Source organism: Pseudomonas sp. SH10-3B (assembly GCF_019891415.1).
Lineage (GTDB): Bacteria > Pseudomonadota > Gammaproteobacteria > Pseudomonadales > Pseudomonadaceae > Aquipseudomonas.
In genome coordinates this window covers 56,948-112,753 of record NZ_JAFLXD010000016.1, presented here as the reverse complement: position 1 = coordinate 112,753, position 55,806 = coordinate 56,948, and the positions used below count along the sequence as shown (strand labels likewise).

Annotated in this window: 55 protein-coding genes and 1 riboswitch (1 of these 56 running past the window's edge); of the genes, 35 read left to right on the top strand and 20 right to left on the bottom strand. The window is 61.0% G+C overall.

The window, feature by feature from the left end:
* The 3 genes from J1G35_RS14710 to J1G35_RS14700 all read right to left on the bottom strand — a co-directional run.
* Positions 1-472, bottom strand: the 5' portion of a protein-coding gene (locus J1G35_RS14710) for a DUF6279 family lipoprotein (RefSeq protein WP_223015275.1). 395 nt of this gene lie to the left of the window's left edge; the window shows 472 of its 867 coding nt (coding positions 1-472); its start codon is at positions 470-472; the stop codon falls past the left edge of the window.
* Positions 473-538: 66 nt separating this feature from the next.
* A complete protein-coding gene (locus J1G35_RS14705; RefSeq protein WP_053133040.1) occupies positions 539-1,261 on the bottom strand; it encodes a TorF family putative porin in 723 nt (240 codons plus the stop codon).
* 206 nt (positions 1,262-1,467) lie between these two features.
* Positions 1,468-1,647, bottom strand: a complete 180-nt coding sequence (locus tag J1G35_RS14700) for a hypothetical protein (protein ID WP_003193095.1) — start codon at positions 1,645-1,647, stop codon at positions 1,468-1,470.
* Between the two features lie 321 nt (positions 1,648-1,968).
* Here J1G35_RS14700 and J1G35_RS14695 point away from each other — a divergent pair, with 321 nt between their 5' ends.
* The 3 genes from J1G35_RS14695 (at position 1,969) to J1G35_RS14685 (ending at position 4,959) form a co-directional block, all read left to right on the top strand.
* A complete protein-coding gene (locus J1G35_RS14695; RefSeq protein WP_053133042.1) occupies positions 1,969-2,805 on the top strand; it encodes a S1-like domain-containing RNA-binding protein in 837 nt (278 codons plus the stop codon).
* 113 nt (positions 2,806-2,918) lie between these two features.
* Positions 2,919-3,317, top strand: a complete 399-nt coding sequence (locus J1G35_RS14690) for a DUF2177 family protein (RefSeq protein ID WP_223015274.1) — start codon at positions 2,919-2,921, stop codon at positions 3,315-3,317.
* A gap of 199 nt (positions 3,318-3,516) precedes the next feature.
* Complete coding sequence (locus J1G35_RS14685) at positions 3,517-4,959, top strand: NCS1 family nucleobase:cation symporter-1 (protein ID WP_223015273.1); 1,443 nt, start codon at positions 3,517-3,519, stop codon at positions 4,957-4,959.
* On the opposite strand, the gene J1G35_RS14680 is transcribed toward J1G35_RS14685, so the two are convergent.
* On the bottom strand, positions 4,871-6,079 hold the full coding sequence (locus J1G35_RS14680; RefSeq protein WP_223015272.1) for an MFS transporter: 1,209 nt from the start codon (positions 6,077-6,079) through the stop codon (positions 4,871-4,873). The two genes, J1G35_RS14685 and J1G35_RS14680, sit on opposite strands and share 89 nt — an antisense overlap.
* A 103-nt stretch (positions 6,080-6,182) precedes the next feature.
* Here J1G35_RS14680 and J1G35_RS14675 point away from each other — a divergent pair, with 103 nt between their 5' ends.
* The 3 genes from J1G35_RS14675 to J1G35_RS14670 all read left to right on the top strand — a co-directional run bounded on the left by J1G35_RS14675 (position 6,183) and on the right by J1G35_RS14670 (position 9,482).
* Positions 6,183-7,076, top strand: coding sequence for a LysR family transcriptional regulator (locus J1G35_RS14675; protein WP_053133053.1), 894 nt, complete (start codon positions 6,183-6,185; stop codon positions 7,074-7,076).
* Between the two features lie 143 nt (positions 7,077-7,219).
* A complete protein-coding gene (locus J1G35_RS30945; protein ID WP_003193089.1) occupies positions 7,220-7,342 on the top strand; it encodes a PA1414 family protein in 123 nt (40 codons plus the stop codon).
* 535 nt (positions 7,343-7,877) lie between these two features.
* Positions 7,878-9,482, top strand: a complete 1,605-nt coding sequence (locus J1G35_RS14670; RefSeq protein WP_223015271.1) for an amino acid dehydrogenase — start codon at positions 7,878-7,880, stop codon at positions 9,480-9,482.
* 66 nt (positions 9,483-9,548) lie between these two features.
* Here the strand turns inward: J1G35_RS14670 and J1G35_RS14665 are convergent, their stop codons facing one another.
* The 4 genes from J1G35_RS14665 to speB are packed head-to-tail and all read right to left on the bottom strand — an operon-like array spanning position 9,549 to position 13,864.
* Positions 9,549-10,931, bottom strand: a complete 1,383-nt coding sequence (locus J1G35_RS14665) for a sodium:solute symporter (protein ID WP_223015270.1) — start codon at positions 10,929-10,931, stop codon at positions 9,549-9,551.
* Between the two features lie 24 nt (positions 10,932-10,955).
* Positions 10,956-12,470, bottom strand: a complete 1,515-nt coding sequence (locus J1G35_RS14660) for a cytosine permease (protein WP_223015269.1) — start codon at positions 12,468-12,470, stop codon at positions 10,956-10,958.
* Between the two features lie 21 nt (positions 12,471-12,491).
* On the bottom strand, positions 12,492-12,914 hold the full coding sequence (locus J1G35_RS14655) for a nuclear transport factor 2 family protein (protein ID WP_223015268.1): 423 nt from the start codon (positions 12,912-12,914) through the stop codon (positions 12,492-12,494).
* The gene (gene speB, locus J1G35_RS14650; protein ID WP_003210733.1) at positions 12,914-13,864 is read right to left on the bottom strand and encodes an agmatinase; all 951 of its coding nucleotides are present in this window, start codon (positions 13,862-13,864) and stop codon (positions 12,914-12,916) included. Before speB ends, J1G35_RS14655 begins: the two co-directional genes overlap by 1 nt.
* 149 nt (positions 13,865-14,013) lie before the next feature.
* Here speB and J1G35_RS14645 point away from each other — a divergent pair, with 149 nt between their 5' ends.
* The 7 genes from J1G35_RS14645 (at position 14,014) to J1G35_RS14615 (ending at position 21,843) form a co-directional block, all read left to right on the top strand.
* Entirely contained in the window at positions 14,014-14,907 is an 894-nt protein-coding gene (locus J1G35_RS14645; RefSeq protein WP_027603788.1) for a LysR family transcriptional regulator, read from the top strand.
* A 6-nt stretch (positions 14,908-14,913) separates the two neighbouring features.
* On the top strand, positions 14,914-15,519 hold the full coding sequence (locus J1G35_RS14640; protein WP_223015267.1) for a DTW domain-containing protein: 606 nt from the start codon (positions 14,914-14,916) through the stop codon (positions 15,517-15,519).
* 227 nt (positions 15,520-15,746) lie between these two features.
* Complete coding sequence (gene cysM / locus J1G35_RS14635; RefSeq protein ID WP_015885254.1) at positions 15,747-16,649, top strand: cysteine synthase CysM; 903 nt, start codon at positions 15,747-15,749, stop codon at positions 16,647-16,649.
* Entirely contained in the window at positions 16,649-18,001 is a 1,353-nt protein-coding gene (gene rlmD / locus J1G35_RS14630) for a 23S rRNA (uracil(1939)-C(5))-methyltransferase RlmD (protein WP_223015266.1), read from the top strand. Before cysM ends, rlmD begins: the two co-directional genes overlap by 1 nt.
* 123 nt (positions 18,002-18,124) lie before the next feature.
* Positions 18,125-20,368, top strand: a complete 2,244-nt coding sequence (relA, locus tag J1G35_RS14625; protein WP_027603791.1) for a GTP diphosphokinase — start codon at positions 18,125-18,127, stop codon at positions 20,366-20,368.
* Between the two features lie 70 nt (positions 20,369-20,438).
* A complete protein-coding gene (mazG, locus tag J1G35_RS14620; protein ID WP_223015265.1) occupies positions 20,439-21,272 on the top strand; it encodes a nucleoside triphosphate pyrophosphohydrolase in 834 nt (277 codons plus the stop codon).
* Positions 21,273-21,297: 25 nt separating this feature from the next.
* On the top strand, positions 21,298-21,843 hold the full coding sequence (locus tag J1G35_RS14615) for a DUF2058 domain-containing protein (protein ID WP_010208656.1): 546 nt from the start codon (positions 21,298-21,300) through the stop codon (positions 21,841-21,843).
* 97 nt (positions 21,844-21,940) lie between these two features.
* On the opposite strand, the gene J1G35_RS14610 is transcribed toward J1G35_RS14615, so the two are convergent.
* The 4 genes from J1G35_RS14610 to purM all read right to left on the bottom strand — a co-directional run bounded on the left by J1G35_RS14610 (position 21,941) and on the right by purM (position 24,818).
* On the bottom strand, positions 21,941-22,129 hold the full coding sequence (locus J1G35_RS14610; protein ID WP_223015264.1) for a hypothetical protein: 189 nt from the start codon (positions 22,127-22,129) through the stop codon (positions 21,941-21,943).
* Positions 22,130-22,387: 258 nt separating this feature from the next.
* A complete protein-coding gene (locus J1G35_RS14605; protein ID WP_053133086.1) occupies positions 22,388-23,101 on the bottom strand; it encodes a DUF3108 domain-containing protein in 714 nt (237 codons plus the stop codon).
* An 8-nt stretch (positions 23,102-23,109) separates the two neighbouring features.
* The gene (gene purN, locus J1G35_RS14600) at positions 23,110-23,760 is read right to left on the bottom strand and encodes a phosphoribosylglycinamide formyltransferase (protein WP_053133089.1); all 651 of its coding nucleotides are present in this window, start codon (positions 23,758-23,760) and stop codon (positions 23,110-23,112) included.
* Positions 23,760-24,818, bottom strand: a complete 1,059-nt coding sequence (gene purM, locus J1G35_RS14595; protein ID WP_017527563.1) for a phosphoribosylformylglycinamidine cyclo-ligase — start codon at positions 24,816-24,818, stop codon at positions 23,760-23,762. The genes purN and purM overlap by 1 nt, the downstream gene beginning before the upstream one ends.
* A gap of 356 nt (positions 24,819-25,174) precedes the next feature.
* On the opposite strand from purM, the gene J1G35_RS14590 reads away from it, so the two are divergent.
* The 5 genes from J1G35_RS14590 (at position 25,175) to J1G35_RS14570 (ending at position 29,779) form a co-directional block, all read left to right on the top strand.
* The gene (locus tag J1G35_RS14590) at positions 25,175-26,215 is read left to right on the top strand and encodes a DUF2066 domain-containing protein (protein WP_223015263.1); all 1,041 of its coding nucleotides are present in this window, start codon (positions 25,175-25,177) and stop codon (positions 26,213-26,215) included.
* 42 nt (positions 26,216-26,257) lie between these two features.
* Positions 26,258-27,331, top strand: coding sequence for an AI-2E family transporter (locus tag J1G35_RS14585; RefSeq protein ID WP_053133096.1), 1,074 nt, complete (start codon positions 26,258-26,260; stop codon positions 27,329-27,331).
* 203 nt (positions 27,332-27,534) lie between these two features.
* Positions 27,535-28,239 carry a DnaA regulatory inactivator Hda gene (gene hda / locus J1G35_RS14580; RefSeq protein WP_027603798.1) on the top strand — a complete coding sequence of 235 codons (705 nt, stop codon included), beginning with the start codon at positions 27,535-27,537 and terminating at the stop codon, positions 28,237-28,239.
* A 214-nt stretch (positions 28,240-28,453) separates the two neighbouring features.
* Positions 28,454-29,098, top strand: coding sequence for an NlpC/P60 family protein (locus J1G35_RS14575; protein WP_053133099.1), 645 nt, complete (start codon positions 28,454-28,456; stop codon positions 29,096-29,098).
* Between the two features lie 144 nt (positions 29,099-29,242).
* Positions 29,243-29,779, top strand: a complete 537-nt coding sequence (locus J1G35_RS14570; RefSeq protein ID WP_053133102.1) for a C40 family peptidase — start codon at positions 29,243-29,245, stop codon at positions 29,777-29,779.
* A 73-nt stretch (positions 29,780-29,852) separates the two neighbouring features.
* Here the strand turns inward: J1G35_RS14570 and J1G35_RS14565 are convergent, their stop codons facing one another.
* Positions 29,853-31,166 (bottom strand): sorbosone dehydrogenase family protein, encoded by a 1,314-nt coding sequence (locus J1G35_RS14565; RefSeq protein ID WP_223015262.1) that lies wholly within the window; start codon positions 31,164-31,166, stop codon positions 29,853-29,855.
* A 99-nt stretch (positions 31,167-31,265) separates the two neighbouring features.
* Positions 31,266-31,517: riboswitch (cobalamin riboswitch) on the top strand.
* Positions 31,518-31,589: 72 nt separating this feature from the next.
* Here J1G35_RS14565 and cobO point away from each other — a divergent pair.
* The 14 genes from cobO to J1G35_RS14500 all read left to right on the top strand — a co-directional run bounded on the left by cobO (position 31,590) and on the right by J1G35_RS14500 (position 43,204).
* On the top strand, positions 31,590-32,201 hold the full coding sequence (cobO, locus tag J1G35_RS14560) for a cob(I)yrinic acid a,c-diamide adenosyltransferase (RefSeq protein WP_027603802.1): 612 nt from the start codon (positions 31,590-31,592) through the stop codon (positions 32,199-32,201).
* Positions 32,198-33,547 carry a cobyrinate a,c-diamide synthase gene (locus tag J1G35_RS14555; RefSeq protein ID WP_223015261.1) on the top strand — a complete coding sequence of 450 codons (1,350 nt, stop codon included), beginning with the start codon at positions 32,198-32,200 and terminating at the stop codon, positions 33,545-33,547. Before cobO ends, J1G35_RS14555 begins: the two co-directional genes overlap by 4 nt.
* Positions 33,544-34,194 carry a 5,6-dimethylbenzimidazole synthase gene (gene bluB, locus J1G35_RS14550; RefSeq protein ID WP_053133111.1) on the top strand — a complete coding sequence of 217 codons (651 nt, stop codon included), beginning with the start codon at positions 33,544-33,546 and terminating at the stop codon, positions 34,192-34,194. The genes J1G35_RS14555 and bluB overlap by 4 nt, the downstream gene beginning before the upstream one ends.
* Positions 34,191-35,099, top strand: a complete 909-nt coding sequence (gene cbiB / locus J1G35_RS14545; protein ID WP_223015260.1) for an adenosylcobinamide-phosphate synthase CbiB — start codon at positions 34,191-34,193, stop codon at positions 35,097-35,099. Before bluB ends, cbiB begins: the two co-directional genes overlap by 4 nt.
* Positions 35,092-36,081 (top strand): threonine-phosphate decarboxylase CobD, encoded by a 990-nt coding sequence (gene cobD, locus J1G35_RS14540; RefSeq protein ID WP_223015259.1) that lies wholly within the window; start codon positions 35,092-35,094, stop codon positions 36,079-36,081. The genes cbiB and cobD overlap by 8 nt, the downstream gene beginning before the upstream one ends.
* On the top strand, positions 36,078-37,529 hold the full coding sequence (locus tag J1G35_RS14535; protein ID WP_223015258.1) for a cobyric acid synthase: 1,452 nt from the start codon (positions 36,078-36,080) through the stop codon (positions 37,527-37,529). The genes cobD and J1G35_RS14535 overlap by 4 nt, the downstream gene beginning before the upstream one ends.
* A gap of 382 nt (positions 37,530-37,911) precedes the next feature.
* Positions 37,912-38,433, top strand: coding sequence for a bifunctional adenosylcobinamide kinase/adenosylcobinamide-phosphate guanylyltransferase (cobU, locus tag J1G35_RS14530; RefSeq protein WP_223015257.1), 522 nt, complete (start codon positions 37,912-37,914; stop codon positions 38,431-38,433).
* Positions 38,430-39,485 (top strand): nicotinate-nucleotide--dimethylbenzimidazole phosphoribosyltransferase, encoded by a 1,056-nt coding sequence (gene cobT, locus J1G35_RS14525; protein ID WP_223015256.1) that lies wholly within the window; start codon positions 38,430-38,432, stop codon positions 39,483-39,485. The genes cobU and cobT overlap by 4 nt, the downstream gene beginning before the upstream one ends.
* Entirely contained in the window at positions 39,482-40,057 is a 576-nt protein-coding gene (gene cobC / locus J1G35_RS14520) for an alpha-ribazole phosphatase family protein (RefSeq protein WP_223015255.1), read from the top strand. The genes cobT and cobC overlap by 4 nt, the downstream gene beginning before the upstream one ends.
* 2 nt (positions 40,058-40,059) lie before the next feature.
* Positions 40,060-40,788, top strand: coding sequence for an adenosylcobinamide-GDP ribazoletransferase (locus J1G35_RS14515; RefSeq protein WP_223015254.1), 729 nt, complete (start codon positions 40,060-40,062; stop codon positions 40,786-40,788).
* A gap of 42 nt (positions 40,789-40,830) precedes the next feature.
* A complete protein-coding gene (locus J1G35_RS14510) occupies positions 40,831-41,235 on the top strand; it encodes a MarR family transcriptional regulator (protein WP_053133135.1) in 405 nt (134 codons plus the stop codon).
* Positions 41,236-41,298: 63 nt separating this feature from the next.
* Positions 41,299-42,498 (top strand): MFS transporter, encoded by a 1,200-nt coding sequence (locus J1G35_RS14505; RefSeq protein WP_172681475.1) that lies wholly within the window; start codon positions 41,299-41,301, stop codon positions 42,496-42,498.
* Positions 42,495-42,617 carry a hypothetical protein gene (locus tag J1G35_RS30940; protein ID WP_256243906.1) on the top strand — a complete coding sequence of 41 codons (123 nt, stop codon included), beginning with the start codon at positions 42,495-42,497 and terminating at the stop codon, positions 42,615-42,617. Before J1G35_RS14505 ends, J1G35_RS30940 begins: the two co-directional genes overlap by 4 nt.
* Positions 42,618-42,652: 35 nt before the next feature.
* Positions 42,653-43,204 (top strand): redoxin domain-containing protein, encoded by a 552-nt coding sequence (locus J1G35_RS14500; protein ID WP_223015253.1) that lies wholly within the window; start codon positions 42,653-42,655, stop codon positions 43,202-43,204.
* Between the two features lie 65 nt (positions 43,205-43,269).
* Here the strand turns inward: J1G35_RS14500 and J1G35_RS14495 are convergent, their stop codons facing one another.
* The 4 genes from J1G35_RS14495 to J1G35_RS14480 all read right to left on the bottom strand — a co-directional run bounded on the left by J1G35_RS14495 (position 43,270) and on the right by J1G35_RS14480 (position 46,434).
* Positions 43,270-44,553 (bottom strand): outer membrane protein transport protein, encoded by a 1,284-nt coding sequence (locus J1G35_RS14495; RefSeq protein ID WP_223015252.1) that lies wholly within the window; start codon positions 44,551-44,553, stop codon positions 43,270-43,272.
* Between the two features lie 146 nt (positions 44,554-44,699).
* Positions 44,700-45,182: a hypothetical protein gene (locus J1G35_RS14490; RefSeq protein WP_053133146.1), complete on the bottom strand. Its 483-nt coding sequence runs from the start codon at positions 45,180-45,182 to the stop codon at positions 44,700-44,702.
* 282 nt (positions 45,183-45,464) lie between these two features.
* Positions 45,465-45,686: a hypothetical protein gene (locus tag J1G35_RS14485; RefSeq protein ID WP_010563939.1), complete on the bottom strand. Its 222-nt coding sequence runs from the start codon at positions 45,684-45,686 to the stop codon at positions 45,465-45,467.
* A 442-nt stretch (positions 45,687-46,128) separates the two neighbouring features.
* Entirely contained in the window at positions 46,129-46,434 is a 306-nt protein-coding gene (locus tag J1G35_RS14480; RefSeq protein ID WP_053133149.1) for a hypothetical protein, read from the bottom strand.
* Between the two features lie 457 nt (positions 46,435-46,891).
* Here J1G35_RS14480 and J1G35_RS14475 point away from each other — a divergent pair, with 457 nt between their 5' ends.
* Positions 46,892-47,215 carry a hypothetical protein gene (locus J1G35_RS14475; protein ID WP_043293316.1) on the top strand — a complete coding sequence of 108 codons (324 nt, stop codon included), beginning with the start codon at positions 46,892-46,894 and terminating at the stop codon, positions 47,213-47,215.
* Between the two features lie 175 nt (positions 47,216-47,390).
* Positions 47,391-48,755 (top strand): DNA recombination protein RmuC, encoded by a 1,365-nt coding sequence (gene rmuC / locus J1G35_RS14470; protein WP_172681476.1) that lies wholly within the window; start codon positions 47,391-47,393, stop codon positions 48,753-48,755.
* 62 nt (positions 48,756-48,817) lie between these two features.
* On the opposite strand, the gene J1G35_RS14465 is transcribed toward rmuC, so the two are convergent.
* The 3 genes from J1G35_RS14465 to J1G35_RS14455 all read right to left on the bottom strand — a co-directional run bounded on the left by J1G35_RS14465 (position 48,818) and on the right by J1G35_RS14455 (position 53,399).
* The gene (locus J1G35_RS14465) at positions 48,818-52,288 is read right to left on the bottom strand and encodes a PAS domain-containing hybrid sensor histidine kinase/response regulator (RefSeq protein ID WP_223015251.1); all 3,471 of its coding nucleotides are present in this window, start codon (positions 52,286-52,288) and stop codon (positions 48,818-48,820) included.
* Between the two features lie 119 nt (positions 52,289-52,407).
* Positions 52,408-52,791, bottom strand: a complete 384-nt coding sequence (locus tag J1G35_RS14460; RefSeq protein WP_027603821.1) for a YbaN family protein — start codon at positions 52,789-52,791, stop codon at positions 52,408-52,410.
* A gap of 20 nt (positions 52,792-52,811) precedes the next feature.
* On the bottom strand, positions 52,812-53,399 hold the full coding sequence (locus J1G35_RS14455) for a YecA family protein (RefSeq protein ID WP_223015250.1): 588 nt from the start codon (positions 53,397-53,399) through the stop codon (positions 52,812-52,814).
* A 279-nt stretch (positions 53,400-53,678) separates the two neighbouring features.
* Here J1G35_RS14455 and recQ point away from each other — a divergent pair, with 279 nt between their 5' ends.
* Positions 53,679-55,805 (top strand): DNA helicase RecQ, encoded by a 2,127-nt coding sequence (gene recQ / locus J1G35_RS14450; RefSeq protein WP_053133159.1) that lies wholly within the window; start codon positions 53,679-53,681, stop codon positions 55,803-55,805.
* Position 55,806: the final 1 nt, after the last annotated feature.

Below are 55,806 nucleotides of genomic sequence, written 5' to 3'. Positions count from 1 at the left end.
CGCGCTCCTCGATCTGCTTGGCCAGCGGCGGCTTGAGGTATTCGTCCTGGCGTTTGCGCAGGTCCTTGGCCAGGGCATCGTTCATGTCGTTGACCTGTTGGTCATCCAGCCCCTGTAACAATTCAATCGCGGACGGGGTGATTTCCCGCGCCACTTCGGCAATCGCCTGCTTGGCCTCGACGGTGCGGGTTTGCAGCGCTGCATCGGTGACCTGGTTGTTGTCGACCATCTCTTGCAGGCGGTCCAGCCAGTCGAGGTAACCCGGCAATTGCGTGGTGCAATGCCAGGCCAGGTGTTCCTTGAGTTTGTCGTTGAACCAGCTCTTCTGCCCGGCGTTCATGTCCAGGTAGTCGTTGAGGGTCCAGGGGATGATCACGTCCAGGTTGCGATAAGCCAGGCCTACGCGGTTGCAGCCGGCGAGTACCAGGCTCAGGGTCAGGAATACCACCAGCAGTTTGAGCCGATGCAGCATGGGCGTGTCCTTGCGCAGAGGGGATTAATGCATGTGAACCCTCGGCACACGCGACAGTTCAGCCCATCAATAAAACGACCGCGCCGCCTTTAACGTCAACAGGCCATCGCATTGCGAATTGTGTCCGGAGTAGGCCGAGCAATCGCCGCCGCTGAGGCTGGAATCGCTGTAGATCAGGTCCAGGTCGATGCCTTTCCAGGCGCGGGAGAACTGCACCGACCAGTCGCTGAAGCTGCTGATAGTGCCGCCTTCCACCGAGGCCGGAGTGCCGAGTTGATGGGTGGTGTACTTCATGCTCACGCCGATGCCGAAGGGCTGGGTGCCGCCGAGATCGGCAAACAGGGTGCTGTCCTGGCGGTCCGGGTCGTTGCTGAACGAGGCGCCGAAGCGATTGCCGAGCAGGTTGAGGCCGCCGTAGAACTCCTGGCTGTCGAGGGGGCTGAGCTTGGGGTAGCTGTAGTGGATCAGGCCCACTTCGTAGCCCAGGGTCTGGTCGAAGGGATGCTTGAACCCCATGTAGGAGTCGACTTCGAGGGTGCTGGCCGAGGATAGCCCCATGTTCGGTGAAAATTGACCGAAATACAGGCCACTGTTATGGCTCAGGTCCAGCCCGCCATGGAACGAGTCACTGCCCGGCGAGGTAGGCTTGACCAACCCTTGGGCCATGCTGCGACTGGGGGTAGTACCCAATTTCAGGTCGAAGTCACCCAATTCGCGCTGGAAGATCTGCGCTTCGGCGAGGGGGCTGGCTGCCAAGGCGCCGACCAGGAAAATGCAGGATTTGAACATGCGTCACTCCATGGAAAGCGAGGAGCGGTAACGGAGGAAGTCGGGCAGATGCCCGTGCTAGACGTGTGCAAGGATACCGGCGAATGCCAGGCAGCGAGGCCCGTTCGTCGATTAGCGCGGCAATGAGTGTGTCGGGAGGGGGGATCTGCTCTAGTCCTAGCGCCTTGAAGGCAAGACGCTTAGGGACCAGGTGTATTGCGCAGGTGTTACTTCTTGCCCAGGCTGATCTGCTTGGACGGGCCGAAAGTCTGGCCGCTCACGCCCTTGGCAATTTGCTGGATTTCGCCACCGGACTTGAGGAAAGCAGCAATCTGGCTGTTGATCGATTCGCTGGTTTCAACGGCGGGAGCTGGCTTTGCTTTGCTATTGGATGCTTTTACACGCATGGCGGCCACTAACCTGTAGAAAATTAACTTGGCCAGGCATCGTACAGGAAATACTTGACAATTGCTTGGTAAATATCCCCCGGGAATAAGTGCAACAGCTGAAAGCAGCCAAAGTTTATCTTTGAAATTAGCCCCTAACTTACTGTTTTAACTCGAAACCACGGGGTGAGCCGGCACGGGGGGCTGGCAAAATTCAGCCGAATGATCGGACGAGCGGGGCGGTGCCACAGAAACGCCAGGCAAACCCGCGATTTTTCAGGCGCACGCGCGTGGCAAACGCAACTCGGGTAGAATGCCGCCCACGCAATGAGGGTATTGGAAATGGCTTTAGTCGGGCGCTACAACAGCTTGCAAGTGGTTAAACACACTAACTTTGGTTTGTACCTTGATGGTGCGCAAGATGGCGAAATCCTCTTGCCTAATCGGTATATCCCCAAAGATATTCCCAGTGAAGATGAAGACTGGCTTAACGTTTTCATTTACCTGGACAGCGATGACAAACTTATCGCCACCACCGAAAAACCCAAAGTTCAAGTCGGCGAATTTGCCAGTTTGAAAGTGGTGGAAGTCAACAGCATTGGCGTATTCCTCGATTGGGGTTTGCCAAAGGATCTGTTGCTGCCGTACTCGGAAGAAAAACGTCAGATGACCGCCGGTGAATATTGTGTGGTGCACGTCTACCTCGACAAGCACACCAAGCGCATCACCGCTACCGCACGGCTTGACCGCTACCTGGACAAGACGCCGGCCAACTACGTCGTGGGCCAGGAGGTCGACCTGCTGGTCGCCGAAGCCACCGACATGGGCTTCAAGGCGATCATCAACAACAAGCACTGGGGCTTGATCCACAAGAACGAAGTGTTCAAGTTCCTGCGTCCGGGCAAGGAAGAGAAAGGCTTTATCAAAGAGATCCGCGCCGATGGCAACATCAGCCTGAGCCTGCAACCGGTTGGCCAGGAAGCGGCCTCCAGCCTCAACTCGAAGATCCTTGCCAAGTTGCGTGAAAACAACGGTAGCCTGCCGGTCAGCGACAAGAGCGACCCGGCCGTGATCAGCAACTTGTTTGGCGTGAGCAAAGGCAACTTCAAGAAGGCTATCGGTGCACTCTACAAGCAGGGCCAGATCGTGATTCACGCGGATCGCATTGAACTAAGCTGAGTTCACTTTGCTCTCCTGTAGGAGCGAGCTTGCTCGCGAAAAAGGCCCATCCGACACCGTGATGCGCCTGGAATATTTTCGCGAGCAAGCTCGCTCCTACAGAGGGTGCATCAATGTCCAAGAAGTCTGTGTTCGCCTACCTCGGCACTTTGCTCGCCTTCCTTATCCTTGACGGCTTGTGGCTCGGCGTCCTCATGGGCCCGACCTACAAATCCCTGCTGGGCCCGCTGATGCTCGATCAGCCTCGCCTGTTGCCCGCAACGCTGTTCTATCTCTTGTATGTTCTCGGTTGCGTGGTGTTTGTGGTCTTGCCCAGCGCCAGTTGGCAACGCGCTGCGCGGATGGGCGCCATGCTGGGCCTGGTGGCCTACGGCACCTATGACCTGAGCAACTGGGCCACGTTGCAAGGCTGGTCCGCTGCTTTAGCGTTGATGGACATGGCCTGGGGCACTTGCCTGACCGCGATGTGCTGCACGGTTGGCTACCTGTGTGCACATCGGGTGCACCGCTGATTGTGTACAGGATTAATCTGCACCGTTGCTGAGCGCAGCTCGCTGCTATAAACCCCTGCGTACCCCTTTGGAACCCCGCTTCAGAGGGATTGTGTTCTATTGGCACGCATTCTGCTGACTGTCTCGTATACAAACCATGCCGCCTCCCGTATGCACACCCGTGACGGAAGCGCAGGCCGGTATTACGAGGAGCCCAGCGATGACCGAACAATTGCCCAAAGGCTACAGCCCACGCCTTTACAACCAGGACCTGGGCCCACTGCCGCAAAAGTGGACCTGGTACAACATCTTCGCCTTTTGGATGAGTGACGTGCACAGCGTGGGTGGCTATGTGTTCGCCGCCAGTCTGTTCGCCCTTGGGCTGGCCAGTTGGCAGGTGTTGATTGCCTTGCTGGCGGGCATCTGCATCGTGCAATTGATTGCCAACCTGGTGGCCAAGCCCAGCCAGCAGGCCGCCGTGCCCTATCCAGTAATCTGCCGGCTGGCGTTTGGTGTGTTCGGTGCGAATATTCCCGCGGTGATTCGCGGCTTGATTGCGGTGGCCTGGTACGGGATTCAGACCTACCTGGCGTCGAGTGCCTTGATCATTGTGGTATTGCGCTTTTTCCCACAGATGGCGGTGTTTGCAGAGCCGCATTTTGCCGGCCTGTCCTACCTGGGCTGGTTTGGTTTCCTCAGTTTATGGGTGCTGCAGGCTGCGGTGTTCTGGGCCGGCATGGAGTCCATCCGCCGCTTTATTGATTGGGCGGGGCCGGTGGTTTATGCGGTGATGTTTGCCCTGGCCGGCTGGATCGTGTGGAAGGCGGGTTGGGCGAATATCAGCTTTACCCTGGCGGAAAAATCCCTGTCGGGCTGGCAGGCGGTCGGTCAGGTGATCGTGGCGACGGCGCTGGTGGTGTCGTACTTTTCCGGGCCGACCCTGAATTTCGGTGATTTCAGTCGTTACTGCCGCAGCATGCAGGATGTGCGGCGCGGCAACTTCTGGGGCCTGCCGGTGAATTTCCTGGCGTTCTCCCTGGTGACCGTGGTGATTGTTTCGGGCACCCTGCCGGTGTTTGGCGAAATGCTGCATGACCCGATTGCCACTGTGTCGCGTATCGATAACAGCATGGCGGTGCTGCTTGGCGCTTTTGCATTTGTGACTGCCACCATCGGCATCAACATCGTCGCCAACTTCGTGTCCCCCGCGTTTGACTTTGCTAACGTCGCGCCGAGCAAAATCAGCTGGCGCGCCGGCGGCATGATCGCCGCTGTGGCTTCGATCTTCATCACCCCATGGAACCTGTTCAACAACCCGCTGATGATCCACTACACCCTGGACATTCTCGCGGCCTTTATCGGCCCGCTGTTCGGGATTTTGCTGGTGGACTTCTACCTGATCAAAAAACAGAAGATCGACGTCGACGCGCTGTTCGATGACAGCCCGAGCGGGCGCTATTACTTCGACGGCGGCGTGAACTGGACGGCAGTCAAGGCGCTGGTGCCCGCTACATTGGCGGGTGTCGCGATCACCTTCACCCCGGCGTTGCAGGGCATGGCGAACTTTGCCTGGTTTACCGGCTGCTTCCTGGGTGGGTTGTTTTTCCTGATGTTGGCGCGGCGAGAGCAGCTTCGCACGCCGGTACCGTTGGTCGCGGGTTGACCAATACCCCTCCCGCCACCAACAGGCCTGCACCGGCGATCACCAACGCGGGTTGCAGGCCACCGCTCAGGTGGCTGCTCACCGACGCCAGCAACGGCCCACTCAATTGGCCGATGGCAAAGCTGGCGGTCAGCAGACCGGTGTTGCGCTGATAGCCGTGGGGGGCAATCTCCCGCAGGCGCGCCATCACCAACTGCATGCAGGCCAGGAATGGCGCACCGCACAGCATCACCCCCAGCGCCAGACCCCAACCGTTACCCAGCAGGCAAGCGAATACGCCGGCCGCTTGCAGCCACAGCGTGGTCATCAACCAGCGGCGGGTGGTGTCCGGGTCCTTGGGACGCAGGCTTGCGACCACCACGCCAATCGCCGCGGCCAAACCAAAGCATGGCCAGAACAGATCAGCCTGCCAGGCACCCTTGAATTGCGCGCTGGCCATCTGTGACAGGAACGTCGCCGGAATGATGTAGCCCAGGCCGAACAACACATAGATCCAGCACAGGTGGGCAATGCTGCCGTTGCTGGCCGTGTCGGCGTGGCTTGCGACAGGCGCAGTGACGGCGGACGGCTGGGGGAGGAAGGGCAGGACTGCCAGTAGCATCACCAGCGCCACCACACCATAGATCAGCCACAACGTTGCCGAGTTTTGACCCAACAGGTTGGAGCCCAGCGCCAGTAACCCGGTCAACACAATCCCCAGCCCCGGCCCGGCGAACACCAGCGCGCCCAGGCGTGCACGCCCGGCGGCAAGCGCCAGCGGCTGGCTCAGGCTGGTGATCATCACCAATGCCCAGGCACTCGCAACGCCGGTGCCGAAGCGCAACAGCAAGTGGGGCCAGAAACCATGCGCCCAGTACGACGCCAGTGTCAGCAACACACACAACCACAGCCCGCCGTACAGGCGACCGCGCACGTGGTGATGGCTGCGCGCAAAAATCGAATCCACCGCACCGATGAAGTAGCCCAAGTAGTTGGCAGCGGCGATCAGCCCGGCGTCGGTCAGGTCGATCTGGCCCTCGCTGAGCAGATGGGGCATTTGCGGGGTAAGGGCGAAGCGGCCAATGCCCATGGCCATCATCAGGGCGATAAAGCTGGCGAGTAAGCGGATCAGGGGTGACATGCTCAGGTGTCCTGCTGGTAAGCGAATACCTGCAGGCTAAAGCGCATTGACTTTCTGTAAAAATGAATAATAGTGAGTAACTTGTTCAGTTTTGGAGAAAGGTATGGAGTTCAGTCAATTGCGGATTTTCCAGGCCGTGGCCGAAGAGGGCTCCATCACCCGCGCTGCCGAACGCCTGCATCGGGTGCCGTCGAACTTGTCGACCCGGCTCAAGCAGATGGAGGAACAGCTTGGCGTGGAGTTGTTCCTGCGCGAGCGCCAGCGCTTGCAGCTTTCTCCGGCGGGCAAGGTGTTGCTGGACTACAGCACTCGCCTGTTGGCCTTGCATGACGAAGCCCACGGTGCGGTGCAAGGCGGGCAACCGGCCGGCAATTTTGTGCTGGGCAGCATGTACAGCACGGCGGCGGTGCATTTGCCGAAGCTGCTGGCGCGCTATCACAAGGCTTATCCGATGGTGAACCTGCAGGTGCAATCGGCGCCCAGTGGTGAACTGCTCGAAGGGTTGATTACCGGTCGCCTGGATGCTGCTTTTGTGGACGGGCCCATCACTATCGCCTCGTTGGACGGTGTAGTCCTGTGCGAAGAACGCCTGGTACTGATATGTGAAGCCGACCACCCGCCCGTGCGCGGACCACAGGACGTTGCTGGGCGTTCGGTGTTCACTTTCCGCCGCAGCTGCGCCTACCGCACGCGCCTGGAAACCTGGTTTTCCCACGAGCACGTCGCCATGGGGCGGGCGATTGAGATCGAGTCTTATCAAGGCATGCTCGCCTGCGTCATCGCCGGTTCAGGCGTGGCGCTGATGGCCGAATCCATGCTCGACAGCCTGCCGGGCAAGGACAGCGTGTCCGTTCATCCGCTGACAGGGCCTTTTGCCACTGCGACCACCTGGCTGATGTGGCGAAAGGGTATGCTCGGCGCTAACCTCAACGCATGGATCGACCTGCAGCAAGAGGGCAGGGCAGATTTCCTGCATGAAGCACGCGCAATTGCTTGAACGATCCGACAGGATTTGGATCAATTCAGTAATAGTTCGTTGTGGTTTCGTTCAAGCAATACGTAGGACTTAGGGCTACTATCAATGTAGGAAAAGGCGACAGAGCTTGCGCCTATCAGCATTACCCTCAAAGGGGGCAAACCATGAAAGAGAAAATTCAAAACTGGCTCCATGACCTCGGCGTTGCGCTGGGCCTGATCGAGCCACCGCTGCAGCCGGTGCCAATTCGTACCGATGACGAGCAGCGTCGTCCGCGCCGCAGATAATCTCCGGCCGAAGCAGGATTAAAGGTGGGAGCGGGCTTGCTCGCGAATACGCTGTGTCAGTTAACGGAATGATTGACTGATCCAGCGCTTTCGTGAACAAGCCGGCTCCCACCGTTTATTTTGCGCCAGGCAAAACCAACGGGCGTTACATCCGATGGCGCACCGCCCATGCGGCGTTTTTAGCGCCAGTCATACCTCCCGCTGCCCGAGTCACCCCTCGCGATAACCCCCTCACTCCACAGCACTCACTCGCCCCTGGTGATCTGAACAATCGTTCGGATGCAAGCGCCTGCTTCCAGGAAACACCTGTTGTTCCCCGGTGACACGGGTGAGTAGTCCCAATCTATGCAGGTCAGTCAGGCTTTTGACGTTCAAGTGTGGGAATCAGGCTACTTGTTCATCAGAAGCGGCTGGCTTATTCAATTCAAACGATGAGCGTAGGTTGAGTTCCTCAAGGGCATTTCAATAACGCCCCACCTCCATTGAATGGCTCTCTGCGAGGCATTAGTCAGTCAGAATTGCTGGAGACAAAGCTATGAGGCTCTCTTCCATTCCGCCAGTCGCCGCGTCACTCATCGCCATAACCGGAAATATCTTACATCTTGCACCTGTGTCGAGAGCCTGGAAGGCTCACGCACCCAGCAACGTAGTGTTCTTTCCCCCGACATTAACCAAGCACGATCTACTCATACAGATCGGCCTCCTGAGTCCATCGGCGATGATTGTCGGAGACCAGGCGATCGATGCAGACGTCATTGCCCAATGGCGCATATCCCACCCATTTGGTGACCTCCATTTGATCCGCAGAGGTACGAGCCTGGATAAGGTGCGACTGGATCTTTGCGATTCCAACGACATCCGCGTGGTCAATACGCCGGGGGTCAACGCGCCGCATGTCGCCGCCTATATGGCGCGCTGGCTGACACTCGCCGATGGCTCCCTGCCCCGTGACGTCTGTGTACTGGGATACGGTAATGTGGGTAGAGAACTGGTCAAGCTGTTGCTTGATCGAGATCCGGATGTTCGGATCAAGGTATTGGATCGACACGCTCAAGGACCGGACACTCTGGGCAAAGCCCGCTCCGACAGCCGAGTGTCGTTTGGCGTGGACTGGTTCGGGGCGCTGGACGGGGCCAGTGCTGTCGCTACCTGTTTATCCCTGAATGATGAGTCCACCCATCGCATTGATCGGGCCCTCATTCAGTGCCTGCACAGACAAGCTCGTCTGGTCTGCGTGGCCAAGCCAGATGTCTTCAGCGATGACGCTTTGCGAGCCCTGGCAACGGCTGAAGATATCCAGCTTGTATTGGACTACGGGCCTGGGACATTGGATGCATTTCGGGTGCGCGTAGAAGCACTCGGCTGCAGTGTCTCCAAGTGGCGCAAACCGGCGACCCTGACAACCCAGGCGGCGATGACTGAGGCCTGCCATTGCGATCTTGACTATGCCGTTTCAATTCAACTGAGCTTGACCGCCTTGCGCTGCCTTGTGAGGCGCAAACTTGCCCACTCATTGATGATCCCTGCGCAACAGGCAGATGCCGGCGCGCCGCGTGTGTCGATCATCGGTAGAGGTATCAACGGCCTGCTCCAAGCCGTGATGTTCCGCCTGGCCAATTATCAGGTCTCGGTCTACGGAGGAAATCAGCAGAGCGATGGAGCCAGTCATAAGCAGGTGAACATGCGCCATCTATCAGCCACGGAGACGACTGCGAAGCCGCTGAATAACGATTATCTAACGCCTGGAAATCAGTACTTGGCCGTGGAGTGCAATCGCGCAGGCATCGAGCTGTTTGAAAAGTTTCTGGCTGACAATCCATCGATTGACGCATCGGGCGACGACCTGGGATTTGCGCACTTGAAGGATGAGATAGTCACGCTTTTGCAGCGTTCTGGGGTTCAGTTCATGCCCCAGCATCTGAGCCCAACCCAAATTGCTGATATGAGCAGAGAGCAATTCGTCGTCACGCCCATGGGAGCAGGGGAAACGGATGGACTGTCGATAGTCTATTGCTCCGCCTACAACCGCATTGCCGCCGGAGGAACGTATGCCGGGGGTACGACGCAGGGGTTGGTGTGGGCCTCCTTGGTCCAGGAAATCATCCAGGCAAAGGCGTCTGCGGTTTCGGCACTGTATTAATGAAAAAAACGGGTGCGACATCCGACGTCGCACCCGCTGAAGAAACCGCTCTAACCCCCCTATTTCCTACACCGCCCTAGCCACCTCCGCCTCTGGCCGGCGTGACAACACACTCACCAGTACAAAACTCACCAACGCCACCGCCAGGCTGTAGTAGATCGGCGTGTTCGCATCCAGCCCGTCCTTGAACATGAACACCAGCGCCGTCACGAAGCCCAGGGTCATGGACGTGATTGCCCCCGACGTGGTCGCCCGCTTCCAGAAGATCGCGCCGATCAGCGGGATCAGCATGCCACCCACCAGCAGGTTGTAGGCCAGGGGCAGGGCGCTGATCACGTCATTGACCACCAGTGCGATTCCCAGCACGACAATGCCGGTCAACATCGTGAACAGACGGTTGATTGCCAGGCTCGACTGTTTACCGCCGCGTAGACGTGGCAGCAAGTCTTCAGTCAATACGGTGGAGGCGGCGAGCAAGCCGGCGCTGGCCGTCGACATCATCGCCGCCAGTGCCGCTGCGATCACCAGGCCTCGGATGCCGTCCGGCAGCGAGACTTTGACGATGGCCGCGAACGCGTTGTTGACGTTGTCCAGGTCTGGAATCAGTACATGGGCCGCCATGCCGATCAATGCACAGGCGAGGCCGTAGAGGATGCAGTAGAAACCGGCGAAAGTGCCTGCGTACTTGGCGACCTTTTCGTCACGGGCGGTGAACACTCGCTGCCAGATGTCCTGGCCGATCAGGATGCCGAAAAAGTAGATCATGAAGTAGGTGATGATCGTGTCCCAGCCGATCGCGGTGAAGCTGAAGCTCGACGCCGGCAACTTGGCCACCAGTTCGTCCCAGCCGCCGACGCGGTACAGGCAGATCGGCAGCAGGATAAACATCAGGCCGACGGTCTTGATCACGAACTGCACGATGTCGGTAAGGGTCAGCGACCACATGCCGCCGATGGTCGAGTAGATCACCACCACGCCACCACCGAGCAGCACCGAGATCCAGAACGGCAGGCCGAACAGCACTTGCAGCACCGTGCCGATGGCCAGGATCGAGGTCACGCCGATCATCAGCGCATAGGCCAGCATGATCACCGCACTCGCTTGGCGGGCCATAGGGTTGTAGCGCTTTTCCAGCACCTGGGTGACGGTGAAGATTTTCAGCTTCAACAGCGGTTTAGCCAGGAACAGGTTCAGCGCAATGATCCCCATGCCCAGCGCGGCACACAGCCAGAAGCCGGAGATACCATGCACATAACCCAGGCGCACGGTGCCGACAGTGGATGCACCGCCCAGTACCGTGGCGGCCATGGTGCCCATGTACAGCGACGGGCCCAGGTTGCGACCGGCCACCAGGTAATCTTCGTGGGTCTTGGCGCGGCGCATGCCGTAATAGCCGAGCACGAGCATGCCGGCGGCGTAGATGAGTACGACGAATAAATCCAAAGCCATGACGGCGTTTCTCCGATTATTGTTTTAGGCAGTAGGCGCGCTTGTTGTCGCGAGGGAGCTTGCCCCCGCAGGGCTGCGAAGGGAGCCCTTGGGGCCATACACCGAAGCCGGTTCCGGGAACACACGCAGTAACGTCAGGTACACCACCGACGCCAACCCCAGCGTCACCGGCAGGCTGATGTCGATACCATCCGCCAGGTTGCCAAGCGGCCCGACAAACTGACCCGGCAAGTTGACGAAGCACAGGCCCACCAACGCGCTTGGAATCCAGGCCCCCAGCCCGCGCCAGTTCCAGCCATGGCTGAACCAGTAGCGGCCGCCGGTTTCACCGCGGGTGAACACCTGCAGGTCATCCGGGCAGTAGAAGCCGCGACGTACGATCAGGCCGATGATCATCATCACCATCCACGGGGTGGTGCAGGTGATGATCAGCACGGCGAAAGTCGACACGCTCTGCACCAGGTTGGCGGCGAAACGTCCGATAAAGATGAAGGCGATCGACATCACCCCGATCAGCAGCGTGGCCTTGACCCGCGACAGCAGGCGCGGGAACACGCTGGACATGTCCAGCCCGGTGCCATACAGCGAGGTGGTGCCGGTGGACATGCCGCCAATCACTGCGATCAGGCACACCGGCAGGAAGAACCAGGTGGGTGCCACCGCCAGCAAACCGCCGACGTAGTTGTTGGCCGCGATGTAGTCCGGCGCCTTGATCGCCACGATGGTCGCGGTGGCCAGGCCGAACAGGAACGGGATCAAGGTGGCGATTTGTGCCAGGACCACCGCCAGCATGATGCGCAGTTTCGGCGTCTCCCGTGGGATATAGCGCGACCAGTCACCCAGGAACGCCCCGAAGGAAATCGGGTTGCTCATGGCCACCAGCGCCGCGCCGATAAACGCCGCCCAGAAGCCGGTCTGGCCCAGGGCTACGGTGCCGGCGAAATGGCTGTCGAAGGTCGGCGCGAATGCGAAGATGCCCAACAGGAACAGCAGGCTCGCTGCCCAGACCGCAATGCGGTTGACCCACAGCATGAAACGAAAGCCGTAGATGCACACCGTCAGTACAAGCATGGCGAATACGCCGTAGGCCAGGCCCAGGGTCAGGTCGGTTTCCGGCAGGCCGATCAGCCGTTTCGCACCGCCGACCAGCGCGTCGCCTGAACTCCACACTGACAATGAGAAGAAGGCAATCGCCGTCAGCAACGACAGAAACGAGCCGACAATCCGTCCGTGCACGCCGAAGTGCGCACCGGAAGACACGGCGTTGTTGGTGCCATTGATCGGCCCGAACAGGCCCATGGGCGCGAGGATCACCGCCCCCACCAGCACACCCAGCACAATCGCCCAGACGCCGGCCTGGAACGACAAGCCGAACAACACCGGAAAGGAACCCAGTACGGCGGTGGCAAAGGTATTGGCACCGCCGAAGATCAGGCGAAACAGATCTTTGGGACCGGCGGTACGTTCGTTATCGGGGATCTGTTCGACCCCGTTGGTTTCTATTGTGCGAATACTTTTATGGTTGTTTTTATTATTCATGATCAGCTCCGATCACATTGGCTAAGGGGGCGGCAGCCCTTCCGGCATAGCGGACAAATGTTCGTGACAGGCCAGCCACAGGCCTTCTTGTTGTTCTGTGCGAGATCCTTGTCGTTTGAAGACAATGGTCTCGCGTTCCTGGCTGAAAAATTGCTCCCCGTTTATGCGCAGCTCGGTGGCCACGTCATGAATAAATATCGCCACATCACCCTGCAGGCTGACCACGGCGTTACTTGAGGTGCAGGACAGCACCTCAAATCCTTCATCCCGGCGCCAGCTGTCCCACAACGCCTGGTAGGCATCGCAACTGAGCAGCGGCTGGGGGAGGGTGTAGAACACAAAACTGGCATCGGCCGTGAACGCGCCGAAGTAGGCGGCGCGGTCGTTGCGCGCAAAGGCCGACACCAGGTCGGCGGCGGCTTTCAATACCTCCTGCGCGCTCATCAGCGATGGGCCACGCCGGGCAGTACGCAAAGCATTTCGTACAGCAGGTTGGCGCCCAGCAGCGAGGTGTTGCCGGTGGTGTCGTAGGGCGGCGAAACTTCTACCAGATCGCAACCAATCAGGTCGAGACCCTGGCAACCACGGATGATCTCGATCGCCTGGATGGTGGTCAGTCCGCCGATTTCCGGGGTGCCGGTGCCCGGCGCCCAGGCCGGATCGATGCCGTCGATATCGAAGCTCAGATACACCGGGCCGCCGCCGACTTTTTCCCGCACCTCGGCCATCAGTGGCGCGAGGGAGTGGTGCCAGCATTCTTCGGCCTGCACCACACGAAAGCCCTGTTTGCGGCTCCAGTTGAAGTCTTCGGCGGTGTAGCCCTGGGCGCGCAGGCCGATCTGCACGACGCGGTCGCAATCGAGCAAGCCTTCTTCCACGGCGCGGCGGAAGGTGGTGCCGTGGGCGATTTTCTCGCCGAACATATGGTCGTTGACGTCGGCGTGGGCATCGATGTGCACCAGCCCGACCTTGCCGTGTTTCTTATGGATCGCCCGCAGGATCGGCAGGGTGATGGTGTGGTCGCCGCCCAGCGTCATCGGGATCACGTTGTGTTCGAGAATCTCGTCGTAGGCTTCTTCGATGATGCGCACGGCGTCCAGCAGGTTGAAGGTGTTGATCGCCACGTCGCCAATATCCGCCACCGACAGCGAGTCGAACGGCGCGGCGCCGGTGGCCATGTTATAGGGGCGGATCATTACGGATTCGGCGCGAATCTCACGCGGTCCGAAGCGGGTGCCGGCGCGCAGCGAGGTGCCGATGTCCAGGGGCACGCCGACAAAGGCCGCATCCAGGCCCTTGGCCGACTGCAGGTGGGGAAGACGCATCATGGTGGCGATGCCGGCGAAGCGCGGCATTTCGTTGCCGCCCAGTGGTTGGTGGAAAATCTTGTCCACGGGATTGCCTCATCGTTGTTTTGTTTATTAGGGGCCGATTCTGCGAAAAGCCTGAGGTGGGAAGAATCGGCAGGGGCAAATACTTAGTTCAGATTTTTCTAAACTAAAGCGCGCAGGTAGACTGCTGCGACCGACACCCGGAGCCGACCATGGCCAACGCCTTGCCCGATCTGAAACTCCTGCGCATCTTCGTCAGCGTCGTGCGGCACCAGGGGTTCGCCAATGCCCAGCACGAACTCAACCTGTCTACCTCGGCCATCAGCACCTATATGAGCCAGTTGGAAAGCGCGTTGGGCCTGGTGCTGTGCCATCGCGGGCGGGGTGGGTTCAGCCTGACCAGCAAAGGCGAGCTGTTTCACCAGGAAACCTTGCGCCTGCTGGGTGAGCTGGAAGGCTTCGAGCAATACGCCGCTGCGCTCAAGGGCGAGCTACGCGGCACGCTCAAGCTCGGCGTGCTCGACTCCACCGTCAGCGACAAGGCCTTGCCGTTCGCGGAGGTTATCGGCGCCTACAGCCTGGAGCACCCGGCGGTGCACCTGAATTTATCGGTGATGAGCCCCTACGAGCTGCAACTCGGTGTACAGGACAACCGCCTGGACCTGGCCATCGGCGCCTTTTCCAATCGCATGAGCGGGCTGATCTACATGCCGCTGTACCGCGAGCAACACTGGTTGTATTGCAGCACCCGGCATCCGTTGTTCAGCGAACGGCGTATCCCCGAGCAGGTGATCACCCAGCAACGCATGGTCGGCCGCGGTTATTGGAGCCAGGCCGAACTGGCGCGCCACGGCTTCAAGCACAGCGCCGCGACGGTGGAAAGTATGGAGGCGCAGCTGATCCTGGTGCTCTCCGGCGCCTACATCGGCTACCTGCCCGAGCACTACGCCCAGGCCTGGGCCGACAAAGGCGACCTGCGCGTCTTGCTGCCGGCGACCTTCGGCTACCAGGCGCCGTTCTCGATGATCATGCGCCGCGGCCGCAGCCGCGAACCGCTGATCCAGACCTTCCGCGATTTACTCAAAGCCCAGCTCAATCAGGCCTGAATAACCATGTCCCGACCCCAATGCTCCCGCTGCCTCAGGCCCGCTGCCCATTGCCTGTGCGCACTGATCCCCAGCCTCGACAGCCGCACCCGCGTGCTTGTTTTGCAGCACCCGAGCGAGGTCAACCACGCGCTCAACACCGCGCGGCTGGCGGCGTTGGGATTGAACAATGCGCAGTTGGTAGTGGGCGAGGTCTTTGATGATCTGCCGACCCTGTTGAACCCGCCCGGCTATCAGGCGCGGCTGTTGTTTCCGGCTGACGATGCCCAGCCGCTGCAAGCCTATGCTCCCGGCGATCAGCCGTTATTGTTGGTGGTGCCCGACGGCACCTGGCGCAAGGCGCGCAAACTGCTGCACCTCAATCCTTTGCTGGCGGCGCTGCCTCGGGTGACGCTGGCGGAGGGCGCCGTGTCTCGCTATCGACTGCGCAAGGCGCCGGGGGCAGGGGCGTTGTCGACGGTGGAGGCGATTGTGCAGGCATTGCAGGTGCTGGAGGCGCCGGTGTCGTTTGAACCGTTGCTCAAGCCGTTTGATGCATTGATCGAAGGGCAGATTGCGGCGATGGGTGAGGAGGTCTTTCGGAGAAATCATGGCGATGGGCATTTGGGCTAGGCGGGGTATCGAGGCGCGGCCATCGGGAGCAAGCCCCCACATTCGACCGAGTTCCAGCATGAGAATGCGGTCCAGTGTGTGAGGGGGCTTGCTCCCGATGGGGCCCTCAAGCTCACCCTCTTTTCCGCTTATTCCTTTAAGCCATAAGCACCGCACTTTGCGTGATATGGCCCGCCGACCTTTCCCGGTATGATGTTCGCCCCCGCAGTCTGGATTGCGAATACGCCATGACCTTGCAGTACCCTACAATCGCCGATTGCGTCGGCAACACGCCCCTGGTCCGCTTGCAACGCATGGCGGGTGAAACCAGCAATACCCTGCTGCTCAAGCTCGAAGGGAACAACCCGGCCGGCTCGGTAAAAGACCGCCCGGCGCTGTCGATGATCACCCGCGCCGAGCTGCGTGGGCAGATCAAGCCCGGTGACACCCTGATCGAAGCCACCTCGGGTAATACCGGGATCGCCCTGGCCATGGCCGCCGCGATCAAGGGTTACAAGATGGTGCTGATCATGCCCGACAACGGCAGCGCCGAGCGCAAGGCGGCGATGACCGCCTATGGCGCCGAGTTGGTACTGGTCACCCAGGAAGAAGGCATGGAAGGCGCCCGCGACCTCGCTGAGCGCATGGCCGCCGAAGGCCGTGGCCAGGTGCTGGACCAGTTCGCCAATGGGGACAACCCCGAAGCGCACTACACCACCACCGGTCCGGAAATCTGGCGTCAGACCCAGGGCACCATCACCCATTTCGTCAGCTCCATGGGCACCACCGGCACCATCATGGGCAACTCGCGCTACCTCAAGGAGCAGAACCCGGCGATCCAGATCGTCGGCCTGCAACCGATGGAAGGCGCGGCCATCCCAGGCATTCGTCGCTGGCCCGAAGAGTACTTGCCGAAGATCTACAACGCGACGCGAGTGGACCGCATCATCGACATGGCCCAGCGTGAAGCCGAAGACACCACCCGCCGCCTGGCGCGTGAAGAAGGCATCTTCTGCGGCGTGTCATCCGGCGGCGCCGTGGCGGGTATGTTGCGCTTGTCCAAGGAAGTGGAAAACGCGGTGATCGTCGCGATCATCTGTGACCGAGGCGACCGTTACCTGTCGACCGGCATTTTCGACGAACCCAACTGATGGCCAAGCACGAGAGAGGCCTGCGCTTCCAACCGACGGGCGGCAGCCGGGCCCCACAGATTCCCGTGGGCAAGAAGCAACGCCTGACCATCGAGCGCCTGGCCAACGACGGCCGCGGCATCGTGTTCTTTGAAGGTCGCACCTGGTTTGTCAACGGTGCGCTGGCCGGCGAAGAGGTTGAAGCGCGGGTGTTGGGCACCCATGGCAAAGTGGTCGAGGCCCGCACCGAACGCGTGTTCAAGGCCAGCGAACTGCGTCGCCCGGCACCGTGCGCACACTTCGGCCGCTGTGGCGGTTGCAGCGTGCAGCACTTGCCCCATGACGAACAGCTCGCCCTTAAACAGCGCATGCTCGCCGAGCAACTGTCCCGCGTGGCCGGTGTCGAACCGCAAGAGTGGGCCGCACCGTTGAGTGGGCCGGAATTCGCTTACCGACGCCGCGCCCGCGTGGCCGTGCGCTGGGATGCCAAGGCGAAAAAACTCGAAGTGGGTTTCCGCGCCGCGGCCAGCCAGGACATCGTCGCCATCGATGATTGCCCGGTGCTGGTACAGGCCTTGCAACCGATCATGCAGCGTCTGCCGAACATGCTGCGCCGCCTGAGCAAACCTCAGGCCCTGGGGCATGTGGAGTTGTTCAGTGGCTCGTCCGTCGCTGTGTTGCTGCGGCATATGGCGCCGTTGTCGGACGCGGACCTGCTGATCCTGAAAGAATTTTGTAGCTTCCATGAAGCCCAGTTGTGGCTGCATGGCGAAGGCCAGCCGGAACCTGTTGAGCCTGATCAGTCACTGGGTTTCCGGTTGGACCCATGGGACTTGGAGCTGGCGTACCGACCCGGGGATTTTGTCCAGGTCAACGCCGGGGTCAACCAGGCGATGGTGGCCCAGGCCCTGGACTGGCTGGCGCCGCAGCCTGATGAGCGGGTGCTGGACCTGTTCTGCGGCCTGGGCAACTTTGCCCTGCCGCTGGCGAAACAGGTGCGCGAAGTGGTGGCGGTGGAAGGTGTGCAGACCATGGTGGACCGGGCGGCACAGAATGCCGTCAGTAACAATTTGCATAATGCGCAGTTTTTTCAGGCCGATTTGTCTCAGCCTTTGACTGACGCGGAATGGGCCAAACAGGGCTTTTCTGCGGTACTCTTGGACCCACCCCGCGATGGTGCCCTGGAGGTTGTGCGCAAGCTCGCCACCCTGGGGGCCAAGCGCCTGGTGTATGTGTCCTGCAACCCGGCGACGCTGGCGCGGGACACGGTTGAGCTGGTCAAGCAAGGCTACCGGCTAAAACGTGCCGGGATCCTCGACATGTTTCCGCAGACAGCGCATGTCGAGGCCATGGCGTTATTTGAAGCGGGCTAGGATGCCCGTTTAATCCGACTGGCCTGCGATCTCCAAGGCCTATGATCTGCCACGGAGTTCGCAGTAAAAAGGTCGGCGATGATTTTGGCGCATCCAAGGTGCGTCGTAGGGAAGGTAAGCAAGATGGTACAGGTGAGAGCACACCAGCCGATCAACACCGACGGCAGTATCAATCTCGAGGCATGGCTGGATCATGCCATCAGTGTCGACCCGGCACTGGACCGTGAAGCCTTGAAAGCAGCCTGCGAGTTCGCTCGTGAGTCTGAGCAACAAGACAATGCAGCCAAGAACCTGTGGGCCGAAGGCACTTCCAGCTTTCGCACCGGGTTGGAGATCGCCGAGATCCTTGCCGATCTCAAGCTGGACCAGGACTCGCTGATCGCCGCCGTGCTCTATCGCGGCGTGCGTGAAGGGCACATCCAGTTGCCGACCGTCAGCCAGCGTTTTGGTGCGGTGGTGGCCAAGCTGATCGACGGCGTGCTGCGCATGGCTGCCATCAGCGCCAGCCTCAGCCCGCGCCAGTCCATGGTGCTGGGCACCCAGGGCCAGGTGGAAAACCTGCGCAAGATGCTGGTGGCAATGGTCGACGACGTACGTGTCGCCCTGATCAAGCTGGCCGAACGCACCTGCGCGATCCGTGCAGTGAAGACCGCCGACGACGAAAAGCGCAACCGCGTCGCCCGCGAAGTCTTCGACATCTACGCGCCGCTGGCCCACCGCCTGGGTATCGGCCATATCAAGTGGGAGCTGGAGGACTTGTCCTTCCGCTACCTCGAACCTGATCAATACAAACAGATCGCCACGCTGCTGCACGAGCGGCGGCTCGACCGTGAGCGCTTTATCAGCGACGTGATGGGCCAGTTGCGCGCCGAGTTGCAGGCCACCGGGGTCGATGCCGACATCAGCGGTCGCGCCAAACATATCTATTCGATCTGGCGCAAAATGCAGCGCAAGGGCCTGGCCTTCAGCCAGATCTACGACGTGCGCGCCGTGCGCGTGCTGGTGCCGGAAATGCGCGACTGCTACACCGCGCTGGGTATCGTCCATACGCTATGGCGGCACATTCCCAAGGAGTTCGACGACTACATCGCCAACCCCAAGGAAAACGGCTATCGCTCGCTGCACACCGCCGTGATCGGCCCCGAGGGCAAGGTGCTGGAAGTGCAGATCCGCACCCACGCCATGCACGAAGAGGCAGAGCTGGGCGTGTGCGCGCACTGGCGCTACAAGGGCACCGACGTCAAGGCCGGGTCCAACCAGTACGAGGAGAAAATCTCCTGGCTGCGCCAAGTGCTGGAATGGCACGAAGAACTCGGCGACATCGGCGGCCTGGCCGAACAGTTGCGCGTGGACATCGAGCCGGACCGGGTCTACATCTTCACCCCCGACGGCCATGCCATCGACTTGCCCAAGGGCGCCACGCCGCTGGACTTTGCCTACCGCGTGCACACCGAGATCGGCCATAACTGCCGGGGCGCCAAGATCAACGGGCGCATCGTACCGCTCAACTACAGCCTGCAAACCGGCGAGCAGGTCGAGATCATCACCAGCAAGCACGGCACGCCGAGCCGCGACTGGCTGAACCCGAACCTGGGCTACATCACCACGTCGCGGGCGCGGGCGAAGATCGTGCATTGGTTCAAGCTGCAGGCGCGCGACCAGAACGTCGCCGCCGGCAAGACCCTGCTCGAACGCGAGCTGGGCCGCCTGGGCCTGCCGCAGGTGGACTTCGACAAGCTGGCCGAAAAGGCCAACATGAAGATTGCCGAAGACATGTTCGCCGCCCTCGGTGCCGGCGACCTGCGGCTGGCGCAACTGGTCAACCTGGCCCAGCAACTGGTCGAGCCGGAGCGCGGCAACGAACAACTGGAGCTGATCCCGCGCAAAGCCACCGGCTACAAGCCCGGCAAGCGCGGCGATATCCAGATCCAGGGCGTCGGCAACCTGCTGACGCAAATCGCCGGCTGCTGCCAGCCGTTGCCGGGGGATGCCATCGTCGGCTACATCACCCAGGGCCGTGGCGTGAGCATTCACCGTCAGGACTGCGCCTCGGTGCTGCAACTGGGTGGGCGCGAGCCTGAGCGGATTATCCAGGTCAGCTGGGGCCCGGTGCCGGTGCTCACCTATCCGGTGGACATCATCATCCGTGCCTACGACCGTTCCGGCCTGCTGCGTGACGTCTCGCAAGTGCTGCTCAATGAGCGCATCAACGTGCTGGCGGTCAATACCCGCTCGAATAAAGAGGACAACACCGCGCTGATGTCCCTGACCATCGAGATTCCGGGGTTGGACGCTCTGGGGCGGTTGCTGGGACGGATTTCCCAGCTGCCGAACATCATTGAGACGCGGCGCAACCGTACCCCATGATTCGCGGAATGAATGCAGGCTAAATGTGGGAGGGGGCAAGCCCCCTCCCACACTGATCGGACACAGACTGATGTATTCACTTGAAGACCTGCTGCACCTCATGAGCCGCCTGCGCGACCCGCAATACGGGTGCCCGTGGGACATCAAGCAAACCTACGCCACCATTGTCCCGCACACCCTGGAAGAGGCCTACGAAGTGGCCGACGCCATCGAGCGCGGCGACTTTGATCATCTGCAAGGTGAGTTGGGCGACCTGTTGTTCCAAGTGGTGTATTACAGCCAGCTGGCGCGGGAAGAGGGGCGTTTCGAATTTGCCGGGGTGATCGACAGCATCACCGGCAAGCTGATTCGTCGTCATCCCCATGTGTTCCCGACCGGCGATCTGTATGCGCCGCTGGATATTCCTCAACTGAGCGAAGAACAGGTCAAGGAGCGTTGGGAGCAGATCAAGGCCGAGGAGCGCGCGGAAAAATCCGACGCACCGGAGCAACTGTCCCTGCTGGACGATGTGCCGACTGCCTTGCCGTCCTTGTCCCGGGCCGCCAAGTTGCAGAAGCGCGCCAGCCAGGTCGGCTTCGACTGGCCATCGGCCTTGCCGGTGGTGGATAACGTGCGCGAAGAACTGGACGAAGTGCTCGAAGCCATGGCCGATAACGACGCGGTGGCCATCGCCGATGAAGTCGGTGACCTGCTGTTCGCGGCGGTCAACCTGGCTCGTCACCTCAAGGTCGACCCGGAAACTGCGCTGCGTGGCGCCAATGCCAAGTTCGAACGACGTTTCCGATTTATCGAACAGGCATTGCGCGATGCACACCAACCCATAGAAGATTGCACCCTCGAAGAGTTGGACGCCCTGTGGGGCGAAGCCAAACGTCAGGAAAAGAACGTGTCCAGCTGCGGTTGAGCAGTTGCCTAAGTGAGTAAGCACCATGAGCCTTTCCCTTCGCGACCAGTTGCTCAAAGCAGGTCTGGTCAACCAAAAGCAGGCCAAGCAGGTCGGCAAAGAGAAACAGAAGCAGCAGCGGCTGGTCCACAAGGGCCAGATCGAGGCCGATGATACCCAGGCTCGCCTGGCCGCCGAGGCGCAGGCCGAGAAGGTCAAGCGTGACCAGGAGCTGAACCGTCAGCAACAGGAAAAAGCCGAGGCCAAGGCCCGTACGGCCCAGGTCAAGCAACTGATCGAGACCTCGCGCCTGCCTAAGCTCACGACCGAGGACTACTACAACTTCGTGGATGACAAGAAGGTCAAGCGCCTGTCGGTCAACACGTTGATGCGCAACAAGCTGAGCAACGGCTCCCTGGCCATCGTGCATCACGGTGGTGGATACGAGGTGATCCCGCGTGAAGCCGCGCTGAAGATCCAGGAGCGCGCACCGGAGCGTATCGTGCAGCTCAATATCCTCACCGAAAGCCAGGTGCCGGATGAGGATGATCCGTACGCCGCTTACCAGATCCCGGATGATCTGATGTGGTAAGGCTGTAAAACAACAAACCCCGCTCAAAAGGCGGGGTTTTTGTTTGCAGGCACTCCAGCTGCTGTGTGGGGCCGGGTGCCTGCAGGATTTCAGAATTTCAGGAGCTTTGTGTTTGGCGTTTCATCTCAAGCGATTCAAGCTCGTTTTTATAATTATGAGCATCGCTCTCGTTGTGAAACATGCCGACCAGCATGTCTTGCTGATGTACATCCCAGATGTGAATCCCATGGCCCAGTGCTTCGTGGGACATATGTTCGTCGTCGCGCTCAGTTACTTTTACAGTCATCTGCTTGCTCCAATTTCTGGTGGGTCTGCGGCAAGTCGTCGCAGGTCTTTTTATACGGTTTGTTAGCTTGCTAAGTAAACCGCTTTAGAGGTTTATGACAGAAGTTTCATGTTGGGCGCCATCGGAACAAGCCCCCTCCCGCGGCGGAAAGTGTTCGAAGGGGCTTGCTCCCGATGACGGCAGACACTTGACCCCAAAACCCCCAGACGAAAAAAAGCCCCGCATTCAGCGAGGCTCTTGTTCAGCTCATCCGCGCACTCAGTTGCCTTTGACGGCCTTGCCGTCAACGGTACCGTCTTGCAGCATGATGTTGTATTCCTTGCCGTCGGTCTCAACCTGACGCAGGGCAACCAGGATGCCGCCCTGGTCCTTGGCAAACCACATCTGTGTGATGCGCTTGCTTTGAGTCGGGTCACGCACGCGCTCAACCTTGATCGCGTCAATGCTGCCGACCTTGGTCTGGACTTTTTCCGGGCCGATCACACGGAAGTCGTAGGTGTCGACGTCGGTGCCTTCAACCACGTTGTAGCTCATGCTTTTCTTGCCGGCAGCCACGTCGCGCTGCAGGGCCAACTGGTAGGTCGACTTGTCGAGCATGCCGCTTTGCAACGGGACGTTGACCGCGTCTTTGTTTTCAAACCCGGTGACTTTCTTGGTCGATGGGTCGAAATCCAGGTTGATCTTCTTGGTCTTGCCCAGGCCGCCGCGTTCGAAGGCGTAGCTCTTCGGTTGCAGGGTGTCCTTGTCAAACAGGATCACGCTGGTTTCGGTCAGGCTGGCGATCATCATGGAGGCCTTGAAATTCAAGGTCCAGGTGCCGTCACCGTTTTTGGTCAGGCTGCGTTCTGCCGAACCGCTCATGGGCAACTGTTTCCAGTCTGCGGTGTAGCTGGCGGAGAACGGGTGTAGATCTGCCGCTTGCACGGCAGGCAAGGCGAACAGCGCAAAAGCGAAGAGCAAGGCGCGACGCATAAAATCTCCTAGGTTCGAATCAAGTGGCCGCTGGCCGCAAGTAACTGACCGTCCAATAATGCACCCTGGTCACCAAGAATCAACCGCCCCTCGGCAAACCAGCGAACAGCCAGCGGGTAAATCCTGTGCTCCTGGGTATGAACCCGTTGCGCAAGTGTCTGCGCCGAGTCATCTGACTCTACCGGAACCACTGCCTGTACGACCAGAGGCCCGCCATCGAGTTCCTCGGTGACGAAGTGCACGCTGCAGCCATGCTCGCTGTCACCGGCATCCAGCGCGCGCTGGTGCGTGTGCATGCCTTTGTACTTGGGCAACAGGGACGGGTGGATATTCAGCAGGCGCCCTTCATAGTGCCGCACGAAATCAGCGCTGAGGATGCGCATGAAACCGGCCAGTACCACGAGTTTGGGGTTGAAGGCGTCGATCAGTTCGACCAAGGCGCTGTCGAAGGCCTCGCGGCCTTCGAAAGCCTTGTGATCCAGCGAGCGGGTTTCGATACCCGCGTCACGGGCGCGTTGCAGGCCGTAGGCGTCGCTGCGGTTGGAGATCACCGCAGCGATGCGCACCGGGCTGTCGCCGGTGCGCGTGCTGTCGATCAGGGCCTGCAAGTTACTGCCGGTGCCGGAGAGCAGCACCACGACATCACAGGTCTGGGACATCAATGCGCCTTGAGGTTCTTCAGTTCAACCTGAGCAGCGCCTTCGGCGGCGGTGGCGATCTGGCCGATGACCCAAGGTTGCTCGCCGGCTTCGCGCAGAACGTTCAGCGCGGTTTCAACGTGTTCTTGTGCCACGCAGATCACCATGCCCACACCGCAGTTCAGCACGCGGTGCATTTCGGTTTCGTTGACGTTGCCTTTCTCTTGCAGCCAGTCGAATACCGCAGGACGCTGCCAGCTGGCCACGTCGACAATCGCCTGGGCGCCTTTTGGCAGGACGCGCGGGATGTTGTCCAGCAGGCCGCCACCGGTGATGTGGGCCATGGCCTTGACCGCGCCAGTGTCCTTGATCAGCTTGAGCAGTGGCTTGACGTAGATGCGGGTCGGGGCCATCAGCAGGTCGGTCAGCGGTTTGCCGTCGAGCTGGATGTTCTCGATGTCGGCACCGGACACTTCGATGATCTTGCGGATCAGCGAGTAGCCGTTGGAGTGCGGACCGGAAGATGGCAGGGCGAGCAGGGCGTCGCCGGCAGCGACTTTGGAGCCGTCGATGATGTCAGCTTTTTCCACCACGCCGACGCAGAAGCCGGCCAGGTCGTAGTCTTCGCCTTCGTACATGCCTGGCATTTCAGCGGTTTCGCCGCCGACCAGGGAGCAACCCGACAGTTCACAGCCGGCGCCGATGCCGGTCACCACCTGGGTGGCGGTCTCGACGTTGAGCTTGCCGGTGGCATAGTAGTCGAGGAAGAACAGCGGCTCGGCGCCGCATACCACCAGGTCGTTGACGCACATGGCCACCAGGTCGATGCCGATGCTGTCGTGCTTGTTCAGGTTCAGTGCCAGGCGCAGCTTGGTGCCTACACCGTCGGTGCCGGAAACCAGTACAGGCTGCTTGTAGCCGGCCGGGATTTCGCAGAGGGCGCCAAAACCGCCCAGGCCGCCCATGACTTCGGGGCGCGCAGTGCGCTTGGCGACGCTCTTGATGCGTTCGACCAATGCTTCACCGGCGTCGATGTCTACACCGGCGTCCTTGTAGCTCAGGGAGGGTTGCTTGCTCATGATCCAGGCCTTTAGGGGGGATTCAGGGGTAACGACCGAGCGGGCAGGCGCTTTTGGTAAAAGGCCCAGCCGTTGACGGTCTGCGAAGGCGCGCGATTTTATCAGGCTTGAGGGGCAGCGGCCATCCTCGGGCCGACGGGCAGGGCCACATAGACTAAAAAAACGGGTTAAAAAAATGCTAATCCTGTCTGCCCAGGCGCGTATTAAGGTATAGCCTTGAATCCGCTATCGTTATGACGTTGCGAAAACTTACCGAGACCCTGTGAATGTTTTACCGGTCGCTGTGGTCACAGCCCTGGCAAACCGAGTTCACGCGGTCTGTTCCAGCCGCTAAATCTGTTGTTCGGGAATCCTCCATGCGTCTGTGTAAATTCTTCTTTGTAGGCTGCTTGTCGTTGGTCAGCCTGGCGAGTCATGCCGAAACCCTCAATGGCCTCTATCAAGTACTTGAACCGGTCAGCAGTCAGTCCCCGCAGGAGCGCGACCAGGCCACCCAGCGCGCGGTGCAGACCCTTGTAATCCGCCTCACCGGTGACGCCAAGGCCGCCGACGGCCCGGGCCTGGCGGCGATTCGCAAGGACCCGCAGCAAATTATCAGCCAATACGGCTACGACGCCGGCCCACCCGAGAGCCTGCAAGTGGACTTCGACCCGGTCAGCACTGATCGCGCCTTGCGTGACGCGGGCCTGTCGGTCTGGGGCAGCAACCGGCCGTCGATCCTTGGCTGGTGGCTGAACGACTCCACCGAAGGCAGCAGCCTGGTCGGTGATGGCCAGGCTGCCGCCCAAGCGCTGCGCCGTGCCGCACAACACCGTGGCCTGCCGTTGCGCCTGCCGCTGGGGGACCTGGATGAGCAGGTCGTCGCTACGCCGCCGAATCTGGAAAATGCCGACGCCACGCCGTTGCGCGCCGCTTCCGAGCGCTACGGCGCCGACGCCTTGCTCGCCGTGCACGCACGCCAGGAAGGCAATCAATGGCAGGCCAAATGGCGCCTGTGGCTGGGCGACAAGAGTGAGCAGGGCACCGCGCAAGGCGCCGACACTGGCGCGGTGGCCGATGCGGTCATGCTGGCGATCAGCCAGAAACTCGCGCCGCGCTTTGCCGTCAAGCCTGGCGTGAGCACCGAGCAATTGCTGGAAGTGCAGGGCATGAACCTGGAGCGCTATGCGGCGCTGGGTCATCTGCTGGAACCGTTTGGCGGCCAGCCGCAGCGCGTGGAGGGCGATCGCATTGTGTATCGGGTCCATGGCAGCGCCGAGCAGTTGCGCACTCAGTTGAGCCTGGCCAGGTTGCAGGAAGTGCCGGCAGGTGAGGCCCCGGCGCAGCAGCCCGTGGCGGATGGCACGCAACCGGCAGCGGCTCCTGAGCCCCAGGCGCAACTGCGCTTTCGTTGGTAAAAATTCTTCCTATATAGATAGAAGCAAGTAATGGAGTGGGTTATGGCGGATACGCGTCGTTGGGTGTGGCTGGGTGGGTTCGTCCTGCTGTGCGTTTTTGTGTTCTTGCTGCATTCGATCCTGACGCCGTTCCTGGTTGCGTTGCTGCTCGCCTATCTGTTCGATCCCGTGGTGGATCGTCTGGAGAAAGCCGGTCTGTCGCGGACCTTGGGTGTGGTTGCGGTGTTTGCGCTGTTCACGTTGATCATCACCGCGTTGGTGCTGGTGCTGGTGCCGATGCTGGCCAAGCAGCTGTTTCGTCTCTACGAGCTGGCGCCGCAGATGCTCGACTGGCTGCAGCACACGGCAATGCCGTGGGTCCAGGCCAAGTTGGGCTTGGCGGATGGGTTCTGGAAGTTCGATAAGGTCAAGGCCGCAATCAGCGAGCATATGGGCCAGACCACTGACATTGTCAGCGTGGTACTCAGCCAGGCGACCGCCTCCAGCCTGGCGCTGATCGGCTGGCTGACCAACCTGGTGCTGATCCCGGTGGTGGCGTTCTACCTGCTGCGCGACTGGGACATCATGATGGCCAAGATCCGCAGCCTGTTGCCCCGTGACCGCGAGGAACGCATCGTGTCCCTGGCCGGCGAGTGCCATGAGGTGCTTGGCGCCTTTGTGCGGGGCCAGTTGCTGGTGATGCTGGCGCTGGGGATCATCTATGCGGCGGGCTTGATGGCTATCGGCCTGGAGCTGGGCTTGTTGATCGGTCTGATCGCCGGTCTCGCCGCTATCGTGCCGTATATGGGCTTTGTGATCGGTATCGGCGCGGCGTTGGTGGCTGGGCTGTTCCAGTTTGGTGGCGACCTGTACCCGATGCTGGGGATTGTCGCGGTGTTCATGGTGGGCCAGGCCCTGGAGGGTATGGTGCTGACGCCATTGCTGGTGGGGGATCGGATTGGCCTGCATCCGGTGGCGGTGATTTTTGCGATCCTGGCAGGCGGCGAGCTGTTCGGCTTTACCGGGATCCTGCTGGCGCTGCCAGTGGCGGCGGTGATAATGGTGCTGGTGCGCCATGTGCACGATCTGTACAAGGAATCCGATGCCTATACGGGCGTCGAAGACCCCGACTTGTAACCGTTGCGTCATAAACCCGGCTTCGGCCGGGTTTGTTGTTTAGGGGGGTAGGGCGTCAAACAATCCACGTAAAACCGGCAAGTTAACGCAAACCTTTGATTTTGCTTGTGGTCTGCTGCATTGTGCGCCCGGCGTCACGGGTATAAACTTTGCAAACTTTACACAGAGGCCACTAACGGTTCGATGGGAGCCGTTCAGTCAGCATGAAACCGATTCAGCTGCCCTTAGGTGTGCGTCTGCGTGATGACGCCACCTTTATCAATTACTACCCAGGCGCCAATGCCGCTGCACTCGGCTATGTCGAGCGGCTCTGCGAAGCCGACGCCGGGTGGACCGAAAGCCTGATCTATCTGTGGGGCAAACACGGCGTGGGGCGTACCCACCTGTTGCAGGCCGCTTGCCTGCGTTTCGAGCAGATGGGCGAGCCGGCCGTTTACCTGCCGCTGGCGGAGTTGATGGATCGAGGCATCGGCATCTTCGACAACCTTGAGCAATATGAACTGGTATGCCTGGACGATCTGCAGGCAGTGGCCGGCAAGGCCGATTGGGAAGAGGCGCTGTTTCACTTGTTCAACCGCTTGCGTGACAGTGGTCGGCGCCTGTTGATCGCTGCATCTACCTCGCCACGGGAGTTGCCGGTCAAGCTGGCCGACCTCAAGTCGCGCCTCACCCTGGCGCTGATCTTTCAGATGCGCCCACTCTCCGACGAAGACAAATTGCGTGCCCTGCAATTGCGCGCCTCCCGTCGCGGCCTGCACCTCACCGACGAGGTGGGGCACTTTATCCTCACCCGTGGGACCCGCAGCATGAGCGCGTTGTTCGATTTGCTCGAACAGCTCGACCAAGCCTCTTTGCAGGCCCAGCGCAAGCTGACTATTCCCTTCCTTAAGGAAACCCTCGGCTGGTAGCCAGCCCTTTGTTTTCGGGGCTTTTGGCGAATTTCAGGCGCCAGAAAACCCGCGTTTGGGCCGGTTTGGCCACGCAAATGGGTTGCATGGGGTGTTAAGGGCTTAGATGTCATAGTCCAAACAAGAAGTCACATATATCACGATTGAATTTGCAAATGGATGTGATAGAGGGCATAGTCTCGGCTTCTTTACACATCTAGTCACGGTCGTGCCCATGCTAAATCGCTTCGCACCCCTCGTGCCCCTCGCACTCGTTACCCTGTTGTTTGGTTGCGCCTCCCATCCTCAACAGGTGGTTGAACAGCAAAAAACTCAACAACAGTCCCAGGCAAAATTCGTTGCTGCGCAGTCTGCTTCTGTTTATGAAGAGACGCTTTATAAAGAAGAGCAAGCAACCGAAAAGGAACTGGCCGATTTCTCCGGCAACAAGCCTTACCAGCTTCCAGTTCTGGCCGACAGCATCCTTGAACGCGGCATGTCCCTGATCGGTACCCGTTACCGTTTCGGCGGTACCTCTGAAGCCGGTTTCGACTGCAGCGGCTTCATCGGCTACCTGTTTCGTGAAGAAGCTGGCATGAACCTGCCACGCTCCACTCGCGAAATGATCAACGTGAAAGCACCGTTGGTCGCACGCAACAACCTCAAGCCTGGCGATCTGCTTTTCTTCAGTACTGCAGGCCGTGGTCGTGTGAGTCACGCCGGTATCTATCTGGGCGATAACCAGTTTATCCACTCCAGCAGCCGTCGCAGTGGCGGTGTTCGAGTCGACAGCCTGGGCGACAGCTACTGGAGCAAAACCTTCATCGAAGCCAAGCGCGCACTCGCCATGGCCCCGACTACGGTTACCGCCAGTAAGTAAACTTAAAGTGATACTTGAAGTTTGACGTGTAAGCGCTAGAATCCCTGGACATTGTTGTAATCCGTTCGCGCGAGCTTTGCTTGCGCGTTCTGGTTTTCAGCGTTCGGCAGCGAAAGCCGCATCCAGACCCGGATTGTTCTGCACATGTCGACCTCAGCCCGCCTGCTCCTTATCCTCTGCGCCGCGCTTATCAGCGCCTGCGCCAGTCGGCCGCCGCCCGCTCCCGTTGCGGTCAAGCCCAAGCCGGTGTTCACCTATTCCAGCCAAAGTTTCTCGCCTGCTGCCGAAGACGTGCTCTTTCGTGCATTGGGTCTGGTCGGCACGCCTTATCGCTGGGGCGGCAACACGCCGGACTCGGGGTTTGATTGCAGCGGCCTGATCGGCTTCGTGTTCCGTGACGCCGCCGGCATCTCCCTGCCGCGCACTACCCGCGAGCTGATCGTGATGCGCGCCCAGGATGTCAGCGAACAGAACCTGCAGACCGGCGATCTGCTGTTCTTTGCCACCGGTGGCGGTTCCCAGGTCAGCCACGCCGGCATCTATGTGGGCGAAGGCCGCTTTGTCCATGCGCCGCAAACCGGCGGTACGGTGAAGCTGGATACCTTGTCCAAGGCGTATTGGCAGAATGCCTATCTGAGTGCCAAGCGTGTGTTGCCAGCAAACCTGGCACGTAATCCCTGAACCAAACACCGAACTAAATGTGGGAGAGGGCTTGCCCCTTTCCACACTGGTTTTATGTTGCTTCTGGAGGCGTTTATTGAGCCGCCGACACCCGCCAGACCTTATTCCCCACATCATCCGCTACCAGCAAATCCCCCTGCTGATCAATCACCACACCCACCGGCCGACCCATGGCTTTCTCATCTTTGTCGAGGAACCCGGTCAGCACATCCACCGGCTGGCCTTTAGGCTGGCCGCCCTCGAATGGCACGAAGATCACCTTGTAGCCACTGTGCGGCTTGCGGTTCCACGAGCCATGCTGGCCGATGAACGCGCCATTGCTGAACGGCGCCGGGAGTTTGCTGCCCTCGGCGAACGTCAGGCCTAAAGATGCGGTGTGTGGCCCCACCGCGTAGTCCGGCGCGATGGCCTTGGCGACCAGGTCCAGATTCTGCGGCGTGACGCGCACATCCACATGCTGGCCGTAGTAGCTGAAAGGCCAGCCATAGAAACCGCCGTCCTTGACCGAGGTGATGTAGTCCGGCACCAGATCGCTGCCGATCTCATCGCGCTCGTTCACTGCGGTCCACAGCTTGCCGCTCTGGGGTTCCCAGGCCATGCCGTTAGGGTTGCGCAGGCCGGAAGCGAAAATGCGGTGCTCGCCGCTGGCGCGATCCACCTCCCAGATCGCCGCCCGGCCCTGTTCCGCCTCCAGACCGTTTTCGCCGACATTACTGTTGGAACCGACGCTTACGTACAGCTTGCTGCCGTCCTTGCTGGCGATCACGTTCTTGGTCCAATGGTGGTTCAAGGGGCCGCCCGGCAGGTCGACCACCTTGGTGCCCGCGCCCTTGATCGCGGTTTCGCCCGCTTGATAGGGGAAGCGCAGCAGCTTGTCCGAATCGGCCACGTACAGGTCATTGCCGACCAGTGTCATGCCGAACGGTGAATTGAGGTTCTCCAGAAACACCGTGCGGGTCTCGGCGACGCCATCGTGATCGGCATCGCGCAGCAGGGTGATGCGGTTCGGGCTTGGCACCCCGGCACCGGCACGGCCCATGACTTTTTCCATGACCCAGCCGCGAATGCCCTTGGAATCATCCGGTTTGGGCGGCGCATTGGTTTCTGCCACCAGCACATCGCCGTTGGGCAGTACATATAGCCAGCGCGGGTGGTCCAGGCCTTCGGCGAACGCCGCCACTTGGGTGCCGGCCGCTGCTGTCGGCTTCGCGCCCTGCGGCCAACCGATAGCCGGGGCGATGTTCACGGTGGGAATCAGGGTTTTGTTCGGCTCCGGCAGTTGGGGCGACGGCCCGGTGCCATCGGACACCTGCAGGGTGGAGCTTTCACCGCAGGCGGCGAGGGTGCCGGCGAGCATGATCAGTAGGGCGAGTCTGGTTTTATGCATGGTGTTCTCCTGGATACCTGTAAGGGTAGAGGAGAGCGGCGAGGCGATGGTTCAAGTGCAACGCCAGCTTTAATTGACGCTCCACCCCCAACCCACTAACCTTCGCGGCTTGTTTCAGGTGCTCTGTGACCCGTGGGTCGACAGAGTGAAACAGGGAAGCCGGTGAGTGAGCGCACTTGTACACAGTGCTGCCGCGATTCCGGCGCTGCCCCCGCAACGGTAAATGAGTCAAGACGCTGCCATTGGCCACTGTATCGCCTGACGATATGGGAAGGCGCATCGTCGGCCTGCTTTCTACATAGGGAGCGCCACTCATGAGCCCGGAGACCGGCCTGGATCATCCAACAGCATCACGGTGGGCGATGCTTGGCTGTCTGTTTTTTCCTGCCTGCCGTTTTTGTCCAGCCCCAACGGAGAGCTGCCATGACCGATACCCCCGACCGCGACGAACGCCACCTGGCGCGCATGCTGCGCAAAAAAGCCGTGATCGACGAGCGCATCGCCAATTCCCCCAATGAGTGCGGCTTGCTGCTGGTGCTGACCGGCAACGGCAAAGGCAAGAGCAGCTCGGCATTCGGCATGCTCGCGCGCGCCATGGGCCACGGCATGCAGTGCGGTGTGGTGCAGTTCATCAAAGGGCGCAACAGCACCGGTGAGGAGTTGTTCTTCCGTCGCTTCCCCGAACAAGTGCGTTTCCATGTGATGGGCGAAGGCTTCACCTGGGAAACCCAGGACCGCCAGCGCGATATCGCCGCCGCCGAAGCCGCCTGGGCCGTCTCCCGTGAACTGCTGCAAGACCCCACCATCGGCCTGGTGGTGCTGGATGAGCTGAACATCGCCCTCAAGCATGGCTACCTCGACCTCGATCAGGTACTCAGCGACCTGCAAGCCCGTCCGCCGATGCAGCACGTGGTGGTCACCGGCCGTGGCGCCAAGCCTGAATTGATCGAAATGGGCGACACCGTCACCGAAATGGGCATGCTCAAGCACGCATTCCAGGCCGGTATCAAGGCACAGAAGGGCGTCGAACTTTGAATCAGCCCCGCCATTGCCCAGCCGTCCTGATCGCCGCACCGGCGTCCGGCCAGGGCAAAACCACCGTCACCGCCGCGCTGGCCCGTTTGCACCGCAACCTGGGGCGCAAGGTGCGCGTGTTCAAATGCGGCCCGGACTTCTTGGACCCGATGATCCACGAACGCGCCAGCGGTGCGCCGGTGTATCAATTGGACATGTGGATGGTGGGCGAGCAGGAAAGTCGCCGCCTGCTGTGGGAAGCGGCGGGGGAGGCCGACCTGATCCTGATCGAAGGCGTGATGGGCCTGTTCGATGGCACACCGTCCAGCGCCGACCTGGCGCGGCATTTCGGCGTTCCGGTGCTCGGCGTGATCGATGGCACCGCCATGGCCCAGACCTTTGGCGCCCTGGCCCTGGGCCTGGCGCGCTATCAGCCGGACTTGCCGTTTGCCGGCGTGCTGGCCAACCGCGTCGGTACCCTGCGCCATGCGCAACTGCTGGAAGGCAGCCTCACCGAAGGCTTGCGTTGGTATGGCGCACTGTCCCGCGAAACCGGGATTGAACTGCCCAGCCGCCATTTGGGCCTGGTGCAAGCCAGCGAATTGAACGATCTCGACGTGCGCCTGGACGCCGCCGCCCAGGCACTGGGCAGCAGCTGTGAAGTCGCGTTGCCGCCACCGGTAACCTTCGCCGCACCGCAAGTGATCGCCGCCGAGCCATTGCTGGCCGGTGTACGCATTGCCGTGGCCCGTGACGAAGCCTTCGCCTTCACCTATGGCGCCAGCCTCGACCTGCTGCGGGCGATGGGCGCCGAACTGACGTTTTTCTCGCCGATCCATGATCGCCAGCTGCCCGAGGCTGACAGCCTCTATTTGCCCGGTGGTTACCCGGAATTGCACCACCAGGCGCTGTCCGACAATACTCCGATGCTCACCGCCATTCGTGCGCACCACGCCGCCGGCAAGCCGTTGCTCGCCGAGTGCGGCGGCATGCTCTACCTGCTGGACTCGCTCACCGACGTGGACGGCAAACGTGCTGAACTGCTTGGCCTGCTCCAGGGCGATGCGGTGATGCAAAAGAAACTCGCGGCCCTGGCCCTGCAAAGCGTCGAATTGCCCGAAGGCGTGCTGCGCGGGCACACGTACCACCATTCCCTGACCAGCACCGAGTGCCAGCCGATTGCCCGTGGCCTGAGCCCCAATGGTGGGCGCGGTGCCGAAGCGGTTTACCGGCAGGGGCGAATGACGGCCTCTTACGTGCACTTCTATTTCCCGTCGAATCCGACTGCGGTGGCCGCCTTGTTTGCGCCGGACCGAGCTCAAACCCTATCCACTGTGGGAGGGGGCTTGCCCCCGGTAGGGCCATGACCGACAACGCTTTCCCCCAGGCCGACCGCGACGCCGTCTACCGCGCCATCGCCGAACGCCGCGACATGCGCCATTTCAGCGGTGGCGTGGTCGCCCCCGAATTGCTGCATCGCCTGCTCCAGGCCGCGCACCAGGCCCCCAGCGTTGGCCTGATGCAGCCCTGGCGGTTTATCCGCATCAGCGACCGCGCGTTGCGAAGCCAGATTCAACAGCTGGTGGAAGAAGAGCGCGTGCGCACCGCCGAGGCGTTGGGCGAGCGCTCCGACGCGTTCATGAAGCTCAAGGTCGAAGGCATCCACGACTGCGCCGAAGTGCTGGTGGCAGCGTTGATGGATGACCGTGAGCGCCACATCTTCGGGCGGCGCACCCTGCCGGAGATGGACCTGGCGTCGCTGTCCTGCGCGATCCAGAACCTGTGGCTGGCAGCGCGGGTCGAGGGGCTGGGCATGGGCTGGGTCTCGTTGTTCGAGCCCCAGGCCCTGGCCGACCTGCTGGGCCTGCCGCCCGGCGCGAAACCCCTGGCGGTCTTGTGCCTGGGGCCGGTGACGGAATTTTACCCGGCACCGATGTTGCAGCTCGAAGGCTGGACCGAACCTCGGCCGTTGAGTGAGATGTTGTATGAGAATGTGTGGGGAGTGAGTCAATGAGTGTGGCCTTGCTGTGTGTGGCTGCGGTGGCGCTGGATGCGCTGCTGGGCGAGCCCAGGCGCTGGCATCCGCTGGTGGCGTTCGGCAATTTTGCCGGGCGTGTCGAACAACGTTTCAACAGCGGTGGCCGTGGCTGGCGCAGCCATGGCGTGACCGCGTGGTTTATCGCCGTGGTGCCGTTGACCCTGCTGGCCACCGCGTTGTCGTGGGCGCCGTATATCGGCTGGATACTGGAAATCCTCGCGCTGTACTGCGCCCTCGGCATGCGCAGCCTCGGCGAACATGTAATCCCGGTGGCCCAGGCCCTGCGCAGCGACGACCTGGACGCGGCCCGCACGCGCGTGAGTTACCTGGTCAGCCGCCAGACCAGCGAACTGGACCGCACCGAAGTCGCCCGCGCCGCCACCGAGTCGGTGCTGGAAAACGGCAGCGATGCGGTGTTTGCCGCGCTGTTCTGGTTTGTCGTCGCCGGCGTGCCGGGCGTGGTGCTCTACCGTCTGAGCAACACCCTTGACGCCATGTGGGGCTATCGCAACGAACGCTTCGAACGCTTCGGTTGGGCTGCCGCCAAGATCGACGATGTACTCAACTATATTCCTGCACGTCTGGTGGCTTTAACCTACGCCGTGCTCGGCAAAACCCGCCTGTCCCTCAAATGCTGGCGCACTCAGGGACCGACCTGGGACAGCCCGAATGCCGGGCCGGTGATGGCATCCGGCGCCGGTGCGTTGGGCGTTGAGCTGGGTGGCGCCGCGATTTACCACGGCGAGGTGCATCATCGTCCGCAGTTGGGCGAAGGCCCGGCGGCGGATGCCGATTCCATCGACCGCGGCTGGCAGCTGGTGCAGCGCGGCGTATGGTTGTGGTTGCTGATTCTATGCGTGGGGGCGCAATTTTATGCTTGAACACGGTGGCCGGCTGCGCAAGGCGGCGATTCAGTACGGGATCGCCGAGGCCGATTGGCTGGACCTTTCCAGCGGCCTCGCGCCCTGGCCCTGGCCGATCCCGGAGATTCCGCTGCGGGCCTGGGCGCGCTTGCCGGAATCTGACGACGGCCTGGAACAAGCGGCCAGCGAGTATTACGGCGCTGCCCATCTCCTGCCAGTGGCCGGCTCCCAGGCGGCGATCCAGTTGCTGCCGCGCCTGCGCCGTGCCGGCAAGGTCGGCGTGCTGTCGCCGTGCTATGCCGAGCACGCCGAAGCCTGGCGCCGCGCCGGTTACGTGGTGCGCGAAGTGCAGGAGCAGGAAGTCGATTTTTTCCTCGATGGCCTCGACGTGCTGGTGGTGGTCAACCCCAATAACCCCACCGGACTCAGCCTGCCCCCGCAACGCCTGCTGGACTGGCACACAAGGCTGGCCCAGCGCGGCGGCTGGCTGGTGGTGGACGAAGCGTTTATGGATATCACCCCGCAGTTGAGCCTGGCGAGTCAGGCCCATCGGGTCGGCTTGATTGTGCTGCGCTCGTTTGGCAAGTTTTTCGGCCTGGCCGGTGTGCGCCTGGGCTTTGTGCTGGCCGAACGCAGGTTGCTTAAGTTGCTGGCCGAACAGGTCGGGCCGTGGGCCGTCAGCGGGCCGACGCGGGTGCTGGGTCAAGTGTGCCTGCGCGATACCGCTGGCCATGCGCGGCAGCGAGCGCGTTGCATCGAGGCCGGCCAGCGCCTGTTTGAAATACTTGAGCGCCATGGCTTTCAACCCCAGGGCGGCTGCGCGTTGTTCCAATGGTTGATCACCCCACACGCTGAGCGCATGCACGAATTCATGGCCCAGCGCGGCATCCTGCTGCGCCTGTTTGTGCACGACAGCAGTGTGCGTTTTGGCCTGCCCGGCACCGAGGCCGACTGGTTGCGTCTCGACGAAGCGCTGGCGGCCTACAGGGACGCGTCATGAGTACGCTGATGGTGCAAGGCACCACCTCCGATGCCGGCAAAAGTACCCTGGTGACCGCCTTATGCCGTTGGCTGGTGCGCCAGGGCATCGCCGTGGCGCCGTTCAAACCGCAGAACATGGCGCTCAACAGCGCCGTGACGGCCGAAGGCGGCGAGATTGGCCGCGCCCAGGCCGTGCAGGCCCAAGCGGCCAACCTGGCGCCCCACACCGATATGAACCCGGTGCTGCTCAAGCCCAACAGCGACACGGGCTCCCAGGTGATCATCCATGGCCGCGCCGTGACCAGCATGAACGCGGTGGCCTATCACGACTACAAAGCCATCGCGATGCAGGCGGTGCTGGCCTCCCACGCGCGCTTGAGCGAAAGCTACCGGGTGGTGATGGTGGAAGGCGCAGGCTCTCCGGCCGAGATCAACCTGCGCGCCAATGACATCGCCAACATGGGCTTCGCCGAGGCCGTCGACTGCCCGGTGCTGCTGATTGCCGATATCAATCGTGGCGGCGTATTTGCCCACCTGGTCGGCACCCTGGAACTGCTCTCGCCCAGCGAACAGGCGCGGGTCAAGGGCTTCATCATCAACCGCTTTCGCGGCGACATCGCACTGCTGCAACCCGGCCTGGATTGGTTGCAGGCACGCACCGGCAAACCGGTGGTGGGCGTATTGCCCTACGTGATGGACCTGCACCTGGAAGCCGAGGACGGCATCGACCAACGCCAGATCGACAAGGCGGCGCAGGTGCTCAAAGTAGTGGTGCCGGTGTTGCCGCGCATCAGCAACCATACGGATTTCGATCCGCTGCGCCTGCATCCCCAGGTGGATTTGCAGTTTATCCGGCCGGGCCAGCCGATTCCGGCCGCCGACCTGATCATCCTGCCCGGCTCGAAAAGCGTGCGCAGCGACCTCGCGTACCTGCGCGCCAATGGCTGGGACACCGCCGTGGCGCGGCACTTGCGCTACGGCGGCAAGGTGCTTGGGATTTGCGGCGGCTTGCAGATGCTTGGTGAACAGGTGCACGACCCGTTGGGCCTGGAAGGGCTTGCCGGTTCCAGCGACGGCCTGGGTCTGCTGGCATTCAGCACCACCCTGGAAGCAGAGAAACAGCTGCGCAATGTGCGTGGGCGTTTGTTGCTGGAGGACGCCGAGGTCAGCGGGTATGAGATCCATGCGGGCGTGACGTGCGGCGCTGCCCTGTCGAACGCCGCCGTGCTGCTGGATGACGGTCGCAGTGACGGCGCGCAAAGTGCTGATGGGCAGATTCTCGGCACGTATCTGCATGGCTTGTTCGAGACCCCGGCGGCCTGCAGTGCGTTGCTGCGCTGGGCCGGGTTGCAGGATGTGCAGGCGGTGGACTACCACGCCCTGCGCGAACGTGATATCGAGCGCCTGGCGGATCTGGTGGAGAACCATTTGGACACCGATTTGTTGCGCAAACTGTGTGGGGTTTAAGGGTGTACACACGGTTCAAATGTGGGAGAGGGCTTTCGGTGTACATATCCATTCCTGCGGTAACGGCCACTTATGGTTCCGCTCTTACAGCGGCTCACTTTTGGAAAGGCCCAAAAGTAAGCAAAAGGCCTTCGCCCCACCACTCGGCACCTCGCTTGGGCTCGGTGTGCCCTCACTCCGGCTTGAATCCGTGGGCCGCCGCAATGGGCCATCCCTGGCCCGGTGCGGCTAACCCGGCGTCCTGCCGGGTTACCCACGGATTCAAGCCTGCGTTCGGCCAGCGTGGTTTACGGGGCGACTTCAGATCAAAAGCAGGATCAAAAGCCAGATCAAAAACGACTCGCTTCGCATCGTGGAGTGGTGGGTGGGTAGGGGGTGTCTCATGCTTCAACTGATTTTAGGCGGCGCTCGTTCCGGTAAAAGCCGCCTGGCCGAAAAGCTTGCCAGCGACAGCGCTTTGCCCGTCATCTATATCGCCACCAGCCAACCGCTTGACGGCGAGATGAATGCCCGCGTTGCCTTGCATCGCGAGCGCCGCCCGGATCACTGGGGTTTGATCGAGGAACCTGTCGAGCTGGCGCGTGTGCTACGCGAAAACGCTGCGCCCGGTCGTTGCCTGTTGGTGGATTGCCTGACCCTGTGGCTGACCAATCTGCTGATGCTCGAAGAGGCGGAGCGCCTGGCGTTTGAGCGCGATCAATTGCTGGAAACCCTGGCCGTGGTGCCGGGTGAAATTATTTTTGTCAGCAACGAGACCGGTCTGGGTGTCGTGCCGCTGGGCGAATTGACTCGCCGCTATGTGGATGAAGCCGGTTGGCTGCATCAAGCCTTGGCCGAGCGGTGTCAGCGTGTTGTCCTGACGGTTGCCGGCCTGCCCCTGACGTTGAAAGGTACTGCGTTATGACTGACACCTGGTGGCTCAACCCTTGTAAGGCGATTGACGCCTCGGCGTACGAACAAGCTCTGGCGCGCCAGCAGCAATTGACCAAGCCGGCCGGCTCACTTGGCCAGTTGGAGGCGTTGGCGGTGCAATTGGCCGGTTTGCAGGGCCAGGTCAAACCGTCGGTGGATCAGCTGTGGATCGCCATCTTTGCCGGTGATCACGGCGTGGTTGCCGAAGGGGTATCGGCGTTTCCCCAGGAAGTGACCGGGCAGATGCTGCATAACTTTGTCAGTGGTGGTGCGGCCATCAGTGTATTGGCGCGGCAACTGGATGCGCAGTTGGAAGTGGTCGACCTCGGTACGGTGACCCCTTCGCTGAGCCTGCCCGGCGTCCGTCACCTGAATATCGGCGCGGGCACCGCCAATTTCGTCAAGGGCCCGGCAATGACCGGCGCCCAGGGCCGATTGGCATTGCAGGCGGGTCGCGACAGTGTGCTGCGCGCCCGTGAACGCGGTGCGCAGTTGTTTGTCGGCGGTGAGATGGGCATTGGCAACACCACCGCCGCCAGTGCGCTGGCCTGTGCTTTGCTCGATTGCCAGGTGACCGACCTGACAGGCCCAGGCACCGGGTTGAATGCCCAGGGCGTCAGTCACAAGGTGGCGGTGATCGAGCGCGCACTCGCCTTGCATGCCGCGCAGCGTGGGGATGCGCTGCAAACCCTGTTCAATCTCGGCGGCTTTGAAATCGCTGCCTTGGTGGGCGCTTATCTGGCCTGCGCCCAGGAAGGCATTGTGGTGTTGTTGGATGGGTTTATCTGCACCGTCGCGGCGCTGGTCGCCACGCGCTTGAACCCGGCGTGCCGCGACTGGCTGCTGTTCGGCCATCGCGGTGCCGAGCCTGGCCATCGCCATGTCTTGCAGAGCCTCGATGCACAGCCGTTGCTGGAACTGGGCCTGCGCCTGGGCGAGGGCAGTGGCGCGGCGTTGGCGGTGCCGTTGCTGCGCCTGGCGTGTGCGCTGCACGGGCAAATGGCGACGTTTGCCGAAGCGGCCGTGGCAGACCGTCCGGCATGACCTTGCACCTGGACCTGTTGCGCCATGGCGAAACCGAGCTGGGCGGCGGCCTGCGCGGCAGCCTGGACGATGCGTTGACCGCCAAGGGCTGGGAACAGATGCGCGCCGCCGTGGTGGCACAGGGGCCTTGGGACCGGCTGATCAGTTCGCCGTTGCAACGCTGCGCGCGCTTCGCCGATGAGTTGGGTGCGCGGCTGCATCTGCCGGTGAGCCTGGAAAAGGATCTGCAAGAACTGCACTTCGGTGCCTGGGAAGGGCAGAGTGCGGCAGCGCTGATGGAGACCGATGCCGAAGGCCTTGGCTGGTTCTGGGCCGACCCCTATAGCTTCACGCCGCCCCAGGGCGAACCGGTCAGCGAGTTTTCCCAGCGGGTTTTGGGCGCCGTCCTGCGCCTGCATAAGGCGTATGCCGGTGAGCGTGTGCTGCTGATCAGCCACGGCGGGGTGATGCGCTTGCTGTTGGCTCAGGCGCGCGGTCTGCCCCGTGAGCAGTTGCTGAATGTCGAAGTCGCTCATGGCGGGTTGTTCAGCCTCCAGGTCGGCGCCGATGGCGTGTTGAAGGAAGGAATCTGAGCATGCTGCCGTTCTGGATCGCGCTGCAATTTCTCAGCAGTTTGCCTATTCGTCTGCCGGGCATGCCGCAACCCCATGAGCTTGGGCGCTCGCTTCTGTTCTATCCGCTGGTCGGGTTGCTGTTCGGCGTGCTGCTGTGGGGCCTCAATACGTTGTTGGTCGGATCACCGCTGTTGTTGCACGCCGCGCTGCTGCTGACGGCCTGGGTGCTGCTCAGTGGCGGCTTGCACCTCGATGGCCTGGCGGACAGCGCCGATGCCTGGCTCGGTGGTTTCGGCGACCGCGAGCGCACCCTCAGCATCATGAAAGACCCGCGCAGCGGGCCGATTGCCGTGGTCACCCTGGGCCTGGTGTTACTGCTCAAGTTCACCGCGCTGGTGGCCTTGATCGAGCAGCACAACGGTGCGGCGTTGATCCTCGCGCCGTTGATCGGGCGGGCGTCGATGCTGGCATTGTTTCTCACCACGCGCTATGTGCGAGCGGGCGGGTTGGGTCAGGCGCTGTCGGATCATTTACCGCGCATCGTCGGTCAACAGGTACTGATCCTCAGTGGCCTGGGGTGCATCCTGATCGGTGGTTTCAGCGGTGGGATGGCCGTGTTGCTCGCGGCACTGTGCTTTATGGGGCTGCGCCAACTGATGATCAATCGGCTCGGCGGCACCACCGGCGACACTGCTGGCGCGCTGCTGGAACTGCTGGAAGTCGCCGTATTGGTGGGCCTGGCGCTGTAACACTTTCTTGCATTTCAATAATCGCGGGTATATACACGTTCCATGCTTGCCTCCCAATGTTTATGTACCAACCTGCGACGTGCCGCCCGTGGCGTCAGCAGGCATTACGACGGCGCCCTCGATGGCTTCGGAATCAACGTCGCCCAGTATTCTTTGCTGTGCAACCTGCAGCGCCTCGACCAACCGAGCATTTCCAGCCTGGCCGACGCCATGGGTCTGGATCGCAGCACCTTGGGGCGCAACCTGCGGGTGCTGGAGTGCGAAGGGCTGGTGCAACTGGTCGAGGGCAACGACCTGCGCAACCGTCTGGTGTTACTGACCGAGGCCGGCGAGCAACGCTTGGCCGCCGCGTTGCCGGCCTGGGAGGCGGCGCAACAGAAATTGATCGATCAACTCGGCGCGGAAAAACGCGAAACCCTGTTGGCCTTGCTGGATGAACTCGCCTGAAGGCGGGTTTGTTCGAATACAAGCGGGTATATACCCGCGAACGGAGAATAAGAAATGACGTCGATGTGGCGCACCAGTGGTTGGATCCTTGTGGGGAGTGCGCTGATCCTGGCGTTGTCCCTGGGCGTGCGGCACGGTTTCGGCCTGTTCCTGGCGCCGATGAGCAGCGAATTCGGCTGGGGCCGTGAGACCTTTGCCTTTGCCATCGCCTTGCAAAACCTGATCTGGGGCCTGGCGCAGCCGTTTACCGGTGCCTTGGCCGACCGTTTCGGCGCCACCAAGGCGGTGTTTGTCGGCGGCGTGTTATACGCCGCAGGCCTGGTGTTGATGGGCATGTCGGATTCGGCGTGGTCGTTGTCCTTGAGTGCGGGCTTGCTGATCGGTATCGGCCTGTCCGGCACGTCGTTTTCGGTGATTCTGGGCGTGGTCGGCCGCGCCGTGGCGCCGGAAAAGCGCAGCATGGCCATGGGCATTGCCAGTGCTGCCGGTTCGTTCGGCCAGTTCGCCATGGTGCCGGGTACCTTGGGCTTGATCAGTTGGCTGGGATGGTCGGCGGCTTTGCTGGTGTTGGGCCTGATGGTGGCGCTGATCCTGCCGCTGGTGAGCATGCTCAAGGACCGCCCGCTGCCGGTGATGGCTGGCCAGCAAACCCTGCGTGAAGCCTTGAAGGAAGCCTGCTCCCACTCCGGGTTCTGGTTGCTGGCCTTCGGCTTTTTCGTCTGCGGTTTCCAGGTGGTGTTTATCGGTGTGCACCTGCCGGCCTATCTGGTGGACCAGCACTTGCCGGCAACGGTCGGCACCACGGTGTTGGCGCTGATCGGGCTGTTCAATATCTTCGGCACCTATACCGCCGGCTGGCTCGGCGGGCGTATGTCCAAGCCACGCCTGTTGACCGGGTTGTACCTGCTGCGCGCGGTGGTGATCATGCTGTTCCTGTGGGCACCGGTGACCGAAGTCACGGCCTACCTGTTCGGCATGGCCATGGGCTTCCTGTGGCTGTCCACGGTACCGCTGACCAACGGCACGGTCGCCACGTTGTTTGGGGTGCGAAACCTGTCCATGCTCGGTGGGATCGTGTTCCTTTTCCACCAGCTCGGCTCGTTCCTTGGCGGTTGGTTGGGCGGGGTGGTCTATGATCGAACCGGTAACTACGATTTGATCTGGCAAGTGGCGATCCTCTTGAGTGTGCTCGCCGCAGCCCTGAATTGGCCGGTGCGTGAGCGGCCGGTGGCGCGATTGCAGGCGCAGATGGAGGCGACATGAGTGCGACCTGGTATTGGTTCGGCGGGGCAGTAGCGATAGCGCTGTTGCTGGCCCTGGCCTGGTGGGGCTGGCAACGCGGTGGACTGGCGTTGATGCAACTGGGTATGTCGATCTGTTAAGTTCGATTCCTGAACTCTTTATAGGACCTTTCGACATGCAGATGCGCTGGCTTGCTGTACCTGTGCTGATGGCTGCTTTTGGCGGCGTGGCGTTGGCTGCCGATTGCCCGCCGTTGCTGGAGGGGCAATTGCCCAAGCTGCGTGCCAAGGAATCCATCGACTTGTGCCAACGTTTTGCCGGCAAGCCCTTGGTTATCGTCAACACCGCGAGCTTTTGCGGGTTCGCGCCGCAATTCAAGGGGCTCGAAGCACTGTATCAACGCTACAAGGATCAAGGGCTGGAGGTGATCGGCGTGCCCTCCGATGACTTCAAGCAGGAAGCCAAGACCGGCGAAGAAACTGCCAAGGTCTGCTACGTGAACTACGGCGTGACCTTCACCATGACCGAGCCGCAGAAGGTCAAGGGGCCGGACGCGGTGCACCTGTTCAAGGTATTGGCGCAGCAGAGCAATGCGCCGAAGTGGAATTTCTACAAGTATGTAGTGGATCGCCAGGGCAAGGTGATTGCCGATTTCTCCAGCCTCACCAAGCCGGACAGCCCTGATCTGATCAAGGCTGTGGAGCAGGCCATAGCGTCCAAACCCTGACCAACGCCCATTGAAAAGCCCCGCCTCCTTTGCAGGAGAGCGGGGCTTTTTTACACCCGTCTGGATCAGAAGGTGTAGGTCATGCCGAGGCCGAAACCGTTGGCACTGTTTTCGTACTTGGCGCTGTAGTTGGACGGCAGTGAGGTGTTATTGACCTTGACGTCTTCTTCCTTGAGGTAGGAGTACGCCAGGTCGACCGTCATGTTATCCATGACTTTGTAGCCCAGGCCCACGCTGAAGATCGTCCGGTCGCCAGTAGGAATACGTGGCGAACGATCGGTGTTGTTGGTTGGCGACTGGTCGAAGGTCAGGCCGGTACGCAGTACCACCTGCTTGGTCAACTGGTAGGAGGTACCCACGGCATAGGCCCAGGTGTCGTGCCAGTTTTGTTCTTCGGTGATGTTGGCGATTCGGCTAGGGGCCAGGGCGCCACCGTTTGTCCCAGTCACACCTTCGTTGTTGACGGTGATCTCTTTCAGGCGACTCCAGCGTGTCCAGGTTGCACCGCCGTACAGTTTCCAGGCATCGGTCAGGTCTTGAGTGACCGACAGGTCGTAGGATTCCGGGGTCTCGATTTTCAAGGAGGCGTCGTAACGGTTGTTACGCAGCGCGCCTTGAGTCTGGGCCGGACCGCTGACGGTGGTGTGCCCCTCAAGCTTGTAATTGACCTTGGAGTGGTAGGTCAGGCCTACGCGGGTAGTATCAGTTGCCTGGACCAGCACACCGACATTGAAGCCCAGTGCGGTGTCATCACCCTTGATCTTGACGTTGGTGTCCGAGAAAGGCGCGCCGATTACCAATGTCTTGTCCGACTCCAACACCCCGGAGATGCGGTTGATGGTCGGACCAAAACCGATGGAAACCTTGTCGTTGAAGGCATAGCTGACAGTCGGCTGGAAGGTCATGACCTTCACTTCGCTCTTGCTGCCAAAGCCACGGCCCTGGAAGCCGTTTTCATAGTCGGTCACCAGACCGAACGGTGCATAGACGCCGAAGCCGATGGCCCACTGATCGTTGAGTTTGTTGGTGTAGAAGCCGAATGGCACCGCAGTGAAAGGAACCATATCACCTTTGTTTGAGCCGCTTGGGCGGCCACTTGCGTCTTTGATATCGGTCGACGCATCAATGGCTGCGACACCACCGGTGATTTGTTGGCCATTCAAGCGGGACATACCGGCCGGGTTACCGTAGACAGTGCTTGCATCATCGGCAGAAGAGGAGCGACCTGCGAAACCCGTACCCATCCCGCTGACGCTCTGTTCGTTCAGTGCGAAACCGCTTGCGAACAGTTGGGAGGATGCCATGGCAACGGCGAGGCTAAGTGTGGTCTTGAGCATTACTTTTTTCATTATTAGAACTCCGTGGTGATCACCGCAGCGGAAAGTATCAATAAAATTAACATCGCGCTATAGGCTGTAATGCAGGAGATAGAGCGGTTTTGTAGGACAATCTGACCAAAATTCGGTGTTTTTGGCGAATCTTGCAAATTGCCCGGTCAGCAAACCGCGTGATTCATGGGGGAAACACAGGTTTGCCAGGCTTGGGTGAAATCCCGCAGCCTTCCTTGAGGGTGAAATATTTCTTTCCAGATACGCGCCATGGCCAAAACATCACCCGGGGGTGGCAGGGCGGGGCTGTGTTGTTCAACCAGCAGCCAGGCGATAGCCGTGGCGTAACGCAGGTTTACGGTGAGCTCCAATTGCGGCGCGCTGAGGAAGGCATGCTGGCTGGCCAGGCCACGTACCAGGCTGGCACGTTCGGGGTCGAGCGCCAGGTAGTTATCCCACAAGGCGCGATGGCGAGGTTCGGTGATGCTGTACAGGCCGTGGCCGCGTCGATCGTGCAGAGCGGAACCCAGTTCCGACTGGCTGGCCGCAATACCCAGCAGCAAGGACTCAGCCGTTGGGCTCTGCCGACCGAGGTACGTCAACGTCGGCCGGATTACGTAACGACACAATTCACTGGCTGCGATACCCATACACGCCTCAATCCGTGAAAGTGGTCGACGATGCCTGAGAAGGGGGGGGGCTTGGCAGCAGTGGATCGGATCTCAGGCTCGTCGGAAGCGGATCATGCCGCTTGAGTTGAAGTGTAGTGTCATATTAATGAGGTAAAGGACTGTTTTTAAAACATCTTCCTCATCCAGTTATAACGTTTATATCGATTTGAACTTAGTAAAAAGGCCCACAGCGTGAATTGCGGGCAATAAAAAACCCTGCTTTTTAAACAGGGTTTTTTGTGTTTCAGCGACTTTGGTCGATCAGGCAACCAGTGCCTGACGAGTACGTTCGATCACTGCCTGCAGCGGTTCTGCGCTGGAGTATTGATCGGGGTACAGGCGTTCGCTGTGACGAGCGATGCCGTGTTCGTTGACCAGGGTGAAGCTGAAGCAGCCTTTGCGAGCGGCCATGATCAGGCAGTTCATTGGAGCAAAAGCGTTGGTGAGGGTGCGAATGGCATCCTGAGTATGGATAGCGGACATATTATTGGTGTTCCTACAAATGACACGGATAAGAACCGTGCAACGTTAAAACGTTCCAGTAACGTTGATCACCATTGATCAAACGAAGAACCCGACTGGAACAAAGCAGCCAGTTTGAAGCGCTAATAAGTTAGGCGCGCTTGGGCTGGCAGGTAGGTACTTAGGAGGGCAGGCAACACAACAGGGGCAAAGGTTCTGGGCCCAGGGTGAAGATCCTGATCAATTTGCAGGTTGGTTCGGTCAGAGTATGAAAACTTCGCGGCACCCTTTGCTTGTTCAAAGGCAGTGTCGTCGCAAGTGATACCTGGAAACCATCGAGGTGGTCGATCCCATGTTGTTCAAGGGAGTTGTTCGACCAGAATTGACTTTCAGCTTGGTACTAACGCTGCGGATAGTAACGGATTGAAACAGGTAAGGGAAGTGGTCAGTCAAAAAACTTTAATCAAGCGCCCAGTAGACCGCGATAAACCAGCACTGTGATCGCGGCTGCCAGCGAGCAGCCCAGCGCGTAGGCGGCGAGGGTCAGGCGCAGGGATTGGCCGGTCTCGACCACTTTCACCACATCAGCCATGTCATTGATACGCCCCTCACCCAACTCGATACACAGACTCGCGGCGGTGAACGCGGCTGATAACAGGATGGCGATCGCAAACAAGGCCCCATCCGGGGATGGCAGAGCACCATTGATCCCCAGTGAAATGGCGCAGATAACCAGTAACAACACGGCGAATAACAGAATTCCTTTCATCGACCCACTCAGCGTTGCCTTGCCCGTCGGGCAGTGTGGCGAGCCGATAAAGATTTGAAAAGTCCCTGTTTTGCCTCAGCGGTAACATTTTTGAAGCCAGTCGCTTCAAAAAAAGCCGTTGATATAACCGTCGGATCGGTACTTGTGCACATTAGTTGCGGCGTGTGTAACCAGGCTGTCAAGTGCTAGGCAGGACCGCCATTTGCCTGCAATGAAAATTTAAGTCAATGAAAAATCTGGCTTTTTTTTATTGGTGAAAAAATCGTCAGTTTGACTGCGGGCCCCGTTCCATGGGCCTTTGCGCGAGTTAAAGGGAGGTTGTCCACTGAGTTATCCACAGCTTCTGTGGATTGTCCCGAGCGCTTGCTCTAGAACGGGCGTGCAGGTTTTTTTCAGCTTTACCTGTACGAAAAAAAGAGTAGAGTGGCGCGCCTTCCGTTCTGTCCCACAGTGCTTTATGAAGTTTCGCTCAGTATCACCTTCTGTTACCGACACCCCGCAAACTGTTACCGCACCCAAGCGCTTTTCCTTGAAAGTCGCCCTGTGGTTGCTCGACAGCCCACGCCTGGGGCACAGCACCAACGTCAAGCATTTCGCCGGGCGCTTGCTCAAGCAGCCGGCCCGCGAGGGCGTGGTTGCTGCGCAAAGCCGCCTGGGCCAATTGATGTGCCGTGAGTGCGGCAACGCCCGCGACCGCCGCATCGGCCACGACCTGCTGCGCCTGGCCGCCCGTGCCGGTGACCGCCGCGCCCAACGAGAACTGGGTCAGGTCGAAGACTGAGCTGTCCTCACGCTCTACGCTTGGTTAACCTTGCTCCTTTTCGGTGATGGCAGAAATGGCTATGGTTTTTGACTGGACCAGTATTGCCCTGGGCCTGGCTGGTGCCGCAGTGCCTTTATTGGCGGTGTGCTGGCAGATTCAGCGGCGGTTGACCGCGCGGACCACCGGCTGGGAACTGCTCGAAGAGCGCCTGGCCACTGCGCAACTGGCCCAGGAAGGCCTTGCCGCCCAACTGGACGCCAGTCGCGATGAAATCAGCGACTTGAGCCAGGCCAATGCCGCCAAACAGGCCGATCTCGCTGCTGTGCGCCGTGAAGTCGAGCTGTTGCAGATCGACCGCGACAACGCCCGCGACGCCGCCCACGCCTGGAACCTTGACCGCAGCGCCAAGGAAACCGAATTGCGCCGCCTCGACGCACTCTCGGCCGCCTTGCGCGCCGAACTGCGCGAGCAGCAGGAAAGCCACCAGCAGCGCCTCGCCGACCTGCAAGGCTCGCGGGACGAGTTGCGTGCGCAGTTCGCTGAGCTGGCGGGCAAGATTTTCGATGAGCGTGAGCAGCGCTTTGCCGAGACCAGCCAGGAGCGCCTGGGCCAGTTGCTCGATCCCTTGAAGGAGCGCATCCAGTCCTTCGAAAAACGCGTGGAAGAAAGCTACCAGAACGAGGCCCGCGAGCGCTTTTCCCTGGCCAAGGAGCTTGAACGCCTGCAGCAACTGAACTTGCGTCTGTCAGACGAAGCGACCAACCTGACCCGCGCCCTCAAGGGCCAGAAGACCCAGGGCAACTGGGGCGAGTTGATCCTCGAACGGGTGCTGGAGCACGCAGGTTTGGAGAAGGGCCGCGAGTACCAGACCCAAGTCAGCTTGAAGGGTCCGGACGGCGAGCGCTTCCAGCCGGATGTGCTGATCATGTTGCCCGGTGACAAGCAGGTGGTGGTGGATTCCAAGGTCAGCCTGACGGCGTATCAGCAGTACGTCGCGGCCGATGACGAGGTGATCGGTCGAGAGGCCCTGAAGCAACACGTGCTGTCGCTGCGCAATCACGTCAAAGGCTTGGCCGGCAAGGACTACAAGCGCCTGGAAGGCTTGCACAGCCTGGATTTCGTGTTGCTGTTCGTGCCGATCGAAGCCGCTTTTTCCGCTGCCTTGCAGGCTGAACCGAATCTGTTCCAAGAGGCGTTCGACCGTCATATCGTGATCGTCAGTCCTACGACGTTGCTCGCTACCCTGCGCGTGATTGACAGCCTCTGGAAGCAAGAGCGTCAAAGCCAGAACGCCCGCGAAATCGCCGAACGCGCCGGTTGGCTGTACGACAAGTTCGTGCTGTTTATCCAGGATCTGGACGAAGTGGGCAATCGTCTTCAGCAGTTGGATAAGGCTTACAGCGCGGCGCGAAACAAGCTGACAGATGGGCGCGGAAATCTGGTCAGCCGTACCGAGCAGTTAAGGTTGCTCGGTGCGCGTGCCAGCAAAAGCCTGCCGGCGGATCTGCTGGAGCGGGCGATGACCGACGCTGACGGCGTCGCGCACCTTCCCGAATAAACACAATCCGAAAGCTGGGAGGGGGCAAGCCCCCTGCAACATTTTGACTTGGGACATTCGGTTTATAGAGGTAAGTGTCGACTCAGCAGCGCCCGCAGCGCGGCTGGCTTCACCGGCTTGGCGAGGTAATCCAGCCCCGCTGCATGCACCTTGGCCACCATCTCCGGGCGGCCATCGGCGCTGATGACCACGCCGGGAATCGGCTCCGCCAGTTGTGCGCGCAGCCAGCCCATCAACTCCGTACCGGTCTCACCGTGATCAAGGTGGTAATCCACCAGCGCCAGTTGCGGGCGTATGCCTTGCGCCAGTAACGCTGCACATTGCGCTTGATCGGTGGCGGTCCACACCTCACAGCCCCAGCGCGTCAGCAGGCTGCGCATGCCGATCAGGATGCTTTCTTCGTTATCTACGCAGAGCACTTGTGCACCGCTCATGGGCAGGCCGTTTTCTTGTACGGCTTTGACCTGTGGGCTGGCCTGGTTGCGCGCCAGCGGCACGCGCACGCTGAACACGCTGCCCTTGCCGGGCCATGAGCGCACGCTCAGGCGATGGCCCAGTACCCGGCACAGGCCGTCGGCAATCGCCAGGCCCAGGCCCAGGCCTTTCTCGGCGCGGGTCTGGTGGCTGTCCAGGCGTTTGAACTCTTCGAAGATCACCTTCTGTTTATCCTGCGGGATGCCCGGGCCACGGTCCCAGACTTCCAGGCACAGTTCGCCCTTGCGCCGGCGTACACCCAGCAGCACCGGGCCGTCGGCATAGCGGAAAGCGTTGGTCAGGAAATTCTGCAAAATCCGCCGCAGCAACTTGATGTCGCTGTCGACGCGCAAGCGGCTGCCGCGCAGACGGAAGCGCAAGCCTTGCTCCTGTGCCAGGGCCTTGAATTCGGCGCCGAGGGTGTCGAACAACTCATTGAGTGCAAACGGCTGGCGCTGCGGATTGATCTTGCCGTTTTCCAGGCGCGAGATATCCAGCAGGTCGCTGATCAGGTCTTCGGCGGAGCGCAGAGAGCTGTCCAGGTGCTGCACCAGTTGCCGGGCTTCGCTGGACAGGCCGTCGTTCTGGTGGGAGAGGGCGGCGGAGAACAGGCGTGCGGCGTTCAACGGCTGCATCAGGTCATGGCTGACCGCCGCGAGGAAGCGGGTCTTCGACTGGCTGGCGGACTCGGCCACACCTTTGGCATCGGTGAGCGCCACATTGAGCTGCGACAATTCGTGGGTGCGCTCGGTCACGCGTTGTTCAAGGCCTTCGTTGGCCTCGGTGAGGGCCTGCTCGGCTTCGCGGAACGCGGTAATGTCGGTGAAGCTCATGACAAAACCACCGCCCGGCATCGGGTTGCCGATCAGCTCGATCACCCGCCCATTCGGAAACAAGCGCTCGGATGTATGCGCGCGGCCCTGGCGCATCCAGTGCAGGCGGCGCGCCACATGCACTTCGGCCTCGCCCGGCCCGCATAAACCGCGCTCGGCGTTGTAGCGAATGATGTCGGCAATCGGTCGGCCTACGCTGATCAGCCCGTCGGGGTAATTGAACAACTCCAGGTAACGTCGGTTCCAGGCCACCAGCTTGAGGGACTGGTCCACCACACTGATGCCCTGGGTGATGTTCTCGATGGCGCCTTGCAGCAACGCGCGGTTGAATTGCAGTACTTCCGACGCTTCGTCGGCGATGCGTACGACGTCCTCCAGCTGCATTTCCCGCCCTTCAATGGCGGCTTTTACTACGGCGCGGGTCGAAGAGGCGCCGAGGACACCGGCCAGTAATCGCTCGGTGTGGGCGATCCAGTCGTTGTCGGCATTCTGGTTGGGGTTAAAGCCTTTGCCTTGGCGATAGGCGAAGCGGATAAAGCTCTGCTGGGCGCGTTCTTCACCGACAAAACGCGCGGCCAGGCTGAGCAGGTCACTGATTTGTACCGACAGCATTGAGCGGGCATTGGCGCGCTGGCTGATTTCCTGGCCGATAAAGCGCCCGGCTTGCCAGTGTTCCGACACGCGCGTACGCGACAGCATCGACACCCACACAAACAGCGTGAAGTTACCTGCCAGAGAGAACACCGTGCCCAAGGTCAGTGAGGTGACGGACAAGCCCAGCGGGTGCGAATGCATCCACGTCAGTCCTGGGAAAAGGGCGAGAGACCAGCCCAGGCTTTTCGCCGTAACCGGTAGGACCAAGGTGTAGAACCACAGGAACGTACCGGCCGCCAACCCGGCGAACACGCCACGCCGGTTGGCCTGTTTCCAGTACAGCGCGCCAAGCATGGCCGGGGCCAGTTGGGTCACGGCGGCAAAGGCGATCTGGCCGATGGTCGCCAGGCTTGCAGTAGAGCCCAGCAGGCGGTAGCTGACATACGCCAGCAGCAGGATGATCACGATGCTGACCCGGCGCACCGACAGCATCCAGTGGCGGAACACTTCGAACGGTCGCTCGGCGCTGGAACGGCGCAGCAGCCAGGGCAGCAGCATGTCGTTGGAGACCATGGTCGACAAGGCAATGCTCGCCACGATCACCATGCCGGTGGCCGCCGACGCGCCGCCGATAAACGCCAGTACGGCGAGGGCCGGATGAGCCTCGGCCATGGGCAGGCTGATCACGTAGGAGTCCGGCAGCACCGAGCCGGGCAGCATCATTTTGCCGCCCAGGGCGATCGGTACTACAAACAGTGCGGCAAGAATAAGGTAGGCCGGGAATACCCACTTGGCCAGGCGCAAATCCTGGGGGTCGATGTTCTCCACGACTGTCACATGGAACTGCCGAGGCAAGCAGATGATCGCCATCATGGCGACACCGGTTTGCACCACCATCGATGGCCAGTTGATGGTTTCCTTCCAGTATTCCTCCAGGCGTGGCGCGAGCATCGCCTGGCTGAACAGGTCGCCGAAACCGTCGTACAGGCCGTAGGTCACAAACGCGCCGACTGCGAGAAACGCGAACAGCTTGACCAGGGATTCAAATGCAATCGCCAACACCATGCCACGGTGGTGTTCGGTGGCGTCGAGGTTGCGCGTACCGAACACAATGGTGAACAGCGCCAGTACCAGGGACACGATCAAGGCGGTGTCTTGCGCTCGGGTGCCGTTGGTGTCCGCGCCAGCACCGATCAGCAGGTTGACCCCCAGCACGATGCCTTTGAGTTGCAGGGCGATATAGGGCAGCACGCCCACCAGGCAGATCAGCGCGACCACCACCGCCAGGGACTGGGATTTGCCGTAGCGTGCGGCGATGAAGTCGGCGATGGAGGTGATGTTTTCCTGCTTGCTGATCAGGATCATCTTCTGCAGCACCCAGGGTGCCAGCACCAGCAACAGCACCGGTCCCAGGTAGATCGGTAAAAACGCCCACAGTTGTTCGGCGGCCTGGCCTACGGCGCCGAAGAAGGTCCAGCTGGTGCAATAAACTGCCAGCGACAGGCTGTACACCCAGGCACGCATACGCGGCGGCAATGGCGCACGGCGACGGTCGCCGTAGAAGGCGATGGCAAACATAATGGCCATATAGGCCAGGGCAACGGCGGCGATCAGCCCGCTGGACAGCGTCATGGTAACTCCGAGCATAAGAACACCCAGGCATTCCAGGCCCGGTTGGACAGTCTCGCATGATGCCTGGGGTTAGTCAGTGTCGACCAAGGTCGTGTGGGATCTAATGTCGCAGTGGGCGTTTAGCGCGGTGGCAGGGTTTTCTGGCGCAGGATGTAGATTGTCACCAGCACGGCGCTGGTCAGCATGAACCCGCGGGCCCATGGCAATGGCACCAGGTAGCAGGAAAAACCGATACTCAACCACATCAAGCCGATGGCGTAGACCTTGCCCTTGAGCGGGATGCCGTTGCCATCCAGATAATCACGAATCCAGGGGCCCAGGCGCGGGTGTTCCACCAGCCACTGGTAGAAACGCGGGGAGCTGCGAGCGAAGCAGGCGGCGGCGAGCAGGAGGAAGGGCGTGGTCGGCAATACCGGCAGGAAAATACCGATTACTCCCAACGCTACGCTCAGCCAGCCGATGGCCAGCAGCACGTAGCGCAGGAGCAGCGAGCGATTGCCCATGGGTGTCACGGGCAAGCGACTCAGTGGTGGCGTGGCTTGAGGATCGCCGGTTTTTCGTCAGGGGCGTTGCACAGCAGGTACAGCGCGGTCAGGGCTTCCGGGATCTGAACGATCATGTCGTCCATCAGGTTGGCGTCGGCGGCGATATCGGAAAACTCAGCTTCCTCCTCAAACAGCCCCGAACCGACCATGATCGGCAGCAGCATTTCGCTGACTTCTTCCTCGGCGGATTCGAACCAGGCCGCTTCGCGCAGGAACACCCCTTCCATAAAGCCAATGCACCAGCCGCGCAGGTCGGAGTCGTCCGGGTCTTCACCCAGGTCCAGCTCGCACGGCAGTTCGAACTCCTCATCGGAGGCCAGTTGACGACCGATGTGGGCCTTGAGGGCCAGCAGGGTGGCTTCGATTTCTTCGCGCTGGGCGGCGTCGGCGTAATGCGGTTCTTCGGCGAACAGCGCGTCGATCCATTCACGGTCGGGAACGATATCGGAGCAGATCGACAGGGCGGTCAGGTAGCCGTGGGCGGCCACGTAGTCCAGCGCCTCGTCATGCAGCTCATCGGCGTCGAGGAAGGCTTGCAGGCGGGTTAGTTGCTCAGCGAAGGACATTGAAGGACTACCTTGGGAATAAACGATGCTGAATTCTAGGCTTTCTTGCGCGCCCAAGCCAGTCGGCATGCATATTTGCCAGGTTTTTGAGACAGGCTGCAATTCGTCAGCGGCGCCCTTTGCCGGATGACGCTCGGGTATACTGCCGCGTTTTGTGATGCCCCTGCAGGTCAAGCGCCAGACCGAGAAAACTTCGCTTACGGATTATTTTCCGTGACGCCGCATTTTTTCGGCCAGCCTGTACAGAGGGATTTCGGCACTATTTTGTTGGAGTTATACATGCTCGATCAGGCTCAACGCGTCCTCAAGGACATCTTCGGCTACGACAGTTTTCGTGGCCGCCAGGGTGCGATCATTGAGCGCGTGGCCAAGGGGGGCGATGCCCTGGTCCTGATGCCTACCGGCGGCGGCAAGTCGTTGTGTTTCCAGGTGCCGGCGTTGTTGCGCAACGGGCTGGCAGTAGTGGTGTCGCCGCTGATCGCGTTGATGGACGACCAAGTCGCGACCCTGGAAGAGCTCGGCGTGGCTGCCGCCGCCTTGAACTCTACCCTCAGTGCCGAGCAGCAGCGCGACCTGGCCGCGCGGATCAAGCGCGGTGAAGTGAAGATGCTCTACCTGGCCCCTGAGCGCCTGGTGCAACCGCGCATGCTGGCGTTTTTACAGAGCCTGGAAATCGCCCTGTTCGCCATCGACGAAGCCCACTGCGTATCGCAATGGGGGCATGATTTCCGCCGCGAATACTTGCAGCTCGGGCAACTGGCGGAGCTGTTCCCCGACGTTCCCCGCATCGCCCTGACCGCCACCGCCGACAAGCGCACCCGTGAAGAAATCGTCGAGCGTCTGCACCTGCAGAACGCTGAGCGTTTCCTGTCGAGCTTCGACCGGCCGAATATTTTCTACCGCATCGTGCCCAAGGAGCAGCCGCGCAAGCAGTTGCTGGCGTTTCTCTCCGAGCGGCGCAGCGATGCGGGCATTGTCTATTGCCTGTCGCGCAAGAAGGTCGATGAAGTGGCCGCATTCCTCTGCGAACAGGGCTACCCGGCGCTGCCGTACCACGCCGGCCTGCCCAACGAAACGCGCTCTGCCCACCAGAAACGCTTCCTCAACGAGGAAGGCCTGATCATGGTGGCCACCATCGCGTTCGGCATGGGCATCGACAAATCCAACGTGCGCTTCGTGGCGCATATGGATCTGCCCAAGTCCCTTGAGGCCTATTACCAGGAGACCGGCCGTGCCGGCCGTGATGGCCTGCCGGCGGATGCCTGGATGGTCTATGGCCTGCAGGACGTGGTGATGCTCAAGCAGATGCTGCAGAACTCCGAAGGCGATGAGCGCCACAAGCGCCTGGAGCAGCACAAGCTCGACGCGATGCTCTCGCTGTGTGAAGAGACCCGCTGCCGCCGCCAGACCTTGCTGGCGTACTTCGACGAGGACATGCCGCAACCGTGTGGCCACTGCGATAACTGCATTGATGGTGTACAGACCTGGGACGCCACCGAGCCGGCCCGTCAGGCACTCTCGACGATCTACCGCACCGGCCAGCGTTATGGCGTAGGCCATCTGGTGGATGTGCTGCTGGGCAAGGACAATGAAAAAGTACGCAGCTTCGGCCACGAAAAACTCTCGGTCTACGGCGTCGGCAAGGCCCGTGCCGAAGGTGAGTGGCGTTCGTTGTTCCGGCAGATGGTCGCGCGTGGCCTGGTGGACATCGATATCGAAGGGTATGGCGGCCTGCGCCTGAACGACAGCTGCCGGCCCTTGCTCAAGGGCGAGGTGAGCCTGGAGCTGCGCCGCGACCTCAAACCGCAAACGACCGCCAAGACCAGCACCAGCCAGGCCAGCCAGCTTGTGCGGGGCGAAGAGCGCGAACAGTGGGAAGCCCTGCGTACCCTGCGACGCAAGCTGGCCCAGGAACACAGCGTGCCGCCGTACGTTATTTTTCCCGACTCCACGTTGCTGGAAATGCTGCGCGAGCAGCCCACCACCATGGCCGAAATGGCCCGGGTCAGCGGCGTGGGTGCGCGTAAGCTGGAGCGCTACGGTCAGGCGTTCCTCGAAGTGCTCGGTGGCCAGGCCGAAGCACCGAAGGAAATCGCCGATATTCGCCACGAACTGATCAGCCTGGCACGCGCCGGCATGACCCCGATCCAGATCGCCGGCCAACTGCAATGCTCGGAGAAAAACGTCTACACCTTACTGGCCGAATCCATCGGCAAGCAGCAGTTGTCCCTGGAGCAGGCCCTTGATTTGCCGGAAGATCTGCTCGGCGAAATCCAGGATGCATTCCTTGACGGAGAAGGCGAATTGCCACCGGTTGCGGAGATCGCACCGCTGTTTGCCGGGCGTGTTCCTGAAGGGGTTTTGTATTGCGTGCGGGCCGCTTTGCAGTCTGAATTCGAAATTTAGT

Coding starts and splice junctions, on each gene's coding strand:
- J1G35_RS14705 (WP_053133040.1), bottom strand. CDS start 1,261: ATGTTCAAATCCTGCATTTTCCTGGTCGGCGCCTTGGCAGCCAGCCCC.
- J1G35_RS14700 (WP_003193095.1), bottom strand. CDS start 1,647: ATGCGTGTAAAAGCATCCAATAGCAAAGCAAAGCCAGCTCCCGCCGTT.
- J1G35_RS14695 (WP_053133042.1), top strand. CDS start 1,969: ATGGCTTTAGTCGGGCGCTACAACAGCTTGCAAGTGGTTAAACACACT.
- J1G35_RS14690 (WP_223015274.1), top strand. CDS start 2,919: ATGTCCAAGAAGTCTGTGTTCGCCTACCTCGGCACTTTGCTCGCCTTC.
- J1G35_RS14685 (WP_223015273.1), top strand. CDS start 3,517: ATGACCGAACAATTGCCCAAAGGCTACAGCCCACGCCTTTACAACCAG.
- J1G35_RS14680 (WP_223015272.1), bottom strand. CDS start 6,079: ATGTCACCCCTGATCCGCTTACTCGCCAGCTTTATCGCCCTGATGATG.
- J1G35_RS14675 (WP_053133053.1), top strand. CDS start 6,183: ATGGAGTTCAGTCAATTGCGGATTTTCCAGGCCGTGGCCGAAGAGGGC.
- J1G35_RS30945 (WP_003193089.1), top strand. CDS start 7,220: ATGAAAGAGAAAATTCAAAACTGGCTCCATGACCTCGGCGTTGCGCTG.
- J1G35_RS14670 (WP_223015271.1), top strand. CDS start 7,878: ATGAGGCTCTCTTCCATTCCGCCAGTCGCCGCGTCACTCATCGCCATA.
- J1G35_RS14665 (WP_223015270.1), bottom strand. CDS start 10,931: ATGGCTTTGGATTTATTCGTCGTACTCATCTACGCCGCCGGCATGCTC.
- J1G35_RS14660 (WP_223015269.1), bottom strand. CDS start 12,470: ATGAATAATAAAAACAACCATAAAAGTATTCGCACAATAGAAACCAAC.
- J1G35_RS14655 (WP_223015268.1), bottom strand. CDS start 12,914: ATGAGCGCGCAGGAGGTATTGAAAGCCGCCGCCGACCTGGTGTCGGCC.
- J1G35_RS14645 (WP_027603788.1), top strand. CDS start 14,014: ATGGCCAACGCCTTGCCCGATCTGAAACTCCTGCGCATCTTCGTCAGC.
- J1G35_RS14640 (WP_223015267.1), top strand. CDS start 14,914: ATGTCCCGACCCCAATGCTCCCGCTGCCTCAGGCCCGCTGCCCATTGC.
- cysM (WP_015885254.1), top strand. CDS start 15,747: ATGACCTTGCAGTACCCTACAATCGCCGATTGCGTCGGCAACACGCCC.
- rlmD (WP_223015266.1), top strand. CDS start 16,649: ATGGCCAAGCACGAGAGAGGCCTGCGCTTCCAACCGACGGGCGGCAGC.
- relA (WP_027603791.1), top strand. CDS start 18,125: ATGGTACAGGTGAGAGCACACCAGCCGATCAACACCGACGGCAGTATC.
- mazG (WP_223015265.1), top strand. CDS start 20,439: ATGTATTCACTTGAAGACCTGCTGCACCTCATGAGCCGCCTGCGCGAC.
- J1G35_RS14615 (WP_010208656.1), top strand. CDS start 21,298: ATGAGCCTTTCCCTTCGCGACCAGTTGCTCAAAGCAGGTCTGGTCAAC.
- J1G35_RS14610 (WP_223015264.1), bottom strand. CDS start 22,129: ATGACTGTAAAAGTAACTGAGCGCGACGACGAACATATGTCCCACGAA.
- J1G35_RS14605 (WP_053133086.1), bottom strand. CDS start 23,101: ATGCGTCGCGCCTTGCTCTTCGCTTTTGCGCTGTTCGCCTTGCCTGCC.
- purN (WP_053133089.1), bottom strand. CDS start 23,760: ATGTCCCAGACCTGTGATGTCGTGGTGCTGCTCTCCGGCACCGGCAGT.
- purM (WP_017527563.1), bottom strand. CDS start 24,818: ATGAGCAAGCAACCCTCCCTGAGCTACAAGGACGCCGGTGTAGACATC.
- J1G35_RS14590 (WP_223015263.1), top strand. CDS start 25,175: ATGCGTCTGTGTAAATTCTTCTTTGTAGGCTGCTTGTCGTTGGTCAGC.
- J1G35_RS14585 (WP_053133096.1), top strand. CDS start 26,258: ATGGCGGATACGCGTCGTTGGGTGTGGCTGGGTGGGTTCGTCCTGCTG.
- hda (WP_027603798.1), top strand. CDS start 27,535: ATGAAACCGATTCAGCTGCCCTTAGGTGTGCGTCTGCGTGATGACGCC.
- J1G35_RS14575 (WP_053133099.1), top strand. CDS start 28,454: ATGCTAAATCGCTTCGCACCCCTCGTGCCCCTCGCACTCGTTACCCTG.
- J1G35_RS14570 (WP_053133102.1), top strand. CDS start 29,243: ATGTCGACCTCAGCCCGCCTGCTCCTTATCCTCTGCGCCGCGCTTATC.
- J1G35_RS14565 (WP_223015262.1), bottom strand. CDS start 31,166: ATGCATAAAACCAGACTCGCCCTACTGATCATGCTCGCCGGCACCCTC.
- cobO (WP_027603802.1), top strand. CDS start 31,590: ATGACCGATACCCCCGACCGCGACGAACGCCACCTGGCGCGCATGCTG.
- bluB (WP_053133111.1), top strand. CDS start 33,544: ATGACCGACAACGCTTTCCCCCAGGCCGACCGCGACGCCGTCTACCGC.
- cbiB (WP_223015260.1), top strand. CDS start 34,191: ATGAGTGTGGCCTTGCTGTGTGTGGCTGCGGTGGCGCTGGATGCGCTG.
- cobD (WP_223015259.1), top strand. CDS start 35,092: ATGCTTGAACACGGTGGCCGGCTGCGCAAGGCGGCGATTCAGTACGGG.
- J1G35_RS14535 (WP_223015258.1), top strand. CDS start 36,078: ATGAGTACGCTGATGGTGCAAGGCACCACCTCCGATGCCGGCAAAAGT.
- cobU (WP_223015257.1), top strand. CDS start 37,912: ATGCTTCAACTGATTTTAGGCGGCGCTCGTTCCGGTAAAAGCCGCCTG.
- cobT (WP_223015256.1), top strand. CDS start 38,430: ATGACTGACACCTGGTGGCTCAACCCTTGTAAGGCGATTGACGCCTCG.
- cobC (WP_223015255.1), top strand. CDS start 39,482: ATGACCTTGCACCTGGACCTGTTGCGCCATGGCGAAACCGAGCTGGGC.
- J1G35_RS14515 (WP_223015254.1), top strand. CDS start 40,060: ATGCTGCCGTTCTGGATCGCGCTGCAATTTCTCAGCAGTTTGCCTATT.
- J1G35_RS14510 (WP_053133135.1), top strand. CDS start 40,831: ATGCTTGCCTCCCAATGTTTATGTACCAACCTGCGACGTGCCGCCCGT.
- J1G35_RS14505 (WP_172681475.1), top strand. CDS start 41,299: ATGTGGCGCACCAGTGGTTGGATCCTTGTGGGGAGTGCGCTGATCCTG.
- J1G35_RS30940 (WP_256243906.1), top strand. CDS start 42,495: ATGAGTGCGACCTGGTATTGGTTCGGCGGGGCAGTAGCGATAGCGCTG.
- J1G35_RS14500 (WP_223015253.1), top strand. CDS start 42,653: ATGCAGATGCGCTGGCTTGCTGTACCTGTGCTGATGGCTGCTTTTGGC.
- J1G35_RS14495 (WP_223015252.1), bottom strand. CDS start 44,553: ATGAAAAAAGTAATGCTCAAGACCACACTTAGCCTCGCCGTTGCCATG.
- J1G35_RS14490 (WP_053133146.1), bottom strand. CDS start 45,182: ATGGGTATCGCAGCCAGTGAATTGTGTCGTTACGTAATCCGGCCGACG.
- J1G35_RS14485 (WP_010563939.1), bottom strand. CDS start 45,686: ATGTCCGCTATCCATACTCAGGATGCCATTCGCACCCTCACCAACGCT.
- J1G35_RS14480 (WP_053133149.1), bottom strand. CDS start 46,434: ATGAAAGGAATTCTGTTATTCGCCGTGTTGTTACTGGTTATCTGCGCC.
- J1G35_RS14475 (WP_043293316.1), top strand. CDS start 46,892: ATGAAGTTTCGCTCAGTATCACCTTCTGTTACCGACACCCCGCAAACT.
- J1G35_RS14465 (WP_223015251.1), bottom strand. CDS start 52,288: ATGACGCTGTCCAGCGGGCTGATCGCCGCCGTTGCCCTGGCCTATATG.
- J1G35_RS14460 (WP_027603821.1), bottom strand. CDS start 52,791: ATGGGCAATCGCTCGCTGCTCCTGCGCTACGTGCTGCTGGCCATCGGC.
- J1G35_RS14455 (WP_223015250.1), bottom strand. CDS start 53,399: ATGTCCTTCGCTGAGCAACTAACCCGCCTGCAAGCCTTCCTCGACGCC.
- recQ (WP_053133159.1), top strand. CDS start 53,679: ATGCTCGATCAGGCTCAACGCGTCCTCAAGGACATCTTCGGCTACGAC.